Source organism: Bacillus sp. V3-13 (genome assembly GCF_002860165.1).
Taxonomy (GTDB): domain Bacteria; phylum Bacillota; class Bacilli; order Bacillales; family Cytobacillaceae; genus Bacillus_BJ.
Window position 1 is genome coordinate 1 of sequence record NZ_PGUZ01000016.1, and the last position, 57671, is coordinate 57671.

The following is a 57671-nucleotide window of genomic DNA, read 5'->3' on the forward strand; positions in this document are numbered from 1 at the left end:
AATAAAAATACCACAGCCTAGATGACCGTGGTAGACCCAAAATTTTATACTTTCTTATCTTTTAAAAAAACCACCATAGATATGTATGGTGGAGACGGTGGGACATGTTGTTCCATGCTTTCGTCATGGCACTGACTATATCTTGAACCTGCAATGTCCAGGTTCTCTGGCGTCTTATGCGAAATGTAAATTTACTTGGAATCAAGCAGGATCTCGCATCCTAGTACTACCATTCAGATCATGGCAGCCTATAAGTCGATACACGGCTGTTGGATTGCTCCACATACCGCTCGGCATTGCCTTATCGCGGACAGCGACTTAGGTTTCACCGATAAAGCCAGATTTTCACTTGTGTGTTGCCACACAAGGCGACTAGTTACTAATCGAACCCACGTCCAAAGATATTGGCACTTAAGCTTCTACGAGTGTAGTCGATATACTAGCGTTTCACTGCACCTTCTGCCTATCGACAGGCGTCCGGGCAGCTAGTCTGGTTGTTCTCTTCCTTCATCCTCAGACGGTGGAATCCGGCGTAGCCCACTTAAAGTGAGTCCCTTACCCTACCACATGGGCGATGGAGGGAGGAACCGCTATCGACTGTTATTAAGCAGCGAAAGCGAGGTTGTTGTTTTCTTTGCCAGTTATTGGCTTTGACGTTTTAACGAGGCCGATCCCCTCGACTCGCAACTTAAGCTCAAACTATCCCTGTCGAATCCGTAGCGTCCCCATTATAAAAGGTCCTGCAAGACTCACGGAGGAGTTACGTACGCTCGAGATGATGAGCATTAAGTTTGTGCCACAAAGTAGTGACAAATACTATTATACCATATTGTTGGTATTTTTCAATAGTTGGATGCTGGCTGTTATATCTTCTGTTTATCCCGGAAAGCCCGCTCGATTTCGCGTTTTGCTTCTTTCTTTTTCAAGTCTTCACGCTTATCGTATTGCTTTTTACCCTTGGCCAGGCCAATTAATACCTTCGCATATCCGTTTTTCAAATAAAGCTTGACCGGAACAAGCGAGTAACCTGCCTCTTTTGTTTCGCCGATCAACTTATTGATCTGCTTTTTATGCAGAAGAAGCTTTCTCGTCCGCAATGGGTCGTGGTTATAGCGGTTTCCCTGTTCGTACGGGCTGATATGCATATTGTATAAAAACACTTCACCGTTTTGGATTCGTGCGAAGGCATCCTTAAGGTTTACTCTGCCGGCGCGGATTGCTTTGATTTCAGTTCCTTGAAGAACAATGCCGGCTTCATATGTTTCTTCGATAAAATAATCATGGTATGCTTTTTTATTTTGTGCGACAGTCTTTCCCTCGCCCTTTGGCATGATATTTCCCCCTTTTCCCTTCAGCAGGGAAAAACATGTTTCTATTTATCCCTCTATTTTAACAAAAAAACGCCGGACTCACAACGTTCCAGCGGGAAAGAGAGGCCAGGGAAGGCTCTCTCATTAGCTAGTTTAACGGCTTTTTTTCTTGCGCTTTGCTTTAGGTGCATTTTCATAAAACCGTTTGTTCTTCTTCGGCTTTTTCTTGGCTCCGCCGTTTTCTGCCGCTTTTCCGGCACGCGGTTTCCCCGGACCGTCGCCTGCTTTAAAAACACGTGGTGCGCCAGTTGTGTCGCGGCGGCGTGTCCCTTTCATGCCGACGATTTCAAAGTCGATCGACCGTTCCTCTTTATTTACTTTGACAACACGGACCGTTATTTCATCACCAATCCGAAAGACATTGCCGGTCCGCTCACCGATCATCGCATAGTGGCGCTCATCATAACGGTAATAATCATCGGTCATATAACTGACATGGACAAGCCCTTCAATTGTGTTCGGGAGCTCGATAAACATCCCGAAATTTGTGACAGAGCTGATGATGCCATCATATTCGACGCCAATTTTGTCTTCCATAAATTCTGCTTTTTTCAGTTCATCCGTTTCCCGCTCGGCATCAACAGCGCGGCGTTCCATGTTGGACGAGTGCTCAGCAATCTCCGGAAGGCGCGCATTCCATTTCTCCCTTGTTGCCGGGTCAAGCTTCCCTTCGATTAAATATGTGCGGATCAAGCGGTGCACAATCAAATCGGGATAGCGGCGGATCGGTGAGGTAAAATGCGTATAATATTCAGCCGAAAGCCCAAAGTGGCCCAGGCTGTTCGGGTTATATTTTGCCTGCTGCATTGAGCGGAGCATGACAGTAGAGATGACCATTTCTTCAGGTTTGCCCTGGACTTCTTCAATAATTTCCTGAAGCGCTTTTGGGTGGACCGAATTGGCGGTCCCTTTTACAATATAGCCAAAATTGGTGATAAACTCGAAAAAGCGCCGCAATTTGTCTTCCTTCGGATCTTCATGAATCCGGTAAATGAACGGGACATCCATCCAGTGAAAATGCTCGGCAACCGTTTCGTTCGCCGCAAGCATGAACTCTTCGATCAGGCGCTCGGCTACTGTACGTTCACGAATCACCACGTCAGATGGCTTCCCGTCTTCATCCACGAGTACCTTTGCCTCTTTAAAATCAAAATCGATTGCCCCTCTGTTCATCCGCTTTCTCCTCAACACCAAAGACAGCTCTTCCATCAATTTAAACATCGGAACAAGCGGCTCATATCGCTTGATTAGATCTTCATCCTCATCAACGAGAATCTTTTTTACATCCGTGTAGGTCATGCGCTCTGTCGTTTTAATGACACTTTGAAAAATCTCGTGGTGAACCACTTCTCCGTCAGGTGCAATTTCCATTTCACACGAAAGGGTAAGCCTGTCCACCTGCGGATTCAACGAACAAATTCCGTTCGAGAGACGGTGCGGAATCATCGGAATCACCCGGTCAACCAGGTAGACGCTCGTTCCGCGCTCCTCTGCTTCCCTGTCAATCGGCGAATTTTCCTGAACATAATAACTGACATCGGCAATATGGACGCCGAGCTTGTAATGGCCATTGTCGAGCTTTGACACCGTAACCGCATCATCAAGATCCTTCGCATCCGCACCGTCAATCGTTACGATCGTTTCATTTCGCAAATCCCTGCGGTTGGCAATTTCGCTTTCAGCAATGGTGTCGGGCGTTTCGTTCGCCTGTTCAAGCACTTCCTGAGGAAACTCCATCGGCAGGCCATGCTTGTAAATGATCGAGAGAATATCCACGCCCGGATCGTTTTTATGGCCGAGAATTTCGACCACTTCGCCCTCTGCACTTTTGCGTCCTTCCGGATATGTTGTCAGTTTAACAACGACTTTATGTCCTTCGATGGCTCCTTTTGAGGCAGACTTCGGAATAAAAATATCGCTGGTAAACTTTTTATCATCAGGAAGGACAAATCCGAAATGCTTGCTTTCTGTGTACGTTCCAACGATTTGCTTGATGCCGCGCTCAAGAATCCGGACGATTGTTCCTTCGCGCCGTTGTCCCGAGCTTTCCGCTGACACACGGACTAATACAATATCACCGTGCATCGCATTATTCATTTCGTTTGGCGGAACGAAAATATCATCCATCCCCGGCTCGTCCGTGATAACGAAGGCAAACCCTTTCGCATGGCCGGACAACCGGCCGCGAATCAGATTCATTTTTTCCGGCAGGCCGTAGCGGTTGCTGCGCGTTCTGACAACGAGCCCCTTTTCTTCCATCACAACCAGGGCTTTAACAAAATCTTTGAATGTTGATGAATCTTCAATCCCGAAGGCTTCTTCAAGTTCCTGGACTGTCAGCGGCTTATACGCCTCATCCTTCATATATTGCAAGAGCCGGTCAATATGGTGCTGGATGGTTTCATCCATTATAATCCCCTCCTTTTCAGGGCTTTTGCTTTTATTCTTGCCAATTTAAGCTTTCTAAAAACTGATAAATATCTTCATGAAGCTGGTCGCGCTCTTTGTCGAGCGTGATGACGTGTCCCGATTCCTCGTACCATTTCAGTTCCTTTTGCTCAGACTCAACTTCATTATAAATAATATTCGCACTTTCTGTATTAATCATCTCATCATGCCGCGCCTGGACGACAAAGGTCGGGGCATATATCATATCAACATGATTGCGGACATCGGCAATCAGGTTTTGCAGTGCTTTTAATGTATTCATCGGCGTTTTCTGGAATTCATTCATTTCCTGTTCAATTTGCACTTCACTTTTGCCTTCACGACTCTTATATTCGCGGGCATAGGACAGGATTCCTTTATACATGACCTCTTCACTTTTAATATGCATTGGTGCACACATCGGAACAATACCCTTTACTGGCACCGTATAACCCAGTTTCAAGGCGAAGACGCCTCCCAGTGAAAGTCCGGCAACGGCGATTTCATTATGGCCCTTGTTTTTCAAAAACTCATAGCCTCCAATCACATCCTGCCACCAATCTTCAGGACCGGTATGAACAAGCTCTTCCGGAGGAACGCCGTGGCCTTTGTAATGGGGCGCATGGCTGGTATAACCTTTTTTCTCAAGAAAGCGGCCAAGCATACGGACATCTGCTGAATTTCCCGTAAATCCATGTAAAAGCAAAACCGCCCGCTTTCCCCCTTCAAAAGTAAACGGCTTCGGCATAACGATATTCATCTATGAAAACTCCTTTTCCAACATAATATTTCCGTACGTACTCTTAGTTAAACTTTGACTCACAAGTACTTTATTTTTAGCAAACCTATTCCTAACATTCCACTAAAACGCACTGATCTATGTGTATTTGCAGCAAACATCCAGATGATCCTGGTCCATTTTAAGCATAAAAAAACCTGACCCGTCACAGGCCAGGATTTATTGTCATTTTTACAGATCAAAATACGAAACCGCAATCGTTAATATAAAGAATAAAACCGAGAGAACGATTGTAATGCGGTGGAGAATCAAGTCAAGTCCCCGTGCTTTTTGCTTTCCGAACAATTGTTCAGCACCGCCGGAAATCGCTCCGGAAAGCCCTGCGCTTTTTCCTGATTGAAGAAGTACCACTACGATAAGTGCGATACATACGATAACCAATAGTGTGACTAATACTGCGTGCAAGAAGTCCACCTCCCATAAAACGTGCCTTCACAGTATTTTTACTGTATCATATTTCCTTCCATTAAACAATAACAATCTGAGCCTTATACAAGAGACTGCTCCATTTTACAGCAAAACCATTGTCACCTATTCTTGAATGTTTAGAAGTTCCAGAAACTCTCGTTCAGGCTTCATATATTTCGTACCCTTATCCGATTGAAGATAAATGGCCCGGTCAGCTCCAAATGAAACATTCACCTTTAAGTTACCGAAATCTATCTCACTGATTTTTTCACGGGATGAAGCTTTTTTATCCCAATCTATGGCATGATTAATAAAATAGACGATTTCATTGATCGTATCTTTGTCGTTTATTTCTGTACATTCCTCGTTTGGGGAATTCCCGTAAATGCAAATATGATCTGGAATCTTCGTAATCCATGTTGTGAAGGTGTGGATAGGGGTTTTATCAAACACTACCTCTGTGCGCCCCTCCTGCTTGTTATAATGGGCTGAAACAGACAACTCTCCATCAAATCCTGATTTCTTCCACTGTGAATAGAAGCTTGACTCATGGTTGTCCTGGTTCATCTCCAATATTGGTTTTTGCGATACTTTCCAACCGTTTTTCGGCAGTTCTCTTTCATAAAAATCATAGATGTCATTTACGCGGTTGCCGGCGAGAACATAATCATGTTCATTCGGCTCTAAACCTTCAAATAACGGAATGTCATCTTCTTGTTCAGGGATGATTGACATTCCGGCATGTCTATTATCAATTACCTTTAGATAAAAGAACCAAATGGTTAAAGCGATGACCGCAATAAATAATAAAATAAACCAACTATTTCTTTTCATCTATGATACCTGCCTCTAATCATTGGATTTATTATCTTTTATTTTACCACTACTTCCTTTATTCTTTCTTAGAAATGATAAAAACCTCCATACTTCGCATTCTTCATGCAAAGTAGGAGGTTTTTTTGTTACTGCCATGGAAAAATTACTTTTTCAGATTATAAAAAGAGTTTAGCCCGCCATATACTGCTAAATCACCGAGCTCGTCTTCGATGCGGAGGAGCTGGTTGTATTTCGCGATTCGGTCTGTACGGGACATGGAACCGGTTTTGATTTGTCCGGCATTTGTTGCGACAGCAATGTCAGCAATCGTTACGTCTTCTGTTTCACCGGAACGGTGGGAAACAACGGCTGTGTAACCGGCACGCTTCGCCATTTCGATCGCATTAAATGTTTCTGTCAGTGTACCAATTTGGTTCACCTTGATCAGGATGGAGTTGGCAATTCCTTTTTCGATTCCTTCAGCAAGCTTCTTGGTGTTTGTAACGAATAGATCGTCCCCAACCAGCTGAACCTTGCCGCCAATCCGCTCAGTTAACAGCTTATGGCCTTCCCAGTCGTTCTCATCCAAACCATCTTCGATTGAGATAATCGGGAATTCTTTAACAAGCTCTTCATAAAAGTTAACCATATCTTCAGAAGCTAAACCTGTGCGGCCTTCGCCTGCAAGGTCATACCTGCCTGTTTCTTTATTGAAGAATTCGGAAGATGCGACATCCATTGCAAGGAAAATATCTTTGCCTGCTTCATAGCCAGCCTTTGAAATTGCTTCAATAATGACTTCTAAAGCTTCACGGTTTGAACCAAGGTTCGGAGCAAATCCGCCTTCGTCACCAACTGCTGTATTAAGGCCTTTGCCGGATAAAACTTTTTTCAGGGAGTGGAACACTTCTGCGCCCATGCGGATAGCTTCTCTAAAAGTTGGTGCTCCGACAGGCATGATCATAAATTCCTGGAAGTCAACGTTATTGTCGGCATGGGAACCACCGTTGATGATATTCATCATTGGAGTTGGCAGCTGAGTCGCATTGAATCCGCCAAGGTAGCGGTATAAAGGCAAGCCGACGGACTCTGCTGCAGCATGGGCAACCGCCATCGAAACACCAAGAATCGCGTTCGCACCCAATTTCCCTTTATTGTCAGTACCGTCAAGTTCGATCATCGCACGGTCAATACCGACCTGGTCTGTAACGTCCATGCCAATAACCGCTTCTGCGATCACTTCATTCACGTTTTCAACTGCTTTTTGGACGCCTTTGCCAAGATAGCGTGATTTGTCACCGTCACGAAGCTCAACTGCTTCATACTCGCCGGTGGAAGCGCCTGATGGCACGATCGCCCGGCCGAAGAAACCGGATTCGGTAATCACTTCTACTTCAACTGTCGGATTTCCGCGGGAATCAAGAACTTCACGTGCGTATACATGTTGGATAAATGGCATATCAAAATCTCTCCTTTTGGATAAATTATTTTTTTATTAAAGATTCTCCAGTCATTTCAACTGGTTTTGCTACATTTAAAAGGTCGAGCATCGTCGGTGCGAGGTCGCCGAGAATTCCGTCTTCCCGTAATTCAACACCTTCTTTTGTCACAATAACAGGTACCGGATTCGTTGTATGGGCAGTCATTGGGTGCCCATCGATGGTGACTACTTCATCCGCGTTCCCATGGTCAGCAGTGATAATCGCTGTTCCGCCTTTTGCGATAATCAACTCGACCAGGCGGCCCAGGCATTCATCGACCGTTTCGACCGCTTTGATTGTCGGTTCGAGCATCCCTGAATGTCCAACCATATCAGGATTTGCATAGTTTAAAATAATCGCATCAAAGTTATCCGCTTCTATCTCCTTCACGAGTGCATCCGTTACTTCATATGCGCTCATTTCCGGCTTAAGATCGTAAGTCGCAACCTTTGGCGATGGAATTAATATTCTTTCTTCACCAGGAAATTTCTCTTCGCGTCCGCCGCTCATAAAGAACGTAACGTGAGGATACTTTTCAGTTTCGGCGATCCGCAGCTGTTTGAGGCCGTTTTGCGACAGAACCTCTCCAATCGTGTTATCAAGATTCGTTGGTTTAAAGGCAACATAGCCGTCAACCGTTTCGCTGAAATGCGTCAAACAGACGAAGTGAAGGTTGTTTGGATGCTTTGGTCCCCGGTCAAAAGAACGGAAATCCTTGTTTGTAAAAGTATTCGAGATTTGAATGGCCCGGTCAGGACGGAAATTATAGAAAATAACCGCATCTTCATCCTCAATCGTTGCCACCGGTTTTCCATCAGGTCTTGTCAGCACTGATGGAAGCACAAACTCATCAAAAATTCCGTTTTTATAGGAGTCTTCAATCAGTTCCAATGGATTCGAATAGGCTGGACCCTCTCCATATACCATCGAGCGATATGACTTTTCAACACGCTCCCAGCGCTTGTCCCGGTCCATCGAATAATACCGGCCTGAGATTGTGGCGAACTCTCCTACACCGTACTCATTCATTTTCTCCAAAGTTTCTTCAATATATTTCCGTGCTGTTTGCGGTCCGACATCGCGCCCATCAAGGAACGCGTGAAGATAGACTTTGTCGACTCCCTGCTCAGCGGCAAGCTTCAACAAAGCAAACATATGGTCAATATGGCTGTGCACACCGCCATCAGAGAGAAGCCCGAACAAATGTAGTTTCGTGCCTTTTTCCTTTACATGCCTCATTGCGTCAAGGAAGGTTTGATTCTTCGCAAATTCACCTTCTCGAATCGAAATATTGACTCGAGTTAAGCTTTGATAAACGATTCGGCCAGCTCCGATATTTAAGTGTCCGACCTCGGAGTTTCCCATTTGCCCTTCCGGAAGCCCGACTGCTTCGCCGGATGCAATCAGCTTGGCATGGGGGTACTTGTTCCAATATCGTTCGAAATTCGGTTTGTTCGCCTGCGCAACAGCATTCCCTTTTCGCTCGCCTCTTATAGCAAACCCGTCAAGGATGATGAGCGCAACAGGGGCTTTACTCATTCTGACCTGCCTCCAATAGCTGTAGGAATGACTGGGCCTCAAGGCTGGCTCCGCCTACAAGGGCTCCGTCAATATCTGGCTGTTCCATATATTCTTTAATATTGCCTGGCTTGACGCTTCCGCCGTATTGGATGCGGATCACATCAGCTGCAGCTTGTGAAAATTGGTTGGCAACAACCTGGCGGATATGGGAGCAAACTTCATTTGCATCTTCAGCAGTTGAAGATTTACCTGTTCCAATCGCCCAGATTGGTTCATAAGCAATGACAGTTTGTTTAACCTGATCTTCTGTTAAACTATTTAAAGCTTTTTTCACCTGGTCTCCGACAAGCTGATTCGTTTCACCGTTTTCGCGCTGTTCAAGTGTTTCACCGACGCAGACAATTGGTGTCAAACCGTATTTAAATGCGGAAAGCGTCTTTTTGTTTACCGACTCATCGGTTTCGTTAAACATTTCCCTGCGCTCTGAGTGTCCGATGATCACATATTTCACTCCAAGGTCAGCAAGGGCTTTCGGGCTTACTTCCCCTGTAAAAGCACCGCTTTCTTCGAAGTGCATATTCTGGGCACCGATTTCAAGATCATAGTCTTTTGTGCTTTCAACTAACTGTTCCAAAAACAATGCCGGGGCACAAACAACCGAATCAATGTTTTCTTTTGGAGGAACCAGCCCGTTCACTTCTTCAATAAAGGCTTTAGCCTCTGCAAGAGTTTTATGCATCTTCCAATTTCCTGCGATAATTGGCTTGCGCATGTCGCACATCCTTTCATGTGTTGATTCTGGGAGCAAATATATTCCCGGTTTATTTATCCAGTAAAGCAACGACGCCAGGAAGTGCTTTGCCCTCCATAAATTCGAGCGAAGCACCCCCGCCAGTGGAGATATGGCTCATTTTTTCAGCAAGGTTGAATTTTTCCACTGCAGCTGCAGAATCCCCGCCGCCGATGACCGAATATGTATCGTCTGCTTCGGCAAGTGCTTCAGCGATCGCTTTCGTTCCGCCTGCAAATTTATCAAACTCAAAAACACCCATTGGTCCGTTCCAAATGACTAATTTTGAATTCTTGATGACATCGCGATAAATTTCCGCCGTTTTCGGACCGATATCCAAAGCTTCCCAATCAGCTGGAATCTCTTCAATCGCTACTTCTCTTGTGTTTGCCTCAGGTGAAAAATCATCTGCAACAACCGCATCAACCGGCATATAGAAGTTCACGCCTTTTTCTTTTGCTTTTTGCATAAACGATTTTGCCAGATCGATTTTGTCTTCCTCAAGCAATGACTTTCCGATCTCATTTCCGTTTGCTTTTACAAAGGTGTAGGCCAAGCCGCCGCCAATAATTAAGTTATCAACCTTGTCGAGCAGATTGTCGATAACACCGATTTTATCTTTCACCTTCGCACCGCCAATAATGGCTGTGAAAGGACGTTCCGGATTGGACAATGCTTTGCCAAGCACCGCCAATTCTTTTTCCATTAACATGCCTGAAACCGCTGGAAGATGGTGAGCAATTCCTTCGGTTGAAGCATGGGCACGGTGGGCAGCTCCGAAAGCGTCATTGACATAAATGTCGGCCAAGTCGGCAAATGCTTTTGCCAGCTCAGGGTCATTTTTTTCTTCGCCCTTATAGAAACGGACGTTTTCAAGGAGGAGCACATCGCCATCAGACATTGTGTCAATTTCTTTGATAACAGACTCTCCGTATGCTTCATCCGTTTTCTTGACTTCTTTGCCAAGAAGCTCCGACAATCGGGCGGCAACCGGAGTAAGCCTTAGCTCCTCAACAACCTGGCCTTTCGGACGGCCGAGATGGGATGCCAAAATGACCCTGGCTCCCTGTTCTGTTAAATATTGAATCGTCGGCAGCGCAGCCCTGATCCGTGTTTCGTCCGTAATCGCTCCATCCTTCATCGGAACGTTAAAATCAACACGGCAAAACACTTTTTTCCCTTTAACATCCACATCTTTTACGGTTTTTTTATTCATGGCAAAAGAACCTCCTTTTTGATGATCGGCATGGACGAGTAAAAGGGAGTGGGGCTATGATCCCCGCTCCCCTTTTCATCCGTCTATATTATAGTGGTTCACGATGTTAATATCCATCAATTCTATATGAACGAAGGATATTTATTCTTTTAGTCTTATAGCCCTTTTTGAGCGATGTAATCAACAAGGTCCACTACACGGGCTGAATAACCTGATTCGTTGTCATACCAAGAAATAACTTTGACCATGCTGCCTTCCATGACCATTGTGGAAAGGGCATCGATTGTGGAAGAATATTGGCTTCCGTTGTAGTCTCTGGATACTAGCGGCTCTTCGCTGTAGCCTAGAATTCCTTTAAGTTCGCCCTCTGAAGCTTCTTTGAAAGCAGCATTGAGTTGTTCAGCTGTTACATCTGTGTTAAGCTCAGCCACCAAGTCTACTAAAGAAACGTTTGGAGTCGGAACACGCATTGCTCCACCGTTTAATTTACCTTTTAGTTCAGGCAGGACGAGGGAAACTGCTTTTGCAGCACCAGTTGTTGTTGGAATAATATTTTCAGCCGCTGCACGGGCACGACGGTAATCTTTGTGTGGCAAGTCTAATATTTGTTGGTCATTTGTGTATGAGTGAACAGTTGTCATCATGCCACGCTTAATTCCAAACTTGTCGTTAAGAACTTTCGCAAAAGGAGCCAAACAGTTAGTAGTACAAGAAGCATTTGAGATGACATGATGGTTTGCAGGATCATACTTATCCTGGTTTACACCCATAACGATGGTGATATCCTCATCACTCGCAGGAGCAGAGATAATAACCTTTTTTGCACCGGCTTCGAGATGCTTTGCAGCGTCAGCACGCTTTGTGAAACGGCCAGTTGATTCAACAACCACTTCAACACCAAGGTCGCCCCAGCCCAGTTGCGCAGGATCGCGTTCAGCAAGAACTTTTACTTTTTTCCCGCCGACAACAAGGGAATCCCCATCAACTGTCACTTCCTGGTCCAGCTTGCCGTGAACAGTGTCATATTTTAATAAATGCGCAAGCATATTTGCATCTGTTAAGTCGTTTACCGCCACTACCTCTAAATTTGGATTGTTCAGTGCTGCACGGAAAACAACACGTCCAATTCTGCCAAATCCGTTAATACCAACTTTTACTGCCATGATTATTTCCTCCTTTGAATATTTAAGGATTTTTATTTATATAAAGGGGATTACCCTTATATCAACTGCTTGGCGGCACCTTCATCGGTAATTAAAATCGTCGACGGTGGAGCCTGTTTCATATAAGCGCGAATCGCCTTTGCCTTTGAGGATCCGCCTGCGACAGCCAAAACGCTGTCAACCCCGGCCAAATCTCCAAGCTGCAATCCAACCGTTGGGACTTTATGGACAATTTCCCCGGTTTCATCAAAATAATAGCCGAAAGCTTCGCCAACAGCTTTCTTTTTGCGAATGATCTCCAAATCTTCCGCACTCGTTTTCCGGCGCTCTGCCATTGTTATAGCGTCTCCAATTCCATGTAAAACCATGCTTGCCGATTTGATTAAGTCAAGCACCTCATGAATAAAAGGTTCTTTTATAAATGATTCATAAATTTCACGGCTTACCTGGTCAGGCACATAGAGAACGCGGTGCTTTGCCCCTGTTTGCGCGGCCATTTTTGCACAGATCGTATTGGCCTGGTTTTGCACATCTTCACCAAGCCCTCCTCTGGCAGGTACAAACAGCAAATCATTCTTGCCAAAATCAAGTGTCAGCATTTCAGCAACTGCCGCCATTGTAGATCCACCGGTTACGGCAATGATATTTTCGTCGTGAAGATGTTCTTTCATCGAGATCGCGCATGCTCTCCCGAGTTCATTCTTCACCCATGGTGACTGGTCGCTGTCACCATTGACGATAATCACTTTTTGGATGCCAAGCTGCACTTCGAGCTGGCGCTCTAATTTGTCTATACCCGTTATGCCCCTCATTATGCTATCAAGTCTTTCCAACAAGGCCTTGCCTTCTTCTGTTAAACTCATTCCGAGGCTTGTAAAATACAGCAGGCTCTGCCCTTTTAAAAACTCGACCTCCGACCGAAGCACGCGCTCGGTGAGTCCGAGGCTCACCGCGAGACTTCTTCTCCCCACTGGCTGCATCACGTTTATGTACTGCAGGATTAGATAACGTTTTTGCATAACATCAAGCAAATCGGGCAATAATCTTCTTTGGATATCAAATAATGAATTCATCATACCGTTTCTCCTTCAATGAAGTGATATTGGTCACAAAACGTCCCGGTGTGACATATTATGTCCCGCTAACGGTAAAAAAAAATCACTCCTGATTCCATTTTCATTTTAACAGGAGTGAACCGCTAATTCAACACATATGTTTATCTTTTTTTCTGCAAACGTTTACTTAGGGCGAATTTATCAATATGGCCATATTGGACCATCTCACCGTCAAGTTCAACAACCGGGATCATCAGGCCGTATTTCTCTGTCAGTTCATCACTTTGGTCAATATCCCGCTCTTCCAGTTCGAAAGGATATTCCGATTGCATCTCCATTAAAGCGGTTTTTGCCTTGTCGCATAAAGGGCATTTGGTTCGAGTATAAAAAGTAAGCTTAAGCACCAAGTATTTCTCCTTCTATTCGTATCTTTTCCTTTTTGAGGACGAAGCGATCCCCAGCTGTTCGCGATATTTGGCGACTGTCCTCCTTGAAACGATCATGCCTTCCTCCTCAAGCCTCGCCACAATTTCCTGGTCAGATAACGGCTTTTGTTTATTTTCAGCCGCAACATACGCTTCAATCTTACTCTTCACCTGTGCCGATGACGTGTTTTCACTTGAAACGGTTTGGATTGTGCTTGAGAAAAACGATTTTAATTCAATGGTTCCAAATGGGGTTTGCGCATATTTTTCCCTTACCGCCCTGCTGACTGTCGACTCATGAATGCCCAGTTCATCGGCTATCTCTTTCATTGTTAATGGTTTGAGTCCTTCGCGTCCTTTCCTGAAAAAATCCGGCTGTTTTTCAACGATTTTCATGGTTACCTTGAGCAGCGTTTCTTTTCGCTGCTCAAGGCTTTTTAAAATCCAATAATAATCCTGCTGCTTTTCTTGAAGAAACCGGCTGACCTGGTCGTCATTATAGGATGACAGTTCGGTAAAATAAGCTTGGTTAAAGCTTATTTTCGGAATGACGGAATCAAGGATGGTCACCGTATAATCGATACCATTCCAATCAATCACTACATCCGGGATCATATACGCCGGTTTTTGCTGCTGAAAAAGAGCACCCGGTCTTGGATTGAGCGTTTGGATAAAGTCGTATACATGCTGGATCTCTTTCAAGTCTATTCCCGCCTGCTTCGAGATCAGCTTCCAGTTCTTATTGGCAAATGGATGAAAATAATCGGATATAATCATTTCCGCCAGCGCATTTCTGTTTTCAAGCCTTTGCAGCTGCAGCAGGAGACATTCCTGAAGGCCGCGCGCACCAATGCCGGCAGGATCCAATTGTTGGAGGATCTGCAAACATTGCTCCGCCTCTTGCTGCGGATATTTTGCCGCAGCTTCATGCCAATCGCATAAGTAACCGTTTTCATCAATATTGAGGATGAAATCGGTGAGAATCTGCTTTTGCCGCGTTGTGACTTGTTTAAAATTGATTTGTGAGCGCAAGTATTCATCTAAAGAGACAACCTTCTCGCCGATTTGTTCGATCCAGCTTTGCTTGTCTTTTTGGCTATTTTTCCACGAGGATTTACTCCTGTCCATCCGCGGATCAATGGCGGTTTGAAAATTGCCTGAATCCAGCTGTAAAAGGGGGTTCTCTGCTGCTTTATTTTCGAGGAAAGCGTTCAGCTCCTGAGCAGAATACTGCAAAAGCGCAATTGCTTGAGTCAGCTCCTGCGTAAGCGTCAATTTTAAAGTTTGCTGCTGCCAAAGTCCCGCTTTAAAATTCATTCTGCATTCCCCCCCTTTCCCCATTTTACAATAAGGAGCAGCAATGGTGTATGGAAAATTATTTGTAATTGAACGACCCCTGTCGTGAATTAGGAGCTGAATAGTTATTATGCCGAGCCGAAATTTAGGATTTTTTATATGTATTCAAGTTTTATGAACAGAAACTGAATTTATGAGCGGTTTTCGAAATTTATGAGCGGAATTTCAGATTTATGAGCGGAAATCAAAATTTACGAGCGGAATCTCAGATTTACGAGCGGAAATCAAAATTTACGAGCGGAATCTCAGATTTACGAGCGGAAATCAAAATTTATGAGCGCAATTTCAGATTTATGAGCGGAAATCAAAATTTATGAGCGGAATCTCAGATTTACGAGCGGAAATCAAAATTTACGAGCGAAATCTCAGATTTACGAGCGGAAATCAAAATTTACGAGCGGAATTTCAGATTTACGAGCGGAATTTCAATTTTATGAGCGGGTTCAAAATTTATGAGCGGAATCTCAAATTTATGAGCGAAATTCGAACTCGTAATGAGATCCAACTAACGCGATACTCACCACCAATAATAAAAAAACCTCTCCCTGATTTGTGATCAGAAAAAGGTTTTTGGCAGCGCCCTCGTCAGGATTCGAACCCGAATTTCAAGAACCGGAATCTTGCGTGCTATCCATTGCACCACGAGGGCCTATTAAACGCCTGGCAGCGCCTTATTTCATAATAATTAGCCGCTAATCATTTAAGCACTACGATTTACTATTATAGGGCATGTTTTGATTCTTTGCAAGCAAGATTTGCGTTTAAAAAAATATACTTTGGGTAAGATGGAAACGGAGCAGTTTTTTCCCAATCATACATGTGTCGAACGATTTCCCCACTGTCGGATGCGATTTGTTTGACCTTTATTGACCATCATTGTATGATAGCAATACATACTAATTCTTCTATGGAAGAACTGCATTACCAATGTATGTTTGATGTCTTTATATTGGAGGAGGAAGCGTAAATGAATTTAATCCCTACAGTTATTGAACAGACAAACCGGGGCGAGCGTGCTTACGATATTTATTCCCGCCTTTTAAAGGACCGGATCATTATGCTTGGCAGCGGAATTGATGACCATGTCGCCAATTCAATTGTCGCCCAGTTGTTGTTCCTTGAAGCGGAAAACCCGGAGAAAGATATATCCATCTACATTAACAGCCCGGGCGGAAGCATTACTGCCGGAATGGCGATTTATGACACCATGCAGTTTATCAAGCCGGATGTGCAAACGATTTGTATCGGCATGGCTGCTTCAATGGGGGCATTTTTACTTGCTGCCGGCACAAAAGGCAAACGCTATGCGCTTCCTAACAGTGAAGTTATGATTCACCAGCCGCTTGGCGGAGCGCAAGGCCAGGCAACTGAAATTGAAATTGCTGCAAAACGCATTTTATTCTTGCGTGACAAGCTAAACCAAATTCTTGCTGAACGCACAGGCCAGCCACTTGAAGTGATCGCAAGGGATACAGATCGCGATAACTTTATGACGGCCGACAAAGCGCTTGAATATGGCTTAGTCGACCAAATTATCACTAGAAACCCCAGCGAAAACAACGACAAAAAATAAGCAATAAAAAACTCGTGCCAATCGGCGCGAGTTTTTTAATTTTCTTTTTGGATGTAGTTTGCGAGTTCTTCAAGCGCTTTTTGCTCATCATGCCCTTCAGCAATCAAGGTTACCGTGGAACCGGCACTGACTGCAAGGCTCATTAACCCCATGATGCTTTTCGCATTCACTTTTTTGCCGTCTTTCTCCAGAAATATATCGGAAGAAAAACGATTTGCCTCCTGCACAAACAATGCGGCTGGCCGTGCCTGTAAGCCCGTTTTTAATTTTACTTCAACTTTTCTCTCTACCATCCCAATTCCTCCCGGTTTTTCTATCAATCTCCGACTGGCTGTCCAGCGCGAAGCTTCTCAGCTATTTCATCAATTTTTCTCAGCCGGTGGTTGATTCCAGATTTGCTGATCTCCCCTCCGGAGACCATCTCGCCAAGCTCCTTTAACGTAACATCCTGGTAAGCGACACGCAGCTCCGCAATTTCCCTTAACTTTGCCGGTAAAACTTCAAGACCGACCGTCTGCTCAATAAAGCGGATATTTTCTACTTGCCGCAATGCTGCATCGATTGTTTTATTTAAGTTTGCCGTTTCACAATTGACAAGCCGGTTAACCGAATTTCTCATATCGCGGACAATGCGAATGTCTTCAAAGCGCAAAAGCGCGTTATGGGCACCGATAATGTTTAAAAACTCGGTGATTTTTTCAGCTTCCTTTAAATACGTAATAAAGCCTTTTTTCCGCTCAAGCGTTTTGCTGTTTAAATCGAACAAATTCATTAGTTCACATAGGGAGTCATTGTGTTCCTGGTAAAGGGAAAACACTTCAAGATGGTAGGAGGACGTTTCCGGGTTGTTCACCGATCCTCCCGCCAAAAAGGCTCCCCGTAAATAAGAACGCTTACAGCATTTCTTTTTAACAAGCTCCTTGGAGATATCGTGGATAAAAGTAAACCCGTCTCCAAGGATTTTTAAGTCCTCCAAAATCCTTTTTCCGTCTTCTGAAAGGCGCACAATATAGACGTTGTTCTTTTTTAAACGCATTTTTTTGCGGACAAGGAGCTCGACCTGGACATGCTCGTAGCTCCTTTTTATCAATGTATAAATTCTTCTTGCGATTGCTGCATTTTCTGTTTGAATGTCAACAACCAGCTTTCGATTGGAAAAAGAGAGGGAGCCATTCATGCGGATTAAGGCAGACAACTCCGCTTTTCCGCAGCAATCCTTTATCTCCATATTCGTCAATTCCTTTTTCGTTTCCGAAGCGAAAGACATCCCTTCACCCCCTGTAGACAAACGGTTGCATTACGTATTACGCATTGAACCTCTGTTTAGTTTCATCCATAAGCAAAGAAAATAATAAATCGGCAACTTTTTTTGTGTCATGGCGAATGACCCCGTCTTCAAAGCTGACAATATCGCCATGGACAACGTTAAGGCCAAGCTCGTAAAGCTTTGCCAAATCATACTGGACAGGCTGGGCCAGCTCTTCCTTGTAGCGATATTGGAGATCGAGCGGAATTTCTTGATTATGGACTAAAATGGTATCGATAAAAGCACAGTCCATATGTTCATAAATGGCTTTCACATGGTCGCTTGCAGTAAAATCATGTGTTTCTCCTGCCTGCGTCATTAAATTGCAAATATATACCTTTCTTGCTTTTGACCGGCATACCTCTTCACCAAGCCGCGGAACAAGCAAATTCGGGAGAATGCTTGTGTATAAACTTCCGGGACCGATGATAATCAAATCGGCCTGCCTGATCGCATGAAGCGTTTCCGGTAAGGATTTAATTTTTTTTGGTGATAAAAATACTTTTTTAATGCGTTTCCCCGAGAAAGGAATTTTCGATTCTCCCGACACGATCGTGCCATCTTCCATTTCGGCATGGAGAACAACACTTTGGTTCGCGGCTGGCAGCACCTTGCCGCGAACGTTTAAAACCTTGCTCATTTCCTGGATTGCATGCACAAAATTTCCGGTTATTGAAGTCATTGCCGCCAGGATTAAATTTCCGAGTGAATGGCCGGAAAGCTCGTTCGAAGTTTTGAACCTGTGCTGAAACATTTCTTCGATCAGCGGCTCAACATCGGAAAGCGCGGCCAGGACGTTCCTGATATCACCGGGCGCTGGGATCTTCAGCTCATTTCTAATTCGCCCTGAGCTTCCACCATCGTCAGCCACTGTTACAATCGCGGTAATGTCAACTGGGAGTTGCTTAAGCCCGCGCAACAAGACCGGCAATCCCGTCCCGCCTCCGATGATGACTATTCTAGGTTGTTGTTCGATGGTCATGTCGTTGGGTCCTTTCTTTTCTCAATATCCCGGTGCGCAATTTTTGTATGATAGTCATTCTCAAAATAATGGCCAATATATTCTGCAAGCGCAACCGACCTGTGCTGCCCTCCGGTACATCCAATCGCGATCACGAGCTGGGCTTTCCCTTCACGCTTATAGTGGGGAAGCATAAAGCTGAGCAGTTCGGTTACCTTTTCCAAAAACTTTTGTGTTTCAATCCATTTCAACACGTAGCTTGAAACCTCTTCATCGAGTCCTGTTTTTGGCCGCATATGTTCAATATAGTGCGGATTCGGTAAAAAACGGACATCAAAGACAAGATCAGCATCGATTGGCAGGCCATGCTTGAAGCCGAAAGACACGACATTCACTGTGAAGATCATTTTTTTATCGGCTGAGAATTCGGTTAAAATTTTCTCTCTAAGTTCGCGTGGTTTCATCTGGGACGTGTTATAAATGAGCTGTGCTCTTCCTTTCAGCTCTTCAAGCAGCTGCCTTTCCAGCTTAATCCCTTCGAGCGGCAGGCCTGCCGGAGCAAGCGGATGAACACGGCGTGTTTCCTTATATCTTCTCACCAGTGTATTGTCATCCGCATCAAGGAAGAGTATTTGCGGCGCAACCCATGACGTTTCGGCAAGATCATCCAATGCTTTAAAGAGGTGGTCGAAAAATTCTCTCCCTCTTAAATCCATAACCAGCGCCACTTTATTCATTTTATTCCCAGATTCCTTCATCAGTTCAAGAAACTTTGGCAATAAAGTAGGCGGCAAGTTATCGACGCAAAAAAAACCGAGATCCTCAAAGCTTTGGATCGCTACCGTTTTCCCTGCCCCTGACATTCCTGTAATGATAACCAATTGGGTATCGTTAGCACCGGTACTCATTTTCATTTCCCCCTGTAATAGAATCTTTCTAACTCGGATCCAGACGGTAACTGATTAATTCAAAATCCGGAGTATAAGTAAACGTCCCATAAATAACTCCTTTACCGTAGATCATATAATCAAGTATATGATAGTCGCCTGCTGCCATCGGCAAATTTTTTATCTCTTCCAGGCCGTGCCAGGCGAGGATACCCTCTTCGGTTTCTTCCAGGTGAACACCATCCGCCTCGGTTGCAAAAAAAGTAAACATCATCCATTCCGAGACCAACTGGTCACCATTCTTCATAATAAAGGTGAAAATCCCTTTAATATTTGGGTTCCGCAAGTATATGCCCGTTTCTTCACGATATTCCCTTATACATGAATCCCTTACGGATTCCCCCGGCTCCATCTTCCCACCGGGAGCGACCCACCAGCTGCGGCGGGGTTTTTGCAATAAAAGAATTTTGTCCTCTTTAAGCAAGACACAATTTGTTACCCGCTGCACGAATTCCACCTCAACTCATCCGTCCATTGTTACCCGGCTTTTGAAGAGCCGATATTTCATTCTTCTCATTATACTATTTTTGACATACAGCTACAATGAATAGAAACCGGATAATTTTAGGAAAAAAATATATAATCATGCTCGTAACAGCTGATAAACTGTTGCATTGACAAAAAAAATAGCACAGGTTAGCCTGTGCTGCAGAAAAATATATTCTTAAAAGGGGGTCAATTTCTATTCCTATTCTACCTCAATATTATTTCACTACTGTTACAGCAGAATTAAAACATAATGACTTTTTTGTAAAGGAATGGACATCCGCAGTGAAACCGAGGCCCAATCCTTCAAGCCGTTGAATGCTTCAATTGTGAAATTTGATTTACAAAAATTAAGCTTTCGCCTTTTGTGCTTCCTTCAGTTCTTCAATGTAATGCTGGGCACTTTGGGCCGCGATGCTTCCGTCTCCAGTAGCCGTAACAATTTGCCGGAGAGTTTTTTCACGAATGTCACCCGCAGCAAAGATGCCGGGCACTTTTGTTTCCATCAATTCATTCGTTTCGATATAGCCGTTTGCATTGGTGATGCCAAGATTGGCAAACGGTTTGGAGAGCGGCACCATTCCGATGTAAATAAACACACCATCCGCCGCAAATTCCCGCTCTTCCCCTGTTTGGGTAGAAACAAGGGTGACACTTCCGACTTTTCCATCTTTACCGTTGATTTCTTTAACTGTGTGGTTCCAGATGAAGTCGATTTTGTCATTGGCAAAAGCGCGTTCCTGGAGGATCGCCTGGGCACGAAGCTCATCGCGGCGATGAACAATCGTCACCTTTGTAGCAAAGCGGGTTAAGTAAACGCCTTCCTCTACTGCCGAGTCTCCTCCGCCGACAACAACAAGCTCTCTGCCCTTAAAGAAAGCTCCGTCACAAACCGCGCAATACGATACACCGCGGCCGCCGAGTTCTTTTTCACCAGGCACACCGAGCTTTTTATATTCGGCGCCGGTCGTAATGATGACCGCATGGGCCTTGTATTGCTTCGATCCGGCAATAACCGTCTTATATTCTTCGCCGTCAATGATCTCTTTTATATCCCCATAGGCATATTCTGCGCCAAATTTTTTGGCATGTTCAAACATCTTTGTTGATAAATCCGGCCCCAAAATATGGTCAAAACCAGGATAGTTTTCCACCTCTTCTGTGTTGGCCATCTGGCCGCCCGGCACACCACGTTCGATCATTAAAGTGGATAAATTGGCACGGGATGTATAGACAGCGGCCGTCATTCCAGCAGGACCGGCACCGGCAATTATCACATCATAAATTTTTTCTTCTGACACGTTGGTCCACTCCTTCGTCCACGAGGATCCGTATGACTTCATGGATTTTTTTGAATCATTATATTTATATCCTATCTACTCATATCCTATAAAATAAGGCTGTTATCGTCCAAGTATTTGCTCATTGCAGGCAGATATTCACCATTTTTACATACTTTTGCAGCGTTGACCCTGACAGCCCGTATTGCTTGGCAATTGTATGCTGGGGCACTTTTTCGTTTCTCAGCTTATGCCATACATACTCGATAGCCGCAGCCCAAGCTTTTGTATTTTTTAGATCCTGGCCTGCCTTCACAGCCTCTACAAACACGGAAAACCACATTAGATACAGTCCTGCTTCCTTTGTTCCGATCGGGCGGTGGAAACGGTAAAGCCACTCAGCTGTATCATGGGCCATTTTTGCCAGATGGGCTTCGAGACCCGCTGCTTTCTGATTCAATAAGACTACATACTGCTTTTCAATCGCAGTAAATCTTTGATTCGCAATCATTTGCCCGGACGCAAGGATATCATTTTTTTTATTCGAATGTGCTGTTAGGAATAACGCAAATAATCTCTCTTCCGGATAGTTGCTCGCAAGCTTCTTCATGATCGACGGGATGTGGTCTTCAAAGCCATTTGCCGGATCGCGGTCTTCATTCCATGGTTCGAGACCTTCCTTTTCCGGGTTCAGTTCAAGTACCTTTTTCCAGATCATCTTTGCTGCCTGCTCGCGTTCCGTAAAGTATGCCGCATAAGCCAGCCAATAATAAAACCCGCCGTCACCTTCGTAACCTTGGCGCTGCAGCTTTCGAAGCCACACGTAGGCATGCTCATACTCGCCGATCAATGCGAATGTTGCGCCCAGCTTATATTGGTGTTCAACAGAAATCGGCTTGATTTTACGAAGCACTTCTTTCAACTCGTTTACTTCCTCCGTCTTATTTTCATAATAGGAAAATACGAGCCTGTTGCAAATCGCGTGCAAATTCCCTGGATTAAGCTTCAGCACTTCGTCAAGAATGCCGGAAGCCTTTTCGGTTTCACCGAGATAAAAATAAGCAAGCGCCAAATTGTTATAGGCTGACCAATATTCCGGATATTCTTTGATGACGCCATTCAGTATTGCTACAGCCTTTGGGAAATGGCCTGCTTCAAGAAGCTCCCGGGCATGCTCTTGCCTGATCATAAGATCATCCTGATCGTAAAGCTCTTCTTCAAGCTCCTCCGCTTCCAGAGTAAGAAGATCAAGCAGATCTTCCGTATCTTCCGTGAACTCGCCATCCTGATCGAGATCCAAATACAAATTGGCATGATGGTAAGCATCTTTAAAAAATCCAAGATGGGCATAATTATTGGCTAAAAAATAATGGCATTCCGCCATTTCTTCATCTAGCTCTTCCAGAATCATATGCAGAAGACTGTTTGAATATTGATAATCTCCCAGTTCCGCGCAAATGACGGCAAGCTGGCAAACAATCATCGGTTCGCCAGGCTCAAGCTGCATGGCCCGATGCATATATTTTTTTGCTTTATTTAAATCCCTGCGGTGGTATGCTTTAATCCCTTTTGAGAAATAATACTCACCAGTTGGGGCGAACGGTAATAATTTTCCTGGCTGTTGTCTAGCTTTTGAGTCTTTCCCCATGAAATCCTCCAAATAAATCGATTTTAACTACAGTAGTATACCATATGTGCAAGCAAGTAGAGAAGGGAATGGACTGCAATTCGATGCTCCAGTCATTGAACAATCGTGCCCGGTTGGAAAGCGGCCTCCATTTAGCGTCCCTCTTAACAAATACCGGGTCAAATAAAGAAGCGGTCCACAAATGGGCCGCCCCTGATTATTTTTCTGTATGCCGTTTTTCCAAAACATCTAGAATTTCGCTAAAAGGAAGCTCCTGTTCCCTGAGCAGGACAAACAGATGGAAGATAAGATCTGCCGCTTCCCACTTCAGTTCCTCAGGATCGCGGTTTTTCGCGGCAATGATCACCTCTGCTGCTTCTTCGCCGACCTTCTTCAGGATTTTATCGACGCCTTTTTCAAATAAATAGGTCGTATAAGCTCCTTCAGGGCGCTGCTGTTGCCGCTCTTTAATTACCTGCTCAAGCTTGGTGAGAATCTCATATTCCGCTGCGCTGTTATTTTCAGCCGTGTTTGACTCCGCCGCATATAAAGAGTTAGTAAAGCAGCTGACTGTACCATTATGGCAGGCAGGTCCGTTCGGGTTGACGAGGACGAGAATGGCGTCTCCATCACAATCATATGTCATCTTGACAATTTTCTGCGTATTCCCGCTTGTCGCCCCCTTATGCCAGAGCTCCTGGCGCGAACGGCTAAAAAACCACGTTTCTCCTGTTTCAATCGATCTTTCAAGAGATTCCCGATTCATATAGGCAAGCGTCAGAACTTCTTTTGTAACAGCATCCTGGACAATAGCTGCAACAAGTCCCTTTTCATCAAAGCGGATCTCGTCGATATTCAACGGACATGCACTCCTCTCTCCCGTAAAAGCTGTTTTACTTCGCTGACAGATGTCTCTTTATAGTGAAAAATCGAAGCAGCGAGGGCTGCATCCGCTTTGCCGTTTATAAAAGCATCGGCAAAATGCCCGCCGCTGCCCGCTCCTCCTGAAGCAATTACGGGAACTGTTACTGCCTCACTGACCGCTTTTGTTAAAGCAAGATCAAAACCGTTTTTCTCGCCATCGCTATCCATGCTCGTCAGGAGGATTTCTCCTGCGCCCCGCTCGACAGCTTCCTGCGCCCAGGCGACGACTTCGCGATCAGTCGGCGTCCTGCCACCGTGAGTATACACCCGCCATGAGCCGATTTCCGGGTCATATTTTGCATCGATCGCGACGACGATGCATTGGGTTCCGAAAAATTCAGCTCCTTCGGTAATTAAGCCGGGATTTAGTACAGCTGCCGTATTTAATGATACTTTATCAGCACCCGCGCGCAAAATTCGTTTCATATCCTCCAGCGAATTGATGCCGCCGCCAACGGTAAACGGAATGGCCAGTTGTGAAGCAACCGCCTTTACGACTTCAACCATTGTTTTTCGTCCTTCATGCGAAGCCGAAATATCTAAAAAGACGAGCTCATCCGCGCCCTGCTGATCGTAAAAGCGCGCCAGCTCGACTGGATCACCTGCATCGCGGAGCTGAACGAATTGGATCCCTTTTACAACCCGGCCTTCCTTGACGTCCAGACAAGGGATAATCCTTTTTGTAAGCATTTTACGCTCTCACCTCTCTTAGTGCTTCTGCCAGCGTAAAACGCTTTTCATACAGAGCTTTCCCGACTATTGCTCCGCTAATCCCGCTTCTCTCGTAAGCTTGCAATTGCTTTAAATCATCAAGCGTGCTGACTCCTCCAGAGGCAATGACACTTTTCCCTGTTTCCTCAGCCATTTGCTTCACTGCCTGCAAATTCGGCCCTGACAAAGTCCCGTCCGTTGCAATATCGGTAAAAATAAACGTGTCCGCTCCTGCATCTGCAAACCGCTTTCCCAGCTCAATCGCGGACACTTCACTCGTCGTTACCCAACCGTGCGTGGCTACAAAGCCATCCTTTGCATCAATGCCGACCGCGATTTGCTCCCGATATTTTTTGATCATTTCAATCGCAAAATCGGGATTTGAAACGGCAATGCTGCCAATAATCACCCGGGAAATTCCTTTATCAAGATAATGAGCAATATCAGCTTCCGTCCGGATTCCTCCGCCAATTTGCACTTTTGCCCTTAATTCCCTGGCTGCCTGAATCACATATTGATCATTGACCCGTTTTCCATCCTTTGCACCATCTAGATCAACCATATGAATCCACTCGGCACCATCATCGGCAAACTGCTTCGCCATCGAAAAAGGAGAATCACCGTACACCGTTTCTTTGTCATAGTCTCCCTGGAGAAGGCGGACACACTTCCCGCCTCTCATATCAATTGCCGGATAAATCGTGAATCCCATCAGGCCTTCTTCCTTTCTCCTGCAAGCTCGGTAAAATTGCGAAGCAGTTCCATGCCGAGAGGACCGCTTTTTTCAGGATGAAATTGCATCCCAAATATATTTGCCCTGCCCACTACCGCAGGAACTTCTACGTCATAATCGGCATCCGCGATGACGACTTCCTCGCCGGCACTTACATAGTAGGAATGGACAAAGTAGACAAAGTCGGCATCAATATTTTTTAAAATAGGTGAATCCTGGACGAACCTAAGGCGATTCCAGCCCATATGCGGGACCTTATACGACTCCCCGCCGGCCGTGATGCCGGGAAAACGATGCACTTTTCCAGGCAGCAGCGACAGCCCTGCAGTCAATCCGTTTTCTTCACTTTCTTCAAAAAGCAGCTGCATGCCGAGGCAGATTCCAAGCAACGGTTTTCCAGTCCGGGCAAAGCGAATGATCATGTCGGCAAGCCCGGTCTGCTTCAGCCTTTCCATCGCATCCCGGAACGATCCGACCCCAGGCAGAATTAATGTATCAGCAGCTTCCAGCTCCTCGACGTTCTCCGAGATAAAAAACGGGACACCGAGCCGTTCGAGCGCTTTGCTGACGCTGAACAGATTGCCCATTCCATAATCGATAATCCCGATCATTTATAACATCCCTTTCGTTGATGGGATCCCTTTGATGCGGGGATCAACAGTCGTTGCTTCATCAAGCGCTCTTGCCAGCGCCTTAAAAATCGCCTCAATCATATGGTGTGTGTTCTGCCCGAAATGAAGAATGACATGCAAATTCATCCTTGCCTCAAGCGCCAGCTTCCATAAAAATTCATGGACAAGCTCAGTGTCAAACGTCCCGACCTTCTGGCTTGGAAAATCGGCGCGCATTTCAAGATGCGGACGGTTGCTTAAATCAACAACCACCTGGGCAAGCGCCTCATCCATCGGCACAAATGCATTGCCGTAGCGCTTGATTCCTTTTTTATCGCCAAGCGCTTCCCGCAACGCCTGTCCAATACAGATGCCGATATCCTCTGTCGTATGGTGGTCATCTACGTCGGTATCGCCATTTGCATTGACCATCAAATCAAATTGCCCGTGCTTTGTGAATAAATCGAGCATATGCGTTAAAAACGGGACCCCTGTCTCGAGCTTCGAATGGCCCGATCCGTCTATTTCAAAAGATAGCTGAATATTTGTTTCGTTTGTTTTACGACTAATTTCCGCTGTTCTTGCCATGTTTGTCATCCCTCCATGTCCTAAAGTAAATGTGATGATCGCTTGAATCCGTCCGGTGCTGGCGAAACAGGTTTCGCTTAATTATTGCGCTGAGCGCTTAATTATTTTTCTGAACGCTTAATTATCCGCGTGAACGCTTAATTATTTTTCTGAGCGCTTAATTATCTGCATGAACGCTTAATTATTTTTCTGACGGGCTTATTTTTCATGAAATCTCGCCTCTACAGCGCGCGCATGGGCTTCAAGCCCTTCGAGCCGGGCAAATGCTGCAATTTTTTCTCCATTTTCGTTTAACTTCTTTTCACTGTAATAAATAATACTCGACTTTTTCTGAAAATCTTCTACATTAAGCGGGCTTGAGAACCGGGCAGTGCCATTTGTCGGCAACACGTGGTTTGGGCCGGCAAAATAATCACCGACCGGCTCGGGGCTGAATCTGCCGATGAAAATCGCGCCCGCATGGCGGATTTTACCCAGCAGCTCAATTCCGTTGTCAGTCAAAATTTCGAGATGCTCCGGCGCCAGCTGATTGACAGTGTCAATCGCTTCGTCGATATTTTCCGCTAAATAAATGACGCCAAACTCCCGGATCGCTTGCGCCGCAATTTCTTTTCTTGGCAGGCGTTCCAGCTGCTTTTCAACTTCAATCGACACTGCTTCTGCCAGCGATTGCGATGTCGTGACGAGAATGCTGCACGCTCTTGGGTCATGCTCTGCCTGGGAAAGCAGGTCAGCAGCGATTTCATCAGGAAAAGCCGAATCATCGGCGAGTATCGTAATTTCGCTCGGACCGGCAATCATATCGATATCGACATCGCCGAACACTTCACGCTTGGCAAGGGCGACGTAAATATTTCCGGGACCGACAATTTTATCGACCGGCCGGATCGATTCCGTTCCGTATGCGAGTGCTGCAATCGCCTGGGCACCACCGACCTTGTATATTTCCTCAACTCCAGCTTCCTTGGCAGCGACCAGAACGGCGGCCGGAAGCTTGCCTGTTTCATCCGGCGGAGAAACCATGACAATCCGCTTAACGCCTGCTGCTTTTGCCGGAACGACATTCATAAGCACCGATGACGGGTAGGCTGCGGTGCCTCCCGGAACATAAACACCGACTGCATCGAGCGGGGTTACTTTTTGGCCGAGCATCGTTCCGGATTCATCGATTGTCATCCACGACGGGTTAAGCTGCTTCTCATGGAATAACCGAATGTTCAGAGCCGCCTCTTTTATAATCGCAACAAGCTCTGCATCAATTTCCGCATACGCTTCTTCAATCTCAGCCTGGTCAACCGTTAAGCCAGCCAACCTGGCACCGTCAAACTTTTCCGTGTATGCCAATAGCGCGGCATCACCTTGCTTTCGAACATTGGCAATAATCGCTTTTACGGCCGAACGCTGCTCTTCTGTCCCGCTGTCAATCGACCTTTTCAGGGAAATTTGTTCGTCAATTTTGCGTATCTCCATTTTTTCCACCCTTTCAAGCCTGACCGCGTTTATGCAGGCTCTCCGTCAATAACTGCTCCCAGTCTTTCAACAAGCTCGCTGATTCTGCTATCTTTTATCCGGTAGCTGACCGGATTGACAAGCAGCCGCGTTGTAATATCGGCAATTCTTTCGTATTCGACCAGGCCGTTTTCTTTTAAGGTCCTGCCTGTCGACACGATATCGACGATCCGGTCTGACAGCCCGATGATCGGCGCCAGTTCAATCGAACCGTTCAGCTTAATGATTTCGACTTGTTCTCCCTGCTGGCGAAAATAAGCGGCGGCTACATTCGGATACTTTGTTGCAATTCTCGGGGCAACATCGTTCATCTTTGTGTCAGGCAGCCCGGCCACAGCCAAATAGCAGCTGCTGATTTTTAAGTCAAGCAACTCATACACGTCCCGTTCTTCCTCAAGCATGACATCCTTTCCGGCCATGCCAAGGTCGGCAACGCCATGCTCGACGTATGTCGGCACATCCATCGGCTTGGCGAGGATAAAGCGGAGCCGTTCTTCTTCGACTTCCAGAATCAGCTTTCGCGACTCATCAAATTCGGGCGGAAGCTTGTACCCTGCTTTGCGGAGCAGGTCTGCCGCCTCTTCAAAAATCCGCCCTTTCGGCATCGCAATCGTTAAAAAATCATTCATGAGGAGACTCCTTTCCTGCGCTGCCAAGCAAAAAGCTGGTCTCAGCATACTTGTTTGTATAGGCGTCAACATTTTTCACACCGTTAATATCCTGGAGTACTACCTTTAGCCCGCTTTGGCGTTTCGTTTTTGCCAATTCATATGCCTCTTTGCGGCGCTCACCGCTAAAAAGGATACAGTGGACAGGTTCGTTGCTTTCGATCGGGCCGAGTGCTTCAAGAAGATTGTCGAGCCGGATTGCAAAACCGGTTGCGCCGCTCGATTTGCCAAACTTTCGGAGCAGGAGGTCATACCTGCCTCCATTGCCGATAGGAAAGCCGACCTGGCCTGCATACACTTCAAAAACAATTCCCGTATAATAGCTCATGTGGCTGATGAGAGTCAGATCAAATTTTATTTTTTCCGACAAGCCGAAATCAGCGATAATGTTCCAAAGCTGGCTCAATTGCGAGACCGCTGCTGCTCCTGTCCCGTTTTCAATCAGACTTAAAGCTTTTTCAATTACTTCCTGGCCGCCGCGCAGCTTTAGAAAATCAAGAAGACGCTGTTTATCAATCGATGATAACGACAGGGATTTCACATGTTCGCGGTAGCCAACATAATTTTTTTCATGAAGAAACTTCATTAACGACTCGACCCGCTCACCTGTTCCAAGAATTTGTAAAAACAATTCGCGGACAAAGCTGATATGTCCAACAGACAGCTGAAAATCGCTCAAGCCTGTTTCTTCAAGCACCGAGATCAATAACGCAATCACTTCGCCATCCGCGCTGATTGTCTCATCCCCAATGCATTCGACCCCGATCTGCTCAAACTCTGCCGGCCGGCCGCCTTCGCGCTGCTGGGCCCTGTACACATTTGCCGCATAAGCGAGCCTTAACGGCATATCGTCGTTTAACAGCTTGGAAGCAGCGACTCGCGCAATTGGGGCAGTCATATCGGGCCGCAAAACAAGGGTGTGCCCCTGCTGATCCAGCAATTTAAACAGCTGCCTGTCTAAAATCGCCGAAGCAGATCCGACCGTTTCAAAGTATTCAAGGGCGGGGGTTTCAATAAATTGATAGCCCCAATGTTTCATGCCATTCTCGATCGACGTTCGCACTTTCTCCTTCATTTCGTATAATTCCGGCAATGTATCTCTCATGCCCAACGGCTTTTCAAACATAAATAACTGGCTCATTGTATTCATCCTTTGCTGAAAACTAAAACGCACATTTATGAAGTTACGTTTATTTTGTTCTTTAAGCGGTTTGCTATTAAACTTTATGTTCCGCAACATTAATAGTTGTTTATTGTCTCAAAATACTTTAGTTCGCTAATGTATTAGCAAAATGAAGTTATCTGTAGTGTAACGGTTTTAAGGAGTACCGTCAACTAAAAAAATGCCTGATTTTACAAATAAAAAGAGCCTTATTAACCTTTGTTAATAAAGCTCTGATTGTATATTGGATCCTCCGCCCGGCGTTCCGCCATCTGTTCCTTCGTGTAGATGACACGCATCGGGTTGCCCCCGACAAAGGCCCCGGCAGGAACATCCTTATGGACGAGCGTACCAGCGGAGACAATCGCCCCATCACCAATCGAAACCCCCGGCAATATCGTCGTGTTCGCGCCAATCATTACTTCACTGCCAATCTCGACCGGTCCAAGCCGGTATTCTTTAATCAGGTATTCATGGGCAAGAATTGTCGTATTATAGCCGATGACAGTATTGCGGCCGACACTGATTTTTTCCGGAAACATGATATCAAGCATGACCATCAGCGCAAACGAGGTTTGCTCGCCGATCTTCATTTTTAAAAAGGTGCGATACAGCCAGTTTTTCATACCGAGGAACGGGGTGTAGCGGGCGATCTGGATCACTGCAAAATTCTTGACGACCTTGAAAAAGGGAACCGTTTTATAAACATGCCAGAGAGAATTTGCTCCTTCCACAGGATAGCGGGTTGTTTTTCTCATCCTACACTCCGACAATGTCCAGTAAATCCGGCATTGTTTCAAGGATGTAATCAGGCTGATAGGAAGCTATATAATCGCGTCCTTTTACAGTCCAGGCTACGCCTGCCGTCTTCGTTCCGGCATTTTTGCCTGCCAGCACATCATGGTGGTTGTCGCCGACCATGATCGCTTCAAAAGGATGTGAACCGAGATGGTTTAAAGCTTTTAGCACCGGTTCCGGATCGGGCTTTGCTTTCTCAACATGATCCAGGGCGACAATCACATCAAAAAACGGGTCGAGATTGGTCAGCTTTAAGCCTTTTAAAATGACATCCTCCATTTTCGTCGAGACAATCGCGAGCTTGTAGTCGTTTTCCTTCAAGGTTCGAATTGTCTCAAAGACACCTGTAAATTCTTTGACAAGCAGGTCATGGTTCGAGATATTATATTTCCGGTATGTCTTAATCATATCCTCTGTCAAATTTGGGTCAATTGAATTAAAAGTGTCCGTAAGCGGCGGACCAATAAACTGCAGAACATCTTCGCGCTTATATTTTTCAGGATAATAGCTTTCGAGCGTATGCAAAAATGAAGAAATAATCAGTTCATTTGTATCGATTAATGTTCCGTCCAAATCAAATAAAATCGCTTTAATATTAGTGCTCATATGTGGCTTCCTTTCCTTTTGCAAGCTCGGCCCGGTTCCAAATAAATGCCACACCCACTGTTAACAGGATCGCAACTGTAACGCGGATCAATAACAGCGGCAGAACCGGAATTCCCAATGGAATAAAGATTAATGTATCCTCAATAACAGCATGGCAGGCAACGAGAAAAATAAACGCAATCGTGACATCCTTTTTGCTGACCCCGTCGTCTCTGACCGCCTGGATCATTACTCCTGCTCCCATTGCCAGGCCGAATAAAAGCCCGGACGCGAGCGTCGTCGAAGTATTTTCCTTCATGCCAAGCAGCCTCGTAACCGGCGCCATCCAATTTGAGAAAACATTAAGCCATTTTAAATCCTTTAAAAATTGGATCCCGACCATTAACGGGATCACGACGGCGGCAAGCTGAATGATGCCGATCCCGCCTTTTTCGACCGCCCCGATAAATATTTCTGAAAACCCTTGTGCCGGCTCCTCTTTTGCAGGTATCAGCCCGTATTTCGCCATTTCCGCCCCGCCCTGCCAAACAAGATTAATGACGACGGCGGATATAAAAGCAAGCCCGAGCCTGACCAGGATGACAATCCACAGCTTAACGCCAACCTTTAAGGCAACCCCTGTTTCAATAAGCAAGTTATGGGAAAACGACAGCATCACCGCAAGAATAAATACTTCTTTAACGGTTAGATCAAGAGAAAGAATCGCACCAATCGCAGCATATAAGTTTAAAAAATTGCCGAGAACAAGTGGAATCGCTGCATCCCCTGACAGGCCGAAAACCGTCATTAATGGTGCAATCATGTCAACAACCCATGGCAGCACAGGCGTATACTGAAGCAGAGTCACAATCAGCGTTACCGGAAAAATAATTTTTCCCAGTGACCATGTCGTTTGTAAACCAACTATTAATCCCTTTTTGATTGAACCAAGCAGCATGTTCTCTTCCCCTCTTTTATGCTTTGTCTAAATAGCGGGCCTTCGATAGCCCTGCTTTTCTTCTGTAAACAAGTAAAACAACTGCCCCGATAATTAATACAATCGAGATCGTCTGTGCCATTCTTAAGCTTTCAGTCAGCATCAGGCTGTCGGTCCGCAATCCTTCGATAAAAAACCGGCCGATTGAATACCAAATCACATAAGTAAGGAAGAGTTCACCGCGCCGCAAATTTACTTTGCGCAACAACATTAACACAATAAATCCGGCCAGGTTCCAAACTGACTCATATAAAAAAGTTGGATGATAATAGCTTCCCCCTATGTACATCTGATTGATGATAAATTCGGGCAGAAAAAGGTCTTCAAGAAAAGCGCGGCTCACTTCTCCGCCATGCGCTTCCTGGTTGATAAAATTCCCCCATCTGCCGATCGCCTGGCCAAGGATAATGCTCGGTGCCGTAATATCGGCAAGCTTCCAAAAAGATATCTTTTTTTTCTTTGCAAAAATATACGCTGTGATCACGGAACCGATCAACGCCCCGTGGATGGCAATTCCGCCATTCCAAATCTGTACGATTTCACCGGGATTCTGCGCATAATAGTCCCATTCAAAAATGACGTAATAAATCCGCGCACTAATGATGGCAATTGGAATCGCCCACAGCATCAAATCAGCAAGATGATCCTTTGAAAGGCCCCTTCTTTCCGCTTCCCTCATCGCAATCCAGAGCGCCAGTGCAATCCCGACACCAATTATCACGCCATACCAATGAACTTGTATCGGCCCAAGCGTGAAGGCAATCGGATCAAGCGGCTGAATATTTTCTCCCATGTTCACTTCTCCTCTTTCAGCTTATTAATCTTACATATCTTCGTGTTCGCCATCTTCGATCACATCGGTCAATCGGCTTGTGAACTGTTCAGCCGCATTCATTCCCATTCGTTTCAAGCGGAAATTCATCGCTGCCACTTCAATAATAACAGCAAGGTTTCGGCCCGGCCGAACTGGAACGGTCAACTTTGTAATCTCGGTATCAATGATTTTCATTTTTTCTTCATCCAATCCGAGCCGGTCATAGGTTTTATTTTGGTCCCACAGTTCAAGGCTGATGACGAGGGAAATCCGTTTGTAGCTGCGAACAGATCCGGCCCCAAATAGCGTCATCACATTGATGATGCCGAGTCCCCTGATTTCAAGCAAATGCTCGATCAGCTCGGGTGCATTGCCCACCAATGTATCCTGGTCTTCCTGGCGGATCTCAACGCAGTCATCGGCAACGAGGCGATGCCCGCGTTTGACAAGCTCCAATGCTGTTTCACTTTTACCGACGCCGCTTTTTCCGGTAATTAGCACACCGACACCGTAGATATCGACAAGAACCCCATGAACGGCGGTCGTCGGGGCGAGCTTGCTTTCAAGAAAATTGGTCAAACGGCTCGAAAAACGGGTTGTTTTCCATTTTGCGCGCAGCACAGGAACAGATTCCCGTTCTGACGCTTCGATGAGTTCTTCAGGAACGTCCATTTCTCTTGTCACAATGATCGCCGGAGTGATGTCGGTGCAAAGCTGTTCCATCCGGGACTTTCGTTCATGGCCATTTATTTTGGCAAAAAAGGTCAGCTCCGTTTTTCCCAGGAGCTGGATCCTTTCGGCAGGATAATACTCAAAGTATCCGGCAATCTCAATTCCCGGCCGTGAAATATCGCTGGTTGTAATCGGGCGGTTAATTCCTTCCTCCCCGCTGATAAGCTCGAGATCGAATTTTTCGATAATATCTTTCGTACGAACTTTTGGCAACCTAAGCTTCCTCCTTTGGTACGTACTCGTAACATAAGTTGATACGCGCTCGTAAAATTAGCTTCTCTTATTTTAGCACTTTTTGAGAAAGAACCAAACGAATGGATACAGAAATCTTTTCATTCGAGTTTTTTTGTGCTTAGGAAGAGATTTATATTAATAGGAATAATCACGGCAAAAACACATACATTTTACCATGGACAAAAAGTGTTTTTTCTTTCGGAATAGGTATAGACAACTATACTTCTTACTGCTATGATAATGGTGTAAACGAATTCATTTTTTAATTTTTGGAATTTTTATTCTATTATTCTTTTAAGGGGGAAAGAACTATGCGCAAAGAAGAACGCTTGGCCACAGAGATTATTGAGCAATTGGGCGGAGCAGCGAACATTGCAAACCTTGCGTCATGTATGACCCGGCTCCGGGTAAAGCCGGTTGACGAAAGCAAGGTAAACGTCGCAGGCCTTAAAAACATTGATGGCGTTATGGGTGTTGTTGAAGAAGAAACGCTCCAAATTATTCTCGGACCGGGAATTGTGACGAGGGTAGCGGATGAAGTTTCGCAGATTACAGGAAGAGATGTCAGTTCAGTAGATGAAGACAGCGAGAATCCATTTGCCGGATTGGCAGATAAAACCAAAGCCGATTTAAAGAAAAAAAATGCAACCCCGTTCAAATTGTTTTTAAGAAGGATAGCGAGCATCTTCATCCCGCTGATTCCGGCAATCGTCGCATCCGGGTTAATTGCCGGGCTGACGAATGTGATTATCCGGTCAGGGGCCGATCCCGAATCGACGGTCGTTAAAATTTTAAGCTTAATCGGCTGGGGATTGTTCAGCTATTTATTCGTATTCGTTGGAGTTAACACGGCGAAAGAATTTGGAGGCTCACCGGCACTTGGTGGAGCAGCAGCGATTATTTTATATAATCCTGGTCTTGCTGACATCAAATTATTCGGTGAGGCACTCGTTCCGGGCCGGGGCGGCTTAATCGGCGTTATGCTCGCTGCCGCATTTATCGCTTTCTTGGAACGGCGCCTTCGCAAAGTTGTTCCGGCTTCGATTGATATCATTGTCACTCCGACTGTTGCTTTGTTGATTACCGGTGTTGCAACGCTGTTTATTTTGCAGCCGGTAGGCGGACTGATCTCTGACCTGATTACAAAAGGGCTGCTTGGATTAATTGATATGGGTGGAATTTTTGCAGGGCTGATCCTTGCCGGCACATTCCTGCCGCTCGTTGTGACAGGCTTGCACCAGGGCTTGACGCCTGTCCATATGGAACTGATTAATACGATCGGCGATGACCCGCTTCTTCCTATTCTTGCGATGGGCGGCGCCGGCCAGGTCGGGGCAGCATTCGCCATTTACTTTAAAACGAAAAATGCCCGCCTCAAAAAAGTCATTAAAGGTGGACTTCCGGTTGGAATGCTCGGTATTGGCGAACCGTTAATTTTCGGGGTCACCCTCCCGCTTGGCCGCCCGTTTTTAACCGCATGTTTAGGAGCAGCAGTCGGCGGCGCGTTCCAGGCATTCTTTAACGTCGCAACGATTGCGATTGGCGTTTCCGGAATACCGCTTGTCTTCCTCGTCAATACAAACGAAATGGTCTTGTATTTAGTCGGCTTACTTATCGCGTACTTGTTTGGTTTCCTATTCACATGGCTGTTCGGATTCAAGGAAGAAATGGCCAGCAATATTTAATAAAGTCCTGCAACTTGACGCGGAAATTGCATTTAACCCGCACACTTGATAATTTTAAATATGGGTGCAAGAGTTGCATGTATTCGCTGAAGGAGGAAACCTTAATTCCTCCTTCTTTCGTTTCAAAAATCCGCAATGATTTGTGAGGTGGACATATTGATTGGCATCTCCGTTTATTTAACAGAGAATAAAAGAGAGCAAAACCGTATCTGGATTAAAAAAGCTTCATCATGCGGCTTAAAATCGATCTTTACATCGCTCCATATTCCCGAGGATGACCATGCCAGATATAAAGACTTGCTTATGGAATTGGGAAGCTTGGCAAAGGAACATGACATGGAGCTTCTCGCAGATGTTTCTCCCCTATCATTAAGCTATCTTGGCTTGACCTGGGAAAATATTGGCCAATTAACGGACTGGGGTCTTACTGGAATCCGGGCTGATTACGGGTTTAGTGCCGAGCAAATCGTGCAGCTGTCGGCGCTGATGAAAGTAGGCATGAATGCCAGTACAGTGTCACACGCAGAGCTTGATAAATGGATCAGCATGGGCTTAAACGTCAACAATGTTGAAGCATGGCATAACTTTTACCCCCGTCCCGAAACCGGGCTCGATTCACGCTTCTTATCGGAAAGAAATCAATTTTTAAAAAGCAAAGGCTTGACAACAATGGCATTCGTTCCCGGAAATCTCGAATTAAGAGGTCCAGTCTTTGCCGGGCTGCCAACGGTTGAGGAACATCGACACGCTTCCCCTGCAGCTTCGGCCGCTGAATTATTGTATTCTCTCAATACGGATAAGGTTTTAATCGGAGATTATTCCGTTACCGAAAGCACTTTGCAGCAGCTATCAAGCCTCGCAAACGGTGTCATACCGCTAAAAATGAAGCCTGTCGATCAAAACGGCTCTCTTCCGATCCTTAAAGAGATCCATACAAACCGGATGGATCCGGCCCGGGACGTCATTCGCTCCGTGGAATCCCGGTCTTATGCACAAACCGGAAATGGACAAATTCGGCCGGCAAATCAGTTTGAACGCCGTAAAGGCGCGATTACTCTCGATAATCAGCTTTACGGGCGTTACTCTGGAGAGCTCCAGGTCACGTTAACAGATTTGCCGAAAGATGAACGGGTGAATGTGATCGGCTATGTAAAGGATGAAGATATTCCCCTGCTCAAGCAAATTCGGGCTGGCGGAAAATTTACATTTATCGTGAGGGGTTAAGATGAATATTTCTAAATTAAACACAGAACAGCGCAACCCGAAAACTATGAATATTGATTTGATGTCGACAGATGAAATGATCTCAATCATCAACGAGGAGGATAGCCTCGTTCCAATTGCGATCGCCCGTGTGCTTCCGTTCATTTCAAAAACAGTCGACATGATCGTTGCTGCCTTTAAAAGCGGCGGCAGGCTCATTTATACCGGCGCAGGGACATCGGGACGGATCGGCATTATCGATGCTTCCGAATGTCCGCCTACATATGGAACAGATCCCGAGATGGTTGTCGGCATTATTGCCGGCGGGAAAAAGGCGATGACGGAAGCCGTTGAAGGTGCTGAAGATGACAGGGAGCAAGGCCGGAAAGACTTGGAGAACATTCAGTTATCGGCGCAGGATATTGTCGTCGGCATTGCTGCGAGCGGCCGCACCCCATACACGATCGGTGCTCTTGAATATGCCAATGAAATCGGTACTGCCACCGTTGCTGTCGTCTGCAGTAAAGACTCTGAAATGGAAAAGGTCGCAAAGGTGACAATAGCCCCGATAGTCGGGCCGGAAGTCGTGACCGGCTCAACAAGAATGAAGGCCGGTACCGCGCAAAAACTCGTCCTAAATATGCTGACAACCGCCTCGATGATTAAGATGGGAAAAGTTTACGGCAATCTCATGGTCGATGTGCAAATGACGAATGAAAAGCTTTTTAAGCGGGCCGAAAATATCGTCAAAATGGCAACAGGTGCTGATGATCAGACTGTAAAGGCTGCATTGGACGAGCAAAATTACAATACAAAGGCCGCAATTGTCCAAATTCTCACCGGGTTGGAAGCAAAAGCAGCAGCAGACCTGCTTGAAAAGCATTCAGGTTATTTGCGGAAAGCTATTGGAAAATAACAAAAGCAGGCCCCTATACCAATGCGTTCAGTGGTATGGGGGTCTATTTTACGTTTACTGGTATAGACATCTATATATGAAAACGTTTATAATATAACTATAAAGCTATTATATTGAAAGGGAGATGAAGAGGTTGGATCGTCTTCTTATTGTTAACGGAAGGATCGCTCTTGAAAACGAGTGGATTAATAATGGGTTTATCTATATAGAAGGCACTGCCATTAAGAACGTGGGCTCAATGGATCAGCTGCCCAATCTCGATGAACAAGCCCGGATTATCGATTTATCTGCCGGCTATACCGCCGTTCCCGGCTTCATTGATGTCCATATTCATGGTGCGGGCGGGGCAGATACAATGGACGCTACCCCGGATGCTTTAACGACAATCGCAGCCGTCCTTCCTGCTGAAGGGACAACAAGCTTTCTCGCGACCACGATTACCCAGGAGAAAACCGCGATAAAAAAAGCGCTCGAAAATGCGGCCCGGTACGGCAGAACGCAAAATAACCCAGGCAAAGCAGAAATGCTCGGCATCCATCTTGAGGGGCCGTTTATTAATAAAATCCGCGCCGGCGCCCAGCCGCAGGAATATATTATTGACCCGGATATAGAACTGTTTAAGGATTGGCAGCAGGCGGCAGAAAACCAGATCAAGCTTGTCACCGTCGCTCCCGAACTTGCAAACGGACTGGATTTTGTCCACTATTTGCACGAAACAGGTATTATCGCCTCAATCGGCCATTCAGATGCCAACTATGAGGAAATGGTGAAAGCTGCCGAGGCTGGAGCCCGGCACGTGACACACCTTTTTAACGGAATGCGCGGGCTTCACCACCGCGAACCGGGAACAGCTGGAGCTGCCCTGCTGCTCGAAGAACTTAAGATCGAGCTGATTGCAGACGGAATCCATGTCAACCCTGAAATGGTCAAGCTTGTGTTCAATGCCAAGGGCAAGGATGGAATGATTTTAATAACGGATGCGATGCGGGCTAAGTGCCTCAAAAATGGGGAATACGATCTTGGGGGACAAAACGTAAAAGTAGCGGATGGAAAAGCGCTGTTAGCGGATGGTACGCTTGCCGGCAGTATTCTAAAAATGAATGATGCAGTTAAAAATATGAATCAATTTACAAACGCGCCGCTCCTTGATGTCATTAACCTTGCAAGTGCCAACCCGGCAAAACAGCTCAACATGTTTGACCGGAAAGGCAGTATTGCCCCGGGAAAAGACGCTGATATTGTCATCCTTGATGAACAGCTTCGAGTGATTACGACATTATGCCGCGGCCAAATCGCCTACGGAAAAGAGGTGTTCGAGAAGGAATGAAGATAGTCCGTGCAAACAACTATGAAGAGATGAGCATGAAAGCTGCAAAGGGTATTATCGAGAAGGTGCGCAGCAAGCCAGGCATTACTTTAGGGCTTGCTACCGGCAGCACACCGAAAGGAGTCTACCGGTGCTTAATTGAAGATCACAAGCAAACCGGCACCTCCTATCAGCACGCTGCGACCGTGAATCTCGACGAGTATATCGGCCTTGATCAAAAGGACCGGAACAGTTATCATTCTTTCATGTGCCGCGAGCTTTTTGATCACATTGATCTTCCGCTTGAGCGGGCATATATACCTGACGGCACCAAGGCGGACCTGCTTAGTGAGTGCGACCGCTATGAAAAGACGATTCAAGCGCTTGGCGGTATCGATCTGCAAATATTGGGAATCGGACATAATGGGCATATCGGCTTCAATGAGCCGGGTACCCCTTTTAATAGCAGAACCCATGTCGTTTCCCTGGCAGAGAGCACCCGACAGGCAAATTCACGCTTTTTCGCATCCATTGATGAGGTTCCGACTTCGGCAATCACAATGGGCATTGCAACGATTTTGGACAGCGCGGAAATTTACCTTTTGGCTTCCGGGGCTTCCAAGGCAGAGGCGATTGCGCGGCTCGTTGGCGGTGAAGTCGATGAACAATTTCCGGCTTCAGCACTGAAATTGCATAAAAACGTCACCATTTTTGCTGATGAGGACGCATTGAAATTGATTTAGCACAAAGGAGAGTCGACCATGATTGATAAAAACTCACCGATCCCGATATATCATCAGCTTGAAGAACACCTTAAAAGCAAAATTGAGAGCGGTGCCATTAAAGCGGACGAGGCGATTCCATCCGAACGGGAGTATGCGGAACGGTACCAGATCAGCAGAATGACCGTCAGGCAGGCACTTAACAATCTTGTCAGTGATGGTTATTTATACCGCCTAAAAGGAAAAGGAACGTTTGTTAATAAGAAAAAAGTAGAACAGCGGCTCCAGGGCTTAACGAGCTTTACCGAAGATATGATCGAACGGGGCATGAAACCGAGCAGCAAGCTTCTTTCTTTCGAGATCATTGCAGCCGGGGCCGAAACGGCACAGCGCCTCAACATAAAAGAAAATACACCTGTATACGAAATTACGCGCGTTCGCCTTGCAGATGAAGCTCCGATGGCGCTGGAAACTACTTATTTACCTGCGAACTTAATAAAGGGTCTCACAGAAGAGATCATCAACCAATCCCTTTACCGTTATATTGAGGAGAAACTATCACTGACTATCCATGAGGCGACCCAGCAGATCGAGGCTTCAATCGCAAGAGACTCAGAAATAAAGCATTTGCAAATTGAAAAAGGCTCACCGATCTTATTAATCCACCGGTCATCGTATTTAAAAGATGGCACACCGTTTGAATATGTGAAATCGGCATACCGGGCTGACCGTTATAAATTTATCCACTCCATGCAGCGCGGCAAATAGATGTAAAGGAAAAGCCGGCACCCAACGGAGTTCCGGCTTCCTTCATTTATTTTTCACTGGCAGGTTCGATCACAGCTTTTTGAATAATCAGGTTAACTGCCGCCATAAGCACTGCGGCAAGAAAAGCCATGCCAAAGCCTTCAATTTCAAAAGCGCCGCCCATGATTCTATCTGTCAAAAGTAATGTGATTGCATTGATGACAAATAAAAACAGGCCGAGTGTCAGAACAGTAACAGGCAAAGTGAGCAAAATCAGAATTGGACGAACAAGAATATTAAGAACCGCTAAAATAAAACTCGCAGCAATTGCCGAACCAAAACCCGCTAAATAAAAATCTTCAAAATAACCGGCTATTGCCATAAATAAAACCGCATTAATTACTATACCGAGCAGCCATCTCATCTGTTAGTACTCCTTATTAGGCAAAATAAACACTAGTACAAGGTACGCAATCAACAACGGGAAAAAGCCCGTTGCGAAAAGGAGAATGGCAAATAGAACCCGTAGAATCGTTGCGTTTATGCCAACTGACTGGGCTAAACCACCGAGGACACCCGCCAGCACACGGTCTGTTCGCGATCGGAAAAGCTTCATTTCCATCCTCCTCGTTTAGTTTAAATGGGTCCGCACCGAGATAGAACCTGTTTTTGTTTCTGCAGACAGATTTACCGCGTTCACCGCTTCGTTAACAGGCTTGAAGATCATTGTTTTTTGGGCAATTTCGTTTTTTTCCTCGATAATTTCTATACCCTCAAGATCGACCGCCAAACCGCCAAGGTTCGTTCTTAAGTTGCCGCTAACAGCGAGCTTTTCGGGAATCGATAATTCAATGCTTCCCGTTGTTCCTTTCGCGATAACTCGTTCCGCTGTATCCCCGGTGAGCGAGCAATAAACATTGCCATTAAAGGTTTGAATATCCACCCCGGCAAAGTCACCTTCCAATTTTATCTGCCCATTAATCGTTTCCGCCTCAACGTCTCCAATCCTGCTGCCAGCAATAGTGATCGGCCCGTTGGCTGTTTCTGCTTCCAGCTTCCCAAAGCTTGCGCCGTTAAGATTAATTTTTCCGTTAGCTGTCTTTACTTTGCAATTTTTCGCAGATAAACCGTTGCTCTCAATATATCCGTTGAATATCCGCACCTTTACATGCTCGTATTCATCCGCAGGAACATAGACTGTGGCATCAAGTTTCATCCACTTTTGCTGGGTAGCAAAACGGAGCTTCCCGCCTTCAATGGCAAAGAGCGTATCGTTTAAAAAGCTTCGCCGCGCTTCGTCCTGGTTGTCGACACGGTAGATCCTCGCGTGGCATTCTATCCTTACATCGCGCTCGTTCCCCGGTAAAACCCGAACAGACCCGTTCGCTATATCAATGTCAATTTCCTTTAAAAACGGATCGCCATGCTGAAAAATATGCGAGATATCGACTGAATGGCCAAAATTAAAATCCAGATCAAAATCCTTTATTTTCTGGAAAGCGGCATCGACAAATTCAAAAATTTTGTCCTTTGTCGATTGCAGCTTTTGGTGGGCAGACTGCTCTTTCTTCGTTTCCTGAAACTGAACGGTTGTCGATAATTCGTTGGCGCTATCCTGCTGTATTTTTTCCTTCGACTTGCTTGCATCGTCAAGCCCTTCCAGCAGGGTTAACGCTTCTTCGACGGTAAGCTTGCCTTCTTCGACCAACTTTAATATGCGCTTGCGTTGCTCTTTCATTATCTTCCCTCCAATAAAAATGATTTATGAACGGATTTTCCTGAATTACAATTACTGACATATGGCACCGGCAATTATCACAGCAGATGTATCGATTACGCTCAGCTCCTACATTGTAATACGCCAGGAAGCGAACAAAGTTTCAGCCATTTTAATCGATAGATAATATACTTGCTGCTACTTTACCACAATGAACGGCTGGATACCTCAGCCCCGGGATTGAGTTTGCTGTAGGACCATGAACGTCCTGAAAAGTGATCAGTGATTTCAAAACTGAAAAAGCAGCTGCCTGTATCAAGACAGCTGCTCAGTAATTTTATGAATTTGCGACGCGTTCTTTCTCTTCAACCAGTTTCTTCATTCGCAACCGGTCTCGCTCGAGGACCGGCTTTAAATACTTTCCGGTGTACGAAGCAGGTACTTCGGATACTTGCTCCGGTGTTCCGGTAGCAACAATGGTACCGCCCCTGTCTCCGCCTTCCGGACCGAGATCGACGATATAATCAGCCGCTTTGATGACGTCAAGATTATGTTCAATCACCAGCACTGTATCACCGTTGTCGACAAGCCGCTGCAGGACAACCAAAAGTCTCGATATATCATCAACATGCAGTCCGGTTGTCGGTTCGTCAAGAATGTAAAGTGAACGTCCGGACGAACGGCGGTGCAGCTCAGAGGCCAGTTTAACCCGTTGTGCTTCTCCTCCTGACAGCGTTGTGGCCGGCTGCCCTAAAGTGATATAGCCAAGCCCGACATCAGCAATCGTTTGCAGCTTCCGTTTGATTTTCGGAATGTTTTCAAAAAATTCATTCGCGTCTTCAACCGTCATATCCAAAATCTCGGAAATATTCTTGCCTTTATACTTCACTTCGAGCGTTTCCCGGTTATACCGCTTGCCATGGCAAACTTCACACGGAACGTATACATCAGGCAGGAAGTGCATTTCAATCTTGATAATTCCGTCCCCACGGCATGCTTCACAGCGTCCGCCCTTGACATTAAAGCTGAAGCGGCCTTTTTTATAGCCGCGCACCTTTGCTTCATTCGTCGCAGCAAACACATCGCGGATATCATCGAACACGCCTGTATAGGTGGCCGGATTTGAACGCGGCGTGCGCCCGATTGGCGATTGGTCTATATCGATGACCTTTTCCAAATGTTCAATTCCCCTGATGTCCTTATGCTCACCCGGTTTGCTTTTCGCATGGTGAAGCTGCTGGGCCAGTTTTTTATGAAGAATTTCATTGATCAGTGTGCTCTTTCCAGAGCCGGACACACCTGTAACCGCAATAAACAAGCCTAATGGAAGCTTTACCGAAACATTGTTTAAATTATTTTCCCTTGCCCCCTTAATTTCAAGATAACGGCCATCTGCTTTGCGCCGTTCAACCGGAAGCGGGATGAACTTTTTGCCTGACAGGTATTGGCCGGTTAATGAGGCCGGATCATTCATGACTTCTTCAGGAGTCCCGGCTGAAATAATTTCACCGCCGTGTACCCCGGCACCCGGCCCGACATCAATCAAGTAATCCGCGGCAATCATCGTATCCTCATCATGCTCAACAACAATCAATGTATTACCGATATCACGCATGTTTTTTAACGTCTCAATCAAGCGGTCATTGTCGCGCTGATGCAAGCCGATCGATGGTTCATCAAGGATATAGAGAACACCCGTTAAACGGGAGCCGATTTGCGTTGCAAGACGAATCCGCTGGGCTTCCCCGCCTGATAAGGTTCCGGCTGCCCGGCTTAGCGTTAAATAATCAAGACCGACATTGATCAGAAAGCCGAGGCGCTCCTTGATTTCGCGAAAAATAAGGTTGGCAATCTTCATTTCTTTATCTGTCAGCTTCAAATCCTCAAAAAACTGGTATGCCTCTTCAATTGAAAGCGCCGTTACCTGGCTGATATGCTGTCCTGCTATGAGAACCGCAAGGCTTTCCTTTTTCAGACGGTTGCCTTTACAGGTTGGACAGGGCTTTTCACTCATGTATTTTTCCATTTGTTCGCGGATATAATCGGAGCTTGTTTCTTTAAAGCGCCGTTCAACATTGCGAATAACGCCCTCGAATTCAATATAATTTTCCCGTATTTGGCCAAAATCATTTTCATAGCGAAAATAAATCCTGTCCCCTTTTGAACCGTAAAGGATTTTATCAAGCAAATGGTCCGGGATATCTTTCACAGGCGTATCCATGTCAACTCCATAATGATTGCATACCGCTTCGAGAAGCTGCGGATAATATTGTGAGCTTGTCGGTTCCCATGGCGCAATCGCATGATTCCGCAATGACAGGTCCCTGTTCGGAATTACCAGATCTTCATCGACTTCGCGCTTCGATCCGAGTCCGTCGCAATCAGGACAAGCACCAAATGGGCTGTTGAAAGAAAACATGCGCGGTTCAAGCTCGCCAATTGAAAATCCGCAGAGCGGGCAGGCATGATGCTCGCTGAAAAGAAGCTCAGCATCCCCGATTACATCAATGACGACTTTCCCTTCCCCGAGGCTTAGAGCTGCTTCAAGGGAGTCGGCAAGCCGGGCTTCGATCCCTTCCTTGACAACAATGCGGTCGATGACCACTTCAATCGAGTGCTTCTTGTTTTTATCAAGCTCGATCTCATCGCCAATTTCATGCATTTCCCCGTTAATCCTGACTCGGACATAGCCTTGCTTTTTAATATCCTCAAGTACTTTAGCATGGGTGCCTTTTCTTCCGGAAACGATTGGAGCGAGAACCTGCAGCTTTGTCCGCTCCGGATACTCCATAATACGGTCAACCATCTGTTCAATCGTTTGCGAAGAAATCTCAATGTTGTGGATCGGACAAACCGGCCGTCCTACCCTCGCAAACAGCAAACGCAAATAATCATAAATTTCCGTGACCGTACCAACCGTTGAACGGGGATTCCGGCTCGTCGTTTTCTGGTCAATCGAAATCGCCGGGGATAGCCCCTCTATCGCATCCACATCCGGCTTATCCATTTGCCCGAGAAATTGGCGGGCATAGGCGGAAAGCGATTCAACATAACGGCGCTGGCCTTCTGCGTAAATCGTGTCAAAAGCCAATGACGACTTTCCGGAGCCCGAAAGACCCGTTAACACAACAAGCTTATCTCTCGGAATCGTAACATCAATATTTTTTAAATTGTGGGCTCTCGCACCTTTCACAATCAATTTATCCATAGCCATGTAGCCGTCATCCTTCCGCTTTTAACTCTAATATTAAATCACGAAGCTCGGCGGCCCGCTCAAAGTTCAGCGCTTTTGCCGCTTCCTTCATTTCTTTTTCCATGCTGATTAACAATTTTTCGCGTTCTTTCTTATTGAGCTTGCCGATCGATGCCGCCGGTTTATATTCTTCCTGCTCTTCAGCCGCATAAGTTGCACGAATCGCTTCGCGAATGTCTTTTTGAATGGTCTGCGGTGTAATGCCGTGCTTCTGATTATATTCTTCCTGAATCGCGCGGCGCCGCTTCGTCTCACTAATCGCCAGTTCCATTGAATTGGTGATCCGGTCGGCATACATGATGACGTGGCCATTGGCATTTCGCGCCGCCCGGCCGATTGTCTGGATCAACGAACGTTCAGAACGGAGGAAGCCTTCCTTATCCGCATCAAGAATCGCAACGAGCGAAACCTCCGGAATATCAAGCCCTTCTCTTAAAAGGTTGATCCCGACCAGTACATCGTATTTTCCAAGACGCAGTTCACGAATGATTTCAATTCGTTCGAGTGTCTTTACCTCAGAATGCAAATACTGAACCTTAATGCCGATTTCCTTTAAATAATCTGTTAAGTCCTCTGACATTTTTTTCGTCAGCGTCGTAACAAGAACCCGCTCATTCTTTTCAATTCGCTCCTGGATTTCCCCGATCAAATCGTCGATTTGTCCCTCGATCGGGCGAACGTCAATGGTCGGGTCAAGCAATCCGGTTGGCCGGATAATTTGTTCAATCATTTTTGGCGTATGCTCCAACTCAAACGGTCCAGGTGTAGCGGATACGTAGACAATTTGTTTGACGTGCTCCTCAAATTCATCAAACGTAAGCGGGCGGTTGTCCAGTGCAGATGGCAGGCGGAAGCCGTGCTCAACGAGGACGTTCTTTCTCGCCTGGTCCCCATTGTACATACCGCGAATTTGCGGGAGTGTAACATGTGACTCATCGATTACGATCAGGAGGTCTTCGGGAAAATAATCAAGCAAAGTATACGGAGTTGATCCGGCCGCTCTCAACGTTAAATGGCGGGAATAGTTTTCAATTCCCGAGCAAAAGCCCATTTCCCGCATCATTTCCAGATCATAGCGGGTCCGTTGTTCGAGGCGCTGTGCTTCCAATAGCTTATTGTCTGCACGTAGCTTCGCCAGTTGCTCCTCCAGTTCCTGTTCAATGTTCTCAATTGCTATGCGCATTTTCTCTTCCCGGGTAACGAAGTGGGAAGCAGGAAAAATCGCAATATGGTCGCGCTCGCCAATAATTTCACCGGTCAACGCATCCACTTCGCGAATCCTGTCAATTTCATCTCCAAAAAACTCAACCCGCACGCAGTGCTCATCCCTTGAGACGGGAAAAATTTCAACGACATCGCCGCGAACCCTGAACGTTCCCCTTTTAAAATCAATATCATTTCGTTCATATTGTACGTCAACGAGACGGCGGAGCAGCTGGTTACGCTCAATCTCCATTCCTGATCTTAGCGACACAACAAGCTCCCGGTATTCTTCCGGGGAACCGAGACCATAAATACAGGAAACACTGGCAATAATAATAACATCCCGTCGCTCAAATAACGCTGAAGTCGCCGAGTGGCGGAGTTTATCAATTTCGTCATTGATGCTTGCGTCTTTTTCAATAAACGTATCAGTTTGTGGGACATATGCCTCCGGCTGATAATAATCATAATAGCTCACAAAATATTCAACGGCGTTATTAGGAAAGAATTCCTTAAACTCACTATATAGCTGGCCGGCCAATGTTTTGTTGTGAGCAATAACGAGCGTCGGCCGATTGACTTCCTTAATGACATTGGAAATCGTGAATGTCTTCCCTGTTCCGGTTGCCCCTAGCAAGGTCTGGTAACGCTCACCGCGCTTTAGCCCGGCAACAATTTTTTTAATCGCTTCCGGCTGGTCGCCCTGCGGGGAATATTTCGAAACTAACTCAAATTGGTCCTTCACAAACAAACCTCCTTTTCAAACGAAGTACAAATATATCGAAACAATCTACTGATTTCTTTAAAATAAAGAACAAAAGATCGTTTTATAGGTTTTCATCAAAAAACTCATATCAACATTCTACCACAAAGCACCTAAAACAAACCAATAAAATGCGAACGAATATTCGTTTTTTCCAAAAATGGCTGGATTTAACCTTTTTTGACCAATATATTAAGCTTTTAAGATGGGGGAACGCTATTTTTCAATCGTTAACCTTTAAAAACAAGGCAATTCCAGCACCATAAAAACCTGCCAAATCTTACCGGCAGGTTTCTCTGAATCAAGCACTTTTCTTTATCTTTTGTTTCATCCGTTTGGCGTACCAGAACCCTGCTGTTAACGAGAAAGCATCCACAATAATCAACAGGAACGAATCCGTGTAGCCTTTATAAACAGACGCTGCAATTAATGCAACGGTCAACACTAAGCCGATCACATGACTGTATGTGACTCTGGCGAAAAAAAGCACCAGCAGTCCAGGCAGTATAAGAGCTGATAAATACTTAATAGCCAATAGCCGCACCTTCTTATAAAACGCAAAATTTTATTTTAAAAACAGCATTGCTCCAGTGTTTACATTTTACTATAGTTGTCTCTGGAAAGACAACGAAAGCGTGACTTAAGAGAAGCGGAAGTGACTTAATCATGCCCGGCAAGCGCTGGCTGACTATCATGGAGGTTATGAAGGACAAAGTGAGAGTTTTCCTCCGGCGAAATGTCCTTTATCGAGGTGATGAAGGACAAAGTGAGAGTTTTCCTCCGGCGAAATGTCCTTTATCGAGATGATGAAGGACAAAGTGAGAGTTTTCCACCGGCGAAATGTCCTTCACACGCGACGCGGCTTCGTGGCGACGCCGGTTAACACCAGTACTCCCTGTACATGCGAAACAGGACATCGAAGCACCCAGCCAGCTTGGATTAGCAATACGAAGGGCACCTGAAAAAATCAGGTGCCCTGCATCAACTACGCTTCTTTTTTCTTTCTTCTGCCAATTTTCCGGAGTACTTCATATACAATCGGAACAATGAGCAGTGTCAGGAATGTCGAGCTTGTTAAACCGCCGATCACGGTGACTCCCAAACCTTTGGAAATCAGCCCGCTTCCTTCCATTCCTACTGCAAGGGGAAGCAGTGCGCCAATCGTTGCAATCGCCGTCATTAAAATTGGGCGGAGACGGGTTGTACCGGCCTCAAGAATTGCATCCCTTGTTGTGAATCCTTCATTCTCTTTATGGATAACACGGTCGATTAGAACGATCGCATTGGTAACAACAATTCCGATCAGCATTAACGCACCAATCATTGCGGAAACGCTAAGTGTTTCGCCGCTGACCAGCAAACCAAGAAGCGCGCCGATAACCGTGAATGGCAGCGAGAACAGAATCGCAAACGGCGCGAGACCTCCGCCAAACGTGATAACAAGTACTAAATACACGATTGCAATGGCAGCGAGCATCGCCAGGCCGAGCTGCGAGAATGTTTCATTGATATCTTCGGTAACGCCGCCCATGTTTATTTCCGTGTTGGCTGGAAGCTCAAGCTTATCAACCTTGCTCTGGATATCCGCAGACGCCTTTGCTACGTCATCCGTACCCAGGTCAGCACTAACCTGGACATAGATGCGCCCGTCCCGCCTTGTTACTGTATCCGACGTGTTTCCTTCTTGAATTTCGACAACGTCACTAACCGCAACCTCTGTTCCAAGCGGGGACTGAATCGTCTTGCCTGTTAAATCTTCAACAGTGCTGTAGCTGTCCTCTTCCGCATGGACGTATACATTCAGCTCTTTCCCATCACTTTCAACTTTTGTCAAAACCGGCTGTTCCTGATTCTGGCTCAATGCCATTCCTACCTGGGCTGCCGTCAGACCGAGCTTGCTCAGTCTTTCTTGATTCACGACTAATGTATATTCTTCATATGTTTCTGAAATACTCGAATCAATGTTTTTCAAATCTTTGTTTTCAGCCATAATGTCCTGGATATCGGCGACAACTGGCTCGATGTCCTCCAGGCTTTCACCGTACACAAATAAGACGATTTCATTGCTTCCGGCGCTTGTTGAAAAGTTCTGTGAAGCCCATTCTCCTGCGTTGCCCCTATTTTGCAGGTCCGCAATGACCGCTTCTTTTTCCGCTTCAAAATTCTCGGTATCATCGCCGTATTCTACAAAAAACATCGCACTGCTCGTGTCGCCAGGGTTCATCGGGTTTTCGCCACCGAGGGAAAACTGGACTGTCTTAACCCCGTCTCTCTCCTGGAAAAACTCCTCTGCTTCCAATGTGAGCTTTTCCACTTCTTCAAAAGTTTCACCCGGGGCAGGATTGTATGTGGCAATAATCATTTTTTGTTCCTCTTCAGGAAGGAAGCTGACTCCAATGACGGGAACGAGAAATAAGCTTCCGACGAGCATCAATACCGCGATGCCGGACGTGATCCATTTATGATTCAAGGCCCATTCAAGGATTTTCCGGTAAGCGCCGGCAAGCTTGCCTGGTTTTTCGGCATGGTGATGGGCTTTTTCATTTATGCCTTTCTTAAATAAAGAGTGGGCCATCATTGGTACAATGGTAATGGCGACAAGCAAGGATGCCAGTAAAGCGAATACGATCGTTAAGGCAAACGGCATAAACAATTCGCCAACCATCCCGTTTACTAATGCCAACGGGAAGAAGACAGCGATTGTGACGATCGTAGATGACATGATCGGCATGAACATTTCTTTTGTTGCTTCCCTGATCAATTCTTTCCCTTTCAGCTTTTCGCCTTTCAACGACATCCTGCGGTATATGTTTTCAATAACAACGATTGAATCATCGACAACCCGGCCGATCGCAACAGTCATCGCTCCAAGTGTCATCATATTAAGGGTTATATCAAGCTGATTCAATAATAGAATGGCAATCAATAATGACAGCGGAATCGAAATAACAGAGATAAGCGTCGATTTGATATCCCTTAAAAACAACAGGATAATGAAGATTGCAAATGCGGCACCTGTTATCGCTTTGCTGAGCATCGTTTGCACAGAATCCTCGATTGGAGCAGCCTGGTCAAAAGTTGTGACAATCTCAAGACCGTCGATGTCTTTTTCAAATTCTTCAATCGCTTCCTTTACTTCATTAGCGACGGTTACGGTATTTGCATCGCTTGCTTTAACAATTTGCAGGCCGATCGCTTCTTTTCCGTTTGTTCTGGAGATCGATTCTGCTTCACCAACTATCTTAATTTCAGCAATTTCTGCAAGCTTGATGGTTGGCAGTTGTGGTTGCATCTGTGCATTGCTTGGCTCGGCGGACTGTCCCTGCCCGACTCCTGCGCCAGACTGTGCCGGCAACTGCTGTCCAGCTCCAATGCCAGGCTGCATTTGTCCAGTTCCAGCGCCAGGCTGACCTGGTTGTCCCGGCTGCCCAGCTGCCTGTCCGGGTTCGCCGCTTTGCGGCATTCCAGCTCCATTAGCGGATGGAATGAGCGGGATTTCAATTCCCTTTAAATCTTCAATTGTCGTAATATTACCATCTACTACAACCGATTTCTGTGAATCTTCAAAGTTATATAATCCTAAAGGAAAGGTAACATTTGAACCCTGAATGATGCTTTGCACGGTTTGTTGGTCAAGCCCGTACTCAGCCATTTTTTCCTCATTAAAGACGAGCTGGACCTCTTCTACTTGCTGACCTGATACTTGAACCATTGAAACACCATCAAGACCTTGCAGAGCAGGAACAATTTCGTCCTCAATCGCAGTTGTCAGTTCAGCTAAAGATTGCTTTTCATTTGAAGCGCTAATCGCTAATATCGGAAATGCATTAAAGCTGATTCTCATAACCTCAGGATCTTTTACTCCTTCAGGCAAAGAAAGACTTGAAAGAACATCTTTCACTTCCTGTTCAGCTTCATCCATATCTTTTTCAAAATCATATTCCACCTGCACAGAGGAGGCATTTTGAAAAGAGGTCGAGCTAACCACATTTACACCATTTAAATTTTTGACCGCCTGTTCAATCGGTTCTGATACTTGATCTGCCACCTCTTCAGGGGTAGCACCGGGATAAACAGTCGTGATACTGACCATCGGCATATTGATATTCGGGATCGTTTCAAGCTTCATATGAAGCCCCGAATAGAGTCCGGCCACAGTAATGATAATAGTTAACAGCCAGACGGCAAACTTATTTTTCAAAGAAAAATTAATAATCTTATTCATTGTTTCCTCCCCATTTTATACACTCTCTTGACCGACCGGTCATAATCATTAATAATATATATGACCAGTCAGTCACAAGTCAATAATAAATTGCCTTGTAAAACAGTTGCACATTAACCATACTTGTTACAGCCGTTACAGGAACATGAGCTTCAGCTTTATTTTTGCTAAGACTTAAGACTGAAAATTTATGATCCTTACGAACCGGTTACAATTTATACAAAAAAACTTTTGGTTTAAGGGAACCATATATAGTAAAAATAAGATTATTTATGGAAGTTTAACTTTATATTGCGGCGATAAACGGTCATAATTTTAGTAGAAGAGTAAAAGCAGGTGAGACGGATGAAAGAAAAAAAACTACTCATTATTGAATCAGCCATCAAGCTATTTGCCTCCAAAGGATTTGATGCTACCTCGATCCAGGAGATTGCCAATGAATGCGGAATATCCAAAGGAGCCTTCTATCTCTATTTCAAATCAAAAGAAGCTTTGCTTTTGGCTATTTTTGAATATTATTACGAAAGAATTCAGACACGGATTCAGGAGATTGAGGCGAGGAATCTGCCTCCGCGCGAAAAGTTTCTGGCACAGGTGCTCAGCAATTATGAAGAGATCATCCAGCATAAGGAATTCATTATCATGCAGGCGAGAGAGCAGGCTATTCCTTTCAATGAGTCCATTGCCGAATTCATTCAAAAAATGAGGCTGGAAGCAAGCAAGTTCTTTAAAGAATCTCTTCTTGCCATCTATGGAGAAAAAGCGGCGCCGCATGTATGGGATTTAACCGTGATGCTAAAAAGCATTTTTCATTCCTATTTTGAAATCATTGTTTTCGATAAAGCAAAGATCGATTTACATGCATTAGCCGAGTATATCATGAACAGAGCTGACAATCTTGTAGAGGGACTTGTTCATTCCGGAGAAGCACCAATCCTTCCGCCGACACTCGTCGAAGAAAAGCTGATGGGTGATATATTTATTGGCAAAAAGCTAAATAAATCCGAGCTTATTGGAAAGATCAATAAAACGAAACAGCAATTGGACAAATCCGGGGATCTGTATGTGACCCTTGATGTGCTGGAATCCGAAATACGGTCTGATTCCCCAAGAATGCCTGTTATTCAAGGTATGCTTGCCAATCTTAAAAAAGAAAATACAACAAAAGAACTTGAGGATATGATTTATAAGTTCTTTCAATTAAACAGAGATTGAAAAACCATGCCTAAACCGGCATGGTTTTTATGTATGTACAGATTTATCTTACTTGTTTGGGGAATTCATTCGATTATACTTAAGCTTGTACCAACATGGCACTTATGTTTGTTCCGCTTCGATATAATCATCAATTTTGGCTGCTTCTTTGCCGTTTTTATATTCGGTAGTATTGAAATAATCGCTGTGCTTGTACTTATTGAAGTCGATGTCGAGGTCGTGGAACAACCGGTGCAAGAGGATCGCTGTGCGCGCTTTTTCGTTTCGATTCACTACTAATTCTGCCAATTCTTTGATTTTTTGAAAATCTGCTTGAAGTTCCTCTTCTATTTCCATATAGGATAGCCCATTTAAAATGGCTTGAGCATACTGACGCTGTTTATCCCAATTTATAGAATCGGCTCCACCCCAGCCAAGCGATTCGTTGTAGACATTATGAAAATAAGCGATAAATTGGCCGTTGCTGGTGAACCTCTCTTCTGTTACTTGCGGCTGGTCCCCTTCCGCATCAGTCTGTGGTTCAGGTGATACAGCCATCTCTACTACTCTTCGATCATTGGCCACATTCTCAGTTACAGGCTGGTCCTTAGCCAAATAGTAATACCAATAGACGCCAGCCAATGCAGAGCACACAAGCGCCACACTGAACAGGAGTATCCACCGCCAAACCCGTTTCGAAAACATCCTTACACCCCCTGTTAATTCTCTTTCATCCCTGCGCAACAAAATGAATCAAATCTAAATTTCTATCATATATATAATTTTGTTCGAGCTTACTAGATTGATATATTTCCCATTTTAACCTGATTTGCTTGAAAACTCCATTTTCAAGCAAGGTCTTTTTAATCAAAAATCGCTAATTATAATTATTATAAAAAAGTATTGATTTTTTATTGAAAAGTGTTATCATTCTAGTAAGCAAGTATAAAAATCTTTAAGAGGTGATTTGATGAGTAATAAAAAGCTTACGACTAGCTGGGGTGCACCAGTTGGCGACAATCAAAACTCTATGACAGCCGGTTCCCGTGGACCAACGTTGATTCAAGATGTTCATCTCTTGGAAAAACTGGCACACTTCAACAGAGAACGTGTACCTGAGCGTGTTGTTCATGCTAAAGGTGCTGGTGCCCACGGTTATTTTGAAGTAACAAACGATATTTCAAAATATACAAAAGCTGCCTTCCTGTCAGAAGTAGGCAAACGTACACCTATGTTTATCCGCTTCTCTACCGTAGCCGGTGAACTTGGTTCTGCGGACACTGTACGTGACCCGCGTGGATTCGCGGTGAAGTTTTACACAGAAGAAGGAAACTATGATTTAGTTGGAAACAATACACCTGTTTTCTTCATTCGTGATGCAATTAAGTTTCCTGACTTTATCCATACACAAAAGCGCCACCCGCAAACACACTTGAAAAACCCGAATGCAGTGTGGGATTTCTGGGGATTATCACCTGAATCTACACATCAAGTCACAATCCTGATGTCTGACCGCGGCATTCCGGCAACTTTCCGTCATATGCACGGTTTTGGAAGCCACACATTCAAATGGGTGAATGCTGAAGGACAAGGTGTTTGGGTGAAATACCACTTTAAAACCGAACAAGGTATTAAAAACCTGGATCCAGACCTTGCTGCCAAGCTTGCTGGTGAAAATCCGGATTATCATACTGAAGATCTGTTTAACGCAATTGAAAAAGGCGACTTCCCAGCCTGGAAGCTTTATGTACAAATCATGCCTCTGGAAGATGCCAATACTTATCGTTTTGATCCATTCGATGTCACAAAAGTATGGTCTCAAAAAGACTACCCGCTTATCGAAGTTGGCCGCATGGTTTTAAACCGCAACCCTGAAAACTATTTTGCAGAGGTTGAACAAGCAACATTCTCACCTGGAACATTTGTCCCTGGTATCGAAGCTTCACCGGATAAAATGCTTCAAGGCCGTTTGTTTGCTTACCATGATGCACATCGCTACCGTGTTGGAGCGAACCACCAGGCACTTCCGATCAACCGTGCGAAAAATGAAGTGAACAACTATCAGCGTGATGGCCAAATGCGCTTTGATAACAACGGTGGCGGATCTGTATATTACGAGCCAAACAGCTATGGTGGACCAACAGAGTCAGCTGAAGATAAGCAAACTCCATATGCGGTTTCTGGAGAAGCCGACAGCGTAGCATACGATCACAATGATCACTACACTCAACCCGGTGACCTTTACCGTTTAATGAGTGAAGATGAGCGTACGCGCTTAGTTGCCAACATCGTTGCTTCAATGAAGCCGGTAGAAAGCGACGACATTAAGCGACGCGCAATCATGAACTTCTATAAAGCGGATGCCGAGTATGGTACTCGCATTGCAGAAGGACTTGGAATCTCTTTACTTGAAGAAGTAAAATAATTTGGTAAATCACTAGTTTTTCCATTTCTATTCTCAACTTAATTCTCATTTTCTCAATTAATAGGTATCCATTTGATTGTAAGTGGATACCTATTCCTAAATAAAAGCAAAGAGGATGTTAATCGTGGAAGAAGATCATGTGACAGAACTAATTCCCTATTTAAAAGAACGTGGTTTACGTATAACACCTCAAAGAACACTAATCTTAAAAACAATTCTTTCATTAAATAATCACCCGACTGTTGAGGATATTCACCGGGAGCTTCCTTTTATAAGCCTGGCGACGATCTACAACAATGTGAAATTGTTTGTAAACTTAAGGATTTTAAAGGAACTGCCGTACGGGAATGGATTAAGCAGATTTGAACTGGCGAATTCTGACCATTACCATGTAATATGCGAAGCATGTGGAACGATTGTGGACTTCAATTATCCGAAGCTAAAAGAGATTGAGGACGCAGCATCGAAATTAACGCACTACGCGATTAACTTGCATGAATTGGAAATTTACGGTCTATGTACAGCCTGCCAGAAATCGATGCACGCATAGAATCGTTTAACTAAAAGTGATAAAGGGAAACATTCATCTAAAAAGGAGGAAAAACCATGAGCCCGCAAAAAATGTTGTGCCCAAAATGCCAATCAGAAATTAAATACTTGAAGCACAGTATCCTATGTCAATGTGGAATTAAGTTGAAGGGCATTAAATCAAAGTTTTGAATACTGGCTGTGTAAACAATAACTGCAGAAAAAAATTTCATCGTATGGATTAACATTTTTTAGGTTCCAGAAGAATTATCGGCGTTTGTTCTACAGCTCTGATTTGTACATGTGCTTTGCCATGACCCCATCAAACTGCTCCATTTTATATGCTGAAATCTTTATTTTAAATAGGACTTGTAGCTATTTCTTCATTATTAGCCATCGATCTATTAATCCTTATATTCCCTCTGTTCTATTGTATTGAAGGCTTGCTTTTTCAAGACAGGAAATGTCTCTAAACGGATTTGAGCGCTGCCGAATTGGATCTATCACTTAGCCCCCCATTAAAAAAATAAACAAATGCGGTATTTTTAACATTGATTGGGCTGACAATGCCCAAAAAACAATCGAAACTGGGGTTTTCTTCTTGTTCGCGCAAGGAAATTTACAAATATTTCTATTTTCTATTGAACTGATTATTTTATAAGCGTTAAATCATGAGAATTAAGCGGAAACAAAGAGCAATTGCGCAAAACCTTCGAATTTACGAGCGGAACTCGGGATTTACGAGCGGTTCTCGGGATTTACGAGCGGTTCTCGAGATTTACGAGCGGTTCTCGAGATTTACGAGCGGTTCTTGAGATTTACGAGCGGTTCTCGGAGATTTACGAGCGGAACTCAGGATTTACGAGCGGTTCTCGAGATTTACGAGCGGAATTTGAGATTTACGAGCGAAAACTCACTTTAATTAAGCGGAAAAAATGAGAATTAAGCGAAAGTGTCTGCATCATTAAATAAACAGAGTTTGTGATTTTTCCAGTCTCAATTTATTATAAAGATGGACTTTTGCCATTTCAAAAGAATCGTTCATTCATATACATAATATAATAACTTTTTAAAAGGTGTTGTGTGCGAATGAACAAAAGAAGAGGCCGCCCTCACAGCTGTATTTTTCCGGGCTACAGATGGTGCGGCTCCGGCTGCAGCGGCCCGGGGGCACCGTTCAATGATGTAGATGCCTGCTGCATGAAGCACGACCGTTGCTTAAAACATGGAATATCACCGTGCCAATGTGACGTTGAATTTATGAACTGTCTTCGCCCAAAAATGAATCACCGTTCCAAAAAAGCGAGAGATGCAGCGCTCATGTATCATTTCACAAAATTGAAAACCATCTTCACCTGCAGCCAATTCTAATTAAGACTTAAGAAAGCCCACGGCTGAACATACCATTTAGCAAGCCAAACCTAAATCCTGAACCCCGTCGTTTTCAGAACTACTCGATTAATCCCTTGGTTGCCATTCTTATGAATTGTGATTGCAAATCGTGAAACTCGTTGCTGAAGAGTTTCGGCCAGATTGAAAAATAGACTTAAAGACATAAATATATTACTTCTTTTTCTAAAATTTTTGAAAGTTTATTACAATTTTTTCTTTTTTCTTTTAAGGATTTCTGGTAAAGTTATCGTAATAGGGTCTATTTGTTTTAGATCCATCATTGCCGGGGAAGGAGATGTGAAAATGAATTTATCAAGTA

At 45.1% G+C, this 57671-nt stretch carries 54 protein-coding genes, 1 tRNA gene and 1 other RNA gene (1 of these 56 running past the window's edge); 13 read left to right on the forward strand and 43 right to left on the reverse strand.

Going from position 1 to position 57671, the window contains the following annotated elements:
* Positions 1–380 precede the first annotated feature (380 nt).
* The 15 genes from ssrA to CU633_RS06350 form a co-directional block, all read right to left on the reverse strand.
* Positions 381–719: a transfer-messenger RNA gene (gene ssrA / locus CU633_RS06280) on the reverse strand.
* A 144-nt stretch (positions 720–863) separates the two neighbouring features.
* Entirely contained in the window at positions 864–1331 is a 468-nt protein-coding gene (smpB, locus tag CU633_RS06285; RefSeq protein WP_101658874.1) for an SsrA-binding protein SmpB, read from the reverse strand.
* A 132-nt stretch (positions 1332–1463) separates the two neighbouring features.
* A complete protein-coding gene (gene rnr / locus CU633_RS06290) occupies positions 1464–3779 on the reverse strand; it encodes a ribonuclease R (protein ID WP_101658875.1) in 2316 nt (771 codons plus the stop codon).
* Between the two features lie 31 nt (positions 3780–3810).
* Positions 3811–4557: an alpha/beta hydrolase gene (locus CU633_RS06295; RefSeq protein WP_101658876.1), complete on the reverse strand. Its 747-nt coding sequence runs from the start codon at positions 4555–4557 to the stop codon at positions 3811–3813.
* A gap of 210 nt (positions 4558–4767) precedes the next feature.
* Positions 4768–5001, reverse strand: coding sequence for a preprotein translocase subunit SecG (secG, locus tag CU633_RS06300; RefSeq protein ID WP_101658877.1), 234 nt, complete (start codon positions 4999–5001; stop codon positions 4768–4770).
* Between the two features lie 126 nt (positions 5002–5127).
* Positions 5128–5838, reverse strand: a complete 711-nt coding sequence (locus CU633_RS06305) for a hypothetical protein (RefSeq protein ID WP_101658878.1) — start codon at positions 5836–5838, stop codon at positions 5128–5130.
* Positions 5839–5983: 145 nt separating this feature from the next.
* The gene (gene eno, locus CU633_RS06310) at positions 5984–7279 is read right to left on the reverse strand and encodes a phosphopyruvate hydratase (RefSeq protein ID WP_101658879.1); all 1296 of its coding nucleotides are present in this window, start codon (positions 7277–7279) and stop codon (positions 5984–5986) included.
* A gap of 25 nt (positions 7280–7304) precedes the next feature.
* Positions 7305–8840, reverse strand: a complete 1536-nt coding sequence (gene gpmI, locus CU633_RS06315) for a 2,3-bisphosphoglycerate-independent phosphoglycerate mutase (protein WP_101658880.1) — start codon at positions 8838–8840, stop codon at positions 7305–7307.
* Positions 8833–9594 (reverse strand): triose-phosphate isomerase, encoded by a 762-nt coding sequence (tpiA, locus tag CU633_RS06320; protein ID WP_101658881.1) that lies wholly within the window; start codon positions 9592–9594, stop codon positions 8833–8835. The genes gpmI and tpiA overlap by 8 nt, the downstream gene beginning before the upstream one ends.
* Positions 9595–9643: 49 nt before the next feature.
* Positions 9644–10828 carry a phosphoglycerate kinase gene (locus CU633_RS06325; protein WP_101658882.1) on the reverse strand — a complete coding sequence of 395 codons (1185 nt, stop codon included), beginning with the start codon at positions 10826–10828 and terminating at the stop codon, positions 9644–9646.
* Between the two features lie 155 nt (positions 10829–10983).
* A complete protein-coding gene (gene gap / locus CU633_RS06330; protein ID WP_101658883.1) occupies positions 10984–11991 on the reverse strand; it encodes a type I glyceraldehyde-3-phosphate dehydrogenase in 1008 nt (335 codons plus the stop codon).
* Positions 11992–12047: 56 nt separating this feature from the next.
* Positions 12048–13064, reverse strand: coding sequence for a sugar-binding transcriptional regulator (locus CU633_RS06335; protein WP_101659015.1), 1017 nt, complete (start codon positions 13062–13064; stop codon positions 12048–12050).
* Positions 13065–13207: 143 nt separating this feature from the next.
* Complete coding sequence (locus CU633_RS06340) at positions 13208–13450, reverse strand: glutaredoxin family protein (RefSeq protein WP_101658884.1); 243 nt, start codon at positions 13448–13450, stop codon at positions 13208–13210.
* Between the two features lie 15 nt (positions 13451–13465).
* Positions 13466–14788 carry an RNA polymerase factor sigma-54 gene (gene rpoN / locus CU633_RS06345; protein WP_101658885.1) on the reverse strand — a complete coding sequence of 441 codons (1323 nt, stop codon included), beginning with the start codon at positions 14786–14788 and terminating at the stop codon, positions 13466–13468.
* 616 nt (positions 14789–15404) lie between these two features.
* Positions 15405–15476: transfer RNA gene (locus CU633_RS06350), tRNA-Arg, on the reverse strand.
* A 318-nt stretch (positions 15477–15794) separates the two neighbouring features.
* Between CU633_RS06350 and clpP the strand changes: the two genes are divergently transcribed.
* Positions 15795–16400, forward strand: a complete 606-nt coding sequence (clpP, locus tag CU633_RS06355) for an ATP-dependent Clp endopeptidase proteolytic subunit ClpP (protein WP_101658886.1) — start codon at positions 15795–15797, stop codon at positions 16398–16400.
* Between the two features lie 35 nt (positions 16401–16435).
* Here the strand turns inward: clpP and CU633_RS06360 are convergent, their stop codons facing one another.
* From CU633_RS06360 to hprK, 20 genes are all read right to left on the reverse strand, one after another.
* Entirely contained in the window at positions 16436–16693 is a 258-nt protein-coding gene (locus tag CU633_RS06360) for an HPr family phosphocarrier protein (RefSeq protein ID WP_101658887.1), read from the reverse strand.
* 23 nt (positions 16694–16716) lie between these two features.
* Complete coding sequence (whiA, locus tag CU633_RS06365) at positions 16717–17667, reverse strand: DNA-binding protein WhiA (RefSeq protein WP_101658888.1); 951 nt, start codon at positions 17665–17667, stop codon at positions 16717–16719.
* Between the two features lie 37 nt (positions 17668–17704).
* Positions 17705–18688: a gluconeogenesis factor YvcK family protein gene (locus CU633_RS06370; protein ID WP_308314715.1), complete on the reverse strand. Its 984-nt coding sequence runs from the start codon at positions 18686–18688 to the stop codon at positions 17705–17707.
* Positions 18685–19575: an RNase adapter RapZ gene (rapZ, locus tag CU633_RS06375; protein ID WP_101658889.1), complete on the reverse strand. Its 891-nt coding sequence runs from the start codon at positions 19573–19575 to the stop codon at positions 18685–18687. The genes CU633_RS06370 and rapZ overlap by 4 nt, the downstream gene beginning before the upstream one ends.
* A gap of 28 nt (positions 19576–19603) precedes the next feature.
* On the reverse strand, positions 19604–20062 hold the full coding sequence (locus CU633_RS06380) for an NUDIX hydrolase (protein ID WP_101658890.1): 459 nt from the start codon (positions 20060–20062) through the stop codon (positions 19604–19606).
* Positions 20063–20450: 388 nt separating this feature from the next.
* On the reverse strand, positions 20451–21401 hold the full coding sequence (gene trxB, locus CU633_RS06385) for a thioredoxin-disulfide reductase (protein ID WP_101658891.1): 951 nt from the start codon (positions 21399–21401) through the stop codon (positions 20451–20453).
* A 121-nt stretch (positions 21402–21522) separates the two neighbouring features.
* Positions 21523–23028 carry a tetratricopeptide repeat protein gene (locus CU633_RS06390; RefSeq protein ID WP_101658892.1) on the reverse strand — a complete coding sequence of 502 codons (1506 nt, stop codon included), beginning with the start codon at positions 23026–23028 and terminating at the stop codon, positions 21523–21525.
* A gap of 196 nt (positions 23029–23224) precedes the next feature.
* Positions 23225–23866: a bifunctional phosphoribosyl-AMP cyclohydrolase/phosphoribosyl-ATP diphosphatase HisIE gene (hisIE, locus tag CU633_RS06395; RefSeq protein ID WP_101658893.1), complete on the reverse strand. Its 642-nt coding sequence runs from the start codon at positions 23864–23866 to the stop codon at positions 23225–23227.
* On the reverse strand, positions 23863–24621 hold the full coding sequence (hisF, locus tag CU633_RS06400; RefSeq protein WP_101658894.1) for an imidazole glycerol phosphate synthase subunit HisF: 759 nt from the start codon (positions 24619–24621) through the stop codon (positions 23863–23865). Before hisF ends, hisIE begins: the two co-directional genes overlap by 4 nt.
* Position 24622: 1 nt before the next feature.
* Positions 24623–25354, reverse strand: coding sequence for a 1-(5-phosphoribosyl)-5-[(5-phosphoribosylamino)methylideneamino]imidazole-4-carboxamide isomerase (gene hisA, locus CU633_RS06405; RefSeq protein WP_101658895.1), 732 nt, complete (start codon positions 25352–25354; stop codon positions 24623–24625).
* Entirely contained in the window at positions 25354–25986 is a 633-nt protein-coding gene (gene hisH / locus CU633_RS06410) for an imidazole glycerol phosphate synthase subunit HisH (RefSeq protein WP_101658896.1), read from the reverse strand. Before hisH ends, hisA begins: the two co-directional genes overlap by 1 nt.
* The gene (hisB, locus tag CU633_RS06415; protein WP_101658897.1) at positions 25987–26574 is read right to left on the reverse strand and encodes an imidazoleglycerol-phosphate dehydratase HisB; all 588 of its coding nucleotides are present in this window, start codon (positions 26572–26574) and stop codon (positions 25987–25989) included.
* A 198-nt stretch (positions 26575–26772) separates the two neighbouring features.
* The gene (gene hisD / locus CU633_RS06420) at positions 26773–28044 is read right to left on the reverse strand and encodes a histidinol dehydrogenase (RefSeq protein ID WP_101658898.1); all 1272 of its coding nucleotides are present in this window, start codon (positions 28042–28044) and stop codon (positions 26773–26775) included.
* A gap of 29 nt (positions 28045–28073) precedes the next feature.
* Entirely contained in the window at positions 28074–28712 is a 639-nt protein-coding gene (gene hisG, locus CU633_RS06425) for an ATP phosphoribosyltransferase (RefSeq protein WP_101658899.1), read from the reverse strand.
* Positions 28705–29892, reverse strand: coding sequence for an ATP phosphoribosyltransferase regulatory subunit (locus CU633_RS06430; protein ID WP_101658900.1), 1188 nt, complete (start codon positions 29890–29892; stop codon positions 28705–28707). Before CU633_RS06430 ends, hisG begins: the two co-directional genes overlap by 8 nt.
* Before the next feature lie 233 nt (positions 29893–30125).
* Entirely contained in the window at positions 30126–30671 is a 546-nt protein-coding gene (locus CU633_RS06435) for an acyltransferase (protein WP_101658901.1), read from the reverse strand.
* A gap of 1 nt (position 30672) precedes the next feature.
* A complete protein-coding gene (ppaX, locus tag CU633_RS06440; protein ID WP_101658902.1) occupies positions 30673–31317 on the reverse strand; it encodes a pyrophosphatase PpaX in 645 nt (214 codons plus the stop codon).
* Complete coding sequence (locus CU633_RS06445; RefSeq protein ID WP_101658903.1) at positions 31307–32254, reverse strand: nucleoside recognition domain-containing protein; 948 nt, start codon at positions 32252–32254, stop codon at positions 31307–31309. The genes ppaX and CU633_RS06445 overlap by 11 nt, the downstream gene beginning before the upstream one ends.
* 16 nt (positions 32255–32270) lie before the next feature.
* On the reverse strand, positions 32271–33086 hold the full coding sequence (gene lgt / locus CU633_RS06450; protein WP_101658904.1) for a prolipoprotein diacylglyceryl transferase: 816 nt from the start codon (positions 33084–33086) through the stop codon (positions 32271–32273).
* 30 nt (positions 33087–33116) lie between these two features.
* The gene (gene hprK, locus CU633_RS06455) at positions 33117–34052 is read right to left on the reverse strand and encodes an HPr(Ser) kinase/phosphatase (protein ID WP_101658905.1); all 936 of its coding nucleotides are present in this window, start codon (positions 34050–34052) and stop codon (positions 33117–33119) included.
* Between the two features lie 332 nt (positions 34053–34384).
* On the opposite strand from hprK, the gene CU633_RS06460 reads away from it, so the two are divergent.
* The 6 genes from CU633_RS06460 to CU633_RS06485 all read left to right on the forward strand — a co-directional run bounded on the left by CU633_RS06460 (position 34385) and on the right by CU633_RS06485 (position 40673).
* Complete coding sequence (locus CU633_RS06460) at positions 34385–35758, forward strand: PTS transporter subunit EIIC (protein ID WP_101658906.1); 1374 nt, start codon at positions 34385–34387, stop codon at positions 35756–35758.
* Positions 35759–35914: 156 nt separating this feature from the next.
* Positions 35915–36982 (forward strand): DUF871 domain-containing protein, encoded by a 1068-nt coding sequence (locus CU633_RS06465; protein ID WP_101658907.1) that lies wholly within the window; start codon positions 35915–35917, stop codon positions 36980–36982.
* 1 nt (position 36983) lies between these two features.
* Positions 36984–37877, forward strand: coding sequence for an N-acetylmuramic acid 6-phosphate etherase (gene murQ, locus CU633_RS06470; RefSeq protein WP_101658908.1), 894 nt, complete (start codon positions 36984–36986; stop codon positions 37875–37877).
* A 133-nt stretch (positions 37878–38010) separates the two neighbouring features.
* Positions 38011–39204, forward strand: coding sequence for an N-acetylglucosamine-6-phosphate deacetylase (gene nagA / locus CU633_RS06475; protein ID WP_101658909.1), 1194 nt, complete (start codon positions 38011–38013; stop codon positions 39202–39204).
* On the forward strand, positions 39201–39926 hold the full coding sequence (gene nagB, locus CU633_RS06480; RefSeq protein WP_101658910.1) for a glucosamine-6-phosphate deaminase: 726 nt from the start codon (positions 39201–39203) through the stop codon (positions 39924–39926). The genes nagA and nagB overlap by 4 nt, the downstream gene beginning before the upstream one ends.
* An 18-nt stretch (positions 39927–39944) precedes the next feature.
* The gene (locus CU633_RS06485) at positions 39945–40673 is read left to right on the forward strand and encodes a GntR family transcriptional regulator (RefSeq protein ID WP_101658911.1); all 729 of its coding nucleotides are present in this window, start codon (positions 39945–39947) and stop codon (positions 40671–40673) included.
* 46 nt (positions 40674–40719) lie between these two features.
* On the opposite strand, the gene CU633_RS06490 is transcribed toward CU633_RS06485, so the two are convergent.
* From CU633_RS06490 to CU633_RS06525, 7 genes are all read right to left on the reverse strand, one after another.
* The gene (locus CU633_RS06490) at positions 40720–41076 is read right to left on the reverse strand and encodes a phage holin family protein (protein ID WP_101658912.1); all 357 of its coding nucleotides are present in this window, start codon (positions 41074–41076) and stop codon (positions 40720–40722) included.
* 3 nt (positions 41077–41079) lie between these two features.
* Positions 41080–41268, reverse strand: a complete 189-nt coding sequence (locus CU633_RS06495) for a PspC domain-containing protein (RefSeq protein WP_374703349.1) — start codon at positions 41266–41268, stop codon at positions 41080–41082.
* 15 nt (positions 41269–41283) lie between these two features.
* The gene (locus CU633_RS06500; RefSeq protein ID WP_101658914.1) at positions 41284–42390 is read right to left on the reverse strand and encodes a DUF4097 family beta strand repeat-containing protein; all 1107 of its coding nucleotides are present in this window, start codon (positions 42388–42390) and stop codon (positions 41284–41286) included.
* Positions 42391–42706: 316 nt separating this feature from the next.
* Positions 42707–45583 carry an excinuclease ABC subunit UvrA gene (gene uvrA / locus CU633_RS06505; RefSeq protein WP_101658915.1) on the reverse strand — a complete coding sequence of 959 codons (2877 nt, stop codon included), beginning with the start codon at positions 45581–45583 and terminating at the stop codon, positions 42707–42709.
* 7 nt (positions 45584–45590) lie between these two features.
* Positions 45591–47570 (reverse strand): excinuclease ABC subunit UvrB, encoded by a 1980-nt coding sequence (uvrB, locus tag CU633_RS06510; RefSeq protein WP_101658916.1) that lies wholly within the window; start codon positions 47568–47570, stop codon positions 45591–45593.
* 319 nt (positions 47571–47889) lie between these two features.
* Positions 47890–48123, reverse strand: coding sequence for a CsbA family protein (locus CU633_RS06515; RefSeq protein ID WP_101658917.1), 234 nt, complete (start codon positions 48121–48123; stop codon positions 47890–47892).
* 450 nt (positions 48124–48573) lie between these two features.
* On the reverse strand, positions 48574–51813 hold the full coding sequence (locus CU633_RS06525) for an efflux RND transporter permease subunit (RefSeq protein WP_101658918.1): 3240 nt from the start codon (positions 51811–51813) through the stop codon (positions 48574–48576).
* A 345-nt stretch (positions 51814–52158) separates the two neighbouring features.
* On the opposite strand from CU633_RS06525, the gene CU633_RS06530 reads away from it, so the two are divergent.
* Complete coding sequence (locus CU633_RS06530) at positions 52159–53028, forward strand: TetR/AcrR family transcriptional regulator (RefSeq protein WP_101658919.1); 870 nt, start codon at positions 52159–52161, stop codon at positions 53026–53028.
* Positions 53029–53130: 102 nt separating this feature from the next.
* Here CU633_RS06530 and CU633_RS06535 read toward each other — a convergent pair whose 3' ends face one another.
* Positions 53131–53712 carry a hypothetical protein gene (locus CU633_RS06535; protein WP_101658920.1) on the reverse strand — a complete coding sequence of 194 codons (582 nt, stop codon included), beginning with the start codon at positions 53710–53712 and terminating at the stop codon, positions 53131–53133.
* A gap of 265 nt (positions 53713–53977) precedes the next feature.
* Here CU633_RS06535 and katA point away from each other — a divergent pair, with 265 nt between their 5' ends.
* The 5 genes from katA to CU633_RS06555 form a co-directional block, all read left to right on the forward strand.
* Positions 53978–55432 (forward strand): catalase KatA, encoded by a 1455-nt coding sequence (gene katA, locus CU633_RS06540; protein WP_101658921.1) that lies wholly within the window; start codon positions 53978–53980, stop codon positions 55430–55432.
* Between the two features lie 115 nt (positions 55433–55547).
* Positions 55548–55982: a Fur family transcriptional regulator gene (locus CU633_RS06545; protein ID WP_101658922.1), complete on the forward strand. Its 435-nt coding sequence runs from the start codon at positions 55548–55550 to the stop codon at positions 55980–55982.
* 677 nt (positions 55983–56659) lie between these two features.
* Positions 56660–56899: a hypothetical protein gene (locus tag CU633_RS22535; protein ID WP_142383399.1), complete on the forward strand. Its 240-nt coding sequence runs from the start codon at positions 56660–56662 to the stop codon at positions 56897–56899.
* Positions 56900–57049: 150 nt separating this feature from the next.
* Complete coding sequence (locus CU633_RS06550) at positions 57050–57331, forward strand: phospholipase (RefSeq protein WP_101658923.1); 282 nt, start codon at positions 57050–57052, stop codon at positions 57329–57331.
* Between the two features lie 324 nt (positions 57332–57655).
* Positions 57656–57671: the 5' portion of a hypothetical protein gene (locus tag CU633_RS06555; RefSeq protein WP_101658924.1), read on the forward strand. Its footprint extends 215 nt past the window's final position; 16 of the gene's 231 nt are visible here — the first part of the coding sequence; its start codon is at positions 57656–57658; its stop codon lies beyond the right edge, outside the window.

Bases quoted from the DNA above. Each gene is read 5' to 3' on its own strand.
- smpB (WP_101658874.1), bottom strand. From the start codon at position 1,331: ATGCCAAAGGGCGAGGGAAAGACTGTCGCACAAAATAAAAAAGCATAC.
- rnr (WP_101658875.1), bottom strand. From the start codon at position 3,779: ATGGATGAAACCATCCAGCACCATATTGACCGGCTCTTGCAATATATG.
- CU633_RS06295 (WP_101658876.1), bottom strand. From the start codon at position 4,557: ATGAATATCGTTATGCCGAAGCCGTTTACTTTTGAAGGGGGAAAGCGG.
- CU633_RS06305 (WP_101658878.1), bottom strand. From the start codon at position 5,838: ATGAAAAGAAATAGTTGGTTTATTTTATTATTTATTGCGGTCATCGCT.
- eno (WP_101658879.1), bottom strand. From the start codon at position 7,279: ATGCCATTTATCCAACATGTATACGCACGTGAAGTTCTTGATTCCCGC.
- gpmI (WP_101658880.1), bottom strand. From the start codon at position 8,840: ATGAGTAAAGCCCCTGTTGCGCTCATCATCCTTGACGGGTTTGCTATA.
- tpiA (WP_101658881.1), bottom strand. From the start codon at position 9,594: ATGCGCAAGCCAATTATCGCAGGAAATTGGAAGATGCATAAAACTCTT.
- CU633_RS06325 (WP_101658882.1), bottom strand. From the start codon at position 10,828: ATGAATAAAAAAACCGTAAAAGATGTGGATGTTAAAGGGAAAAAAGTG.
- gap (WP_101658883.1), bottom strand. From the start codon at position 11,991: ATGGCAGTAAAAGTTGGTATTAACGGATTTGGCAGAATTGGACGTGTT.
- CU633_RS06335 (WP_101659015.1), bottom strand. From the start codon at position 13,064: ATGAATTCATTATTTGATATCCAAAGAAGATTATTGCCCGATTTGCTT.
- rpoN (WP_101658885.1), bottom strand. From the start codon at position 14,788: ATGAATTTTAAAGCGGGACTTTGGCAGCAGCAAACTTTAAAATTGACG.
- clpP (WP_101658886.1), top strand. From the start codon at position 15,795: ATGAATTTAATCCCTACAGTTATTGAACAGACAAACCGGGGCGAGCGT.
- CU633_RS06360 (WP_101658887.1), bottom strand. From the start codon at position 16,693: ATGGTAGAGAGAAAAGTTGAAGTAAAATTAAAAACGGGCTTACAGGCA.
- whiA (WP_101658888.1), bottom strand. From the start codon at position 17,667: ATGTCTTTCGCTTCGGAAACGAAAAAGGAATTGACGAATATGGAGATA.
- CU633_RS06370 (WP_308314715.1), bottom strand. From the start codon at position 18,688: ATGACCATCGAACAACAACCTAGAATAGTCATCATCGGAGGCGGGACG.
- rapZ (WP_101658889.1), bottom strand. From the start codon at position 19,575: ATGAGTACCGGTGCTAACGATACCCAATTGGTTATCATTACAGGAATG.
- CU633_RS06390 (WP_101658892.1), bottom strand. From the start codon at position 23,028: ATGGGGAAAGACTCAAAAGCTAGACAACAGCCAGGAAAATTATTACCG.
- hisF (WP_101658894.1), bottom strand. From the start codon at position 24,621: ATGCTTACAAAAAGGATTATCCCTTGTCTGGACGTCAAGGAAGGCCGG.
- hisA (WP_101658895.1), bottom strand. From the start codon at position 25,354: ATGGGATTCACGATTTATCCGGCAATTGATATGAGAGGCGGGAAGTGT.
- hisH (WP_101658896.1), bottom strand. From the start codon at position 25,986: ATGATCGGGATTATCGATTATGGAATGGGCAATCTGTTCAGCGTCAGC.
- hisB (WP_101658897.1), bottom strand. From the start codon at position 26,574: ATGGCAAGAACAGCGGAAATTAGTCGTAAAACAAACGAAACAAATATT.
- hisD (WP_101658898.1), bottom strand. From the start codon at position 28,044: ATGGAGATACGCAAAATTGACGAACAAATTTCCCTGAAAAGGTCGATT.
- hisG (WP_101658899.1), bottom strand. From the start codon at position 28,712: ATGAATGATTTTTTAACGATTGCGATGCCGAAAGGGCGGATTTTTGAA.
- CU633_RS06430 (WP_101658900.1), bottom strand. From the start codon at position 29,892: ATGAGCCAGTTATTTATGTTTGAAAAGCCGTTGGGCATGAGAGATACA.
- CU633_RS06435 (WP_101658901.1), bottom strand. From the start codon at position 30,671: ATGAGAAAAACAACCCGCTATCCTGTGGAAGGAGCAAATTCTCTCTGG.
- ppaX (WP_101658902.1), bottom strand. From the start codon at position 31,317: ATGAGCACTAATATTAAAGCGATTTTATTTGATTTGGACGGAACATTA.
- CU633_RS06445 (WP_101658903.1), bottom strand. From the start codon at position 32,254: ATGCTGCTTGGTTCAATCAAAAAGGGATTAATAGTTGGTTTACAAACG.
- lgt (WP_101658904.1), bottom strand. From the start codon at position 33,086: ATGGGAGAAAATATTCAGCCGCTTGATCCGATTGCCTTCACGCTTGGG.
- CU633_RS06460 (WP_101658906.1), top strand. From the start codon at position 34,385: ATGCGCAAAGAAGAACGCTTGGCCACAGAGATTATTGAGCAATTGGGC.
- murQ (WP_101658908.1), top strand. From the start codon at position 36,984: ATGAATATTTCTAAATTAAACACAGAACAGCGCAACCCGAAAACTATG.
- nagB (WP_101658910.1), top strand. From the start codon at position 39,201: ATGAAGATAGTCCGTGCAAACAACTATGAAGAGATGAGCATGAAAGCT.
- CU633_RS06485 (WP_101658911.1), top strand. From the start codon at position 39,945: ATGATTGATAAAAACTCACCGATCCCGATATATCATCAGCTTGAAGAA.
- CU633_RS06490 (WP_101658912.1), bottom strand. From the start codon at position 41,076: ATGAGATGGCTGCTCGGTATAGTAATTAATGCGGTTTTATTTATGGCA.
- CU633_RS06495 (WP_374703349.1), bottom strand. From the start codon at position 41,268: ATGAAGCTTTTCCGATCGCGAACAGACCGTGTGCTGGCGGGTGTCCTC.
- CU633_RS06500 (WP_101658914.1), bottom strand. From the start codon at position 42,390: ATGAAAGAGCAACGCAAGCGCATATTAAAGTTGGTCGAAGAAGGCAAG.
- uvrA (WP_101658915.1), bottom strand. From the start codon at position 45,583: ATGGCTATGGATAAATTGATTGTGAAAGGTGCGAGAGCCCACAATTTA.
- CU633_RS06525 (WP_101658918.1), bottom strand. From the start codon at position 51,813: ATGAATAAGATTATTAATTTTTCTTTGAAAAATAAGTTTGCCGTCTGG.
- CU633_RS06530 (WP_101658919.1), top strand. From the start codon at position 52,159: ATGAAAGAAAAAAAACTACTCATTATTGAATCAGCCATCAAGCTATTT.
- CU633_RS06535 (WP_101658920.1), bottom strand. From the start codon at position 53,712: ATGTTTTCGAAACGGGTTTGGCGGTGGATACTCCTGTTCAGTGTGGCG.
- katA (WP_101658921.1), top strand. From the start codon at position 53,978: ATGAGTAATAAAAAGCTTACGACTAGCTGGGGTGCACCAGTTGGCGAC.
- CU633_RS06545 (WP_101658922.1), top strand. From the start codon at position 55,548: ATGTTAATCGTGGAAGAAGATCATGTGACAGAACTAATTCCCTATTTA.
- CU633_RS06550 (WP_101658923.1), top strand. From the start codon at position 57,050: ATGAACAAAAGAAGAGGCCGCCCTCACAGCTGTATTTTTCCGGGCTAC.